49 protein-coding genes, 1 tRNA gene and 1 riboswitch (1 of these 51 running past the window's edge) are annotated in these 56,993 nt (G+C 66.6%); of the genes, 22 read left to right on the forward strand and 28 right to left on the reverse strand.

Annotated elements, in window-relative coordinates; all coding sequences use genetic code 11:
* Window positions 1–109: 109 nt before the first annotated feature.
* From pknB to ACIPUB_RS13255, 7 genes are read right to left on the reverse strand one after another with little or no spacing between them, the layout of a single operon-like run.
* Window positions 110–2,095: a Stk1 family PASTA domain-containing Ser/Thr kinase gene (gene pknB / locus ACIPUB_RS13225; protein ID WP_407607800.1), complete on the reverse strand. Its 1,986-nt coding sequence runs from the start codon at window positions 2,093–2,095 to the stop codon at window positions 110–112.
* A gap of 17 nt (window positions 2,096–2,112) precedes the next feature.
* Window positions 2,113–3,840 carry a protein kinase domain-containing protein gene (locus ACIPUB_RS13230; protein WP_407607801.1) on the reverse strand — a complete coding sequence of 576 codons (1,728 nt, stop codon included), beginning with the start codon at window positions 3,838–3,840 and terminating at the stop codon, window positions 2,113–2,115.
* Window positions 3,837–5,279 (reverse strand): penicillin-binding transpeptidase domain-containing protein, encoded by a 1,443-nt coding sequence (locus ACIPUB_RS13235; protein ID WP_407607802.1) that lies wholly within the window; start codon window positions 5,277–5,279, stop codon window positions 3,837–3,839. Before ACIPUB_RS13235 ends, ACIPUB_RS13230 begins: the two co-directional genes overlap by 4 nt.
* Window positions 5,276–6,682 (reverse strand): FtsW/RodA/SpoVE family cell cycle protein, encoded by a 1,407-nt coding sequence (locus ACIPUB_RS13240; RefSeq protein ID WP_407607803.1) that lies wholly within the window; start codon window positions 6,680–6,682, stop codon window positions 5,276–5,278. Before ACIPUB_RS13240 ends, ACIPUB_RS13235 begins: the two co-directional genes overlap by 4 nt.
* A complete protein-coding gene (locus ACIPUB_RS13245; RefSeq protein ID WP_407607804.1) occupies window positions 6,679–8,100 on the reverse strand; it encodes a PP2C family protein-serine/threonine phosphatase in 1,422 nt (473 codons plus the stop codon). Before ACIPUB_RS13245 ends, ACIPUB_RS13240 begins: the two co-directional genes overlap by 4 nt.
* 2 nt (window positions 8,101–8,102) lie before the next feature.
* Window positions 8,103–8,585: an FHA domain-containing protein gene (locus ACIPUB_RS13250; RefSeq protein WP_407607805.1), complete on the reverse strand. Its 483-nt coding sequence runs from the start codon at window positions 8,583–8,585 to the stop codon at window positions 8,103–8,105.
* A complete protein-coding gene (locus ACIPUB_RS13255; RefSeq protein WP_407607806.1) occupies window positions 8,582–9,328 on the reverse strand; it encodes an FhaA domain-containing protein in 747 nt (248 codons plus the stop codon). The genes ACIPUB_RS13250 and ACIPUB_RS13255 overlap by 4 nt, the downstream gene beginning before the upstream one ends.
* Window positions 9,329–9,610: 282 nt before the next feature.
* Between ACIPUB_RS13255 and ACIPUB_RS13260 the strand changes: the two genes are divergently transcribed.
* Window positions 9,611–9,694: transfer RNA gene (locus ACIPUB_RS13260), tRNA-Leu, on the forward strand.
* Between the two features lie 249 nt (window positions 9,695–9,943).
* Here the strand turns inward: ACIPUB_RS13260 and aqpZ are convergent.
* Entirely contained in the window at window positions 9,944–10,762 is an 819-nt protein-coding gene (gene aqpZ / locus ACIPUB_RS13265; RefSeq protein ID WP_407607807.1) for an aquaporin Z, read from the reverse strand.
* A 267-nt stretch (window positions 10,763–11,029) separates the two neighbouring features.
* Here aqpZ and ACIPUB_RS13270 point away from each other — a divergent pair, with 267 nt between their 5' ends.
* Both ACIPUB_RS13270 and ACIPUB_RS13275 read left to right on the forward strand, forming a co-directional pair.
* Window positions 11,030–11,728, forward strand: coding sequence for a dienelactone hydrolase family protein (locus ACIPUB_RS13270; protein WP_407607808.1), 699 nt, complete (start codon window positions 11,030–11,032; stop codon window positions 11,726–11,728).
* A 61-nt stretch (window positions 11,729–11,789) separates the two neighbouring features.
* Window positions 11,790–12,221: a universal stress protein gene (locus tag ACIPUB_RS13275; RefSeq protein WP_407607809.1), complete on the forward strand. Its 432-nt coding sequence runs from the start codon at window positions 11,790–11,792 to the stop codon at window positions 12,219–12,221.
* Between the two features lie 24 nt (window positions 12,222–12,245).
* On the opposite strand, the gene ACIPUB_RS13280 is transcribed toward ACIPUB_RS13275, so the two are convergent.
* Window positions 12,246–12,632 carry a DUF5997 family protein gene (locus tag ACIPUB_RS13280; protein ID WP_407607810.1) on the reverse strand — a complete coding sequence of 129 codons (387 nt, stop codon included), beginning with the start codon at window positions 12,630–12,632 and terminating at the stop codon, window positions 12,246–12,248.
* Window positions 12,633–12,661: 29 nt separating this feature from the next.
* Between ACIPUB_RS13280 and ACIPUB_RS13285 the strand changes: the two genes are divergently transcribed.
* The 6 genes from ACIPUB_RS13285 (at window position 12,662) to ACIPUB_RS13310 (ending at window position 17,914) form a co-directional block, all read left to right on the forward strand.
* Window positions 12,662–13,426, forward strand: a complete 765-nt coding sequence (locus tag ACIPUB_RS13285; RefSeq protein ID WP_407607811.1) for a substrate-binding domain-containing protein — start codon at window positions 12,662–12,664, stop codon at window positions 13,424–13,426.
* Between the two features lie 124 nt (window positions 13,427–13,550).
* Window positions 13,551–14,360: an enoyl-CoA hydratase/isomerase family protein gene (locus ACIPUB_RS13290; RefSeq protein ID WP_407607812.1), complete on the forward strand. Its 810-nt coding sequence runs from the start codon at window positions 13,551–13,553 to the stop codon at window positions 14,358–14,360.
* Entirely contained in the window at window positions 14,360–15,232 is an 873-nt protein-coding gene (locus ACIPUB_RS13295; RefSeq protein WP_407607813.1) for an alpha/beta hydrolase family protein, read from the forward strand. Before ACIPUB_RS13290 ends, ACIPUB_RS13295 begins: the two co-directional genes overlap by 1 nt.
* Window positions 15,233–15,242: 10 nt before the next feature.
* Window positions 15,243–16,154: a carbohydrate kinase family protein gene (locus ACIPUB_RS13300; RefSeq protein ID WP_407607814.1), complete on the forward strand. Its 912-nt coding sequence runs from the start codon at window positions 15,243–15,245 to the stop codon at window positions 16,152–16,154.
* 15 nt (window positions 16,155–16,169) lie between these two features.
* On the forward strand, window positions 16,170–17,000 hold the full coding sequence (locus ACIPUB_RS13305; RefSeq protein ID WP_407607815.1) for an HAD family hydrolase: 831 nt from the start codon (window positions 16,170–16,172) through the stop codon (window positions 16,998–17,000).
* Between the two features lie 74 nt (window positions 17,001–17,074).
* On the forward strand, window positions 17,075–17,914 hold the full coding sequence (locus ACIPUB_RS13310) for a glycerophosphodiester phosphodiesterase family protein (protein ID WP_407607816.1): 840 nt from the start codon (window positions 17,075–17,077) through the stop codon (window positions 17,912–17,914).
* Window positions 17,915–17,940: 26 nt separating this feature from the next.
* Here the strand turns inward: ACIPUB_RS13310 and ACIPUB_RS13315 are convergent, their stop codons facing one another.
* The 4 genes from ACIPUB_RS13315 to ACIPUB_RS13330 all read right to left on the reverse strand — a co-directional run bounded on the left by ACIPUB_RS13315 (window position 17,941) and on the right by ACIPUB_RS13330 (window position 22,591).
* On the reverse strand, window positions 17,941–18,933 hold the full coding sequence (locus ACIPUB_RS13315) for a hypothetical protein (protein ID WP_407607817.1): 993 nt from the start codon (window positions 18,931–18,933) through the stop codon (window positions 17,941–17,943).
* Between the two features lie 83 nt (window positions 18,934–19,016).
* Entirely contained in the window at window positions 19,017–19,970 is a 954-nt protein-coding gene (locus tag ACIPUB_RS13320; RefSeq protein WP_407607818.1) for a carbohydrate ABC transporter permease, read from the reverse strand.
* A complete protein-coding gene (locus ACIPUB_RS13325; protein WP_407607819.1) occupies window positions 19,970–21,103 on the reverse strand; it encodes a carbohydrate ABC transporter permease in 1,134 nt (377 codons plus the stop codon). The genes ACIPUB_RS13320 and ACIPUB_RS13325 overlap by 1 nt, the downstream gene beginning before the upstream one ends.
* 150 nt (window positions 21,104–21,253) lie before the next feature.
* Window positions 21,254–22,591, reverse strand: a complete 1,338-nt coding sequence (locus tag ACIPUB_RS13330; protein ID WP_407607820.1) for an ABC transporter substrate-binding protein — start codon at window positions 22,589–22,591, stop codon at window positions 21,254–21,256.
* 604 nt (window positions 22,592–23,195) lie between these two features.
* Here ACIPUB_RS13330 and ACIPUB_RS13335 point away from each other — a divergent pair.
* A complete protein-coding gene (locus tag ACIPUB_RS13335; protein WP_407607821.1) occupies window positions 23,196–26,450 on the forward strand; it encodes an HAD-IA family hydrolase in 3,255 nt (1,084 codons plus the stop codon).
* A 186-nt stretch (window positions 26,451–26,636) separates the two neighbouring features.
* On the opposite strand, the gene ACIPUB_RS13340 is transcribed toward ACIPUB_RS13335, so the two are convergent.
* The 5 genes from ACIPUB_RS13340 to thiM all read right to left on the reverse strand — a co-directional run bounded on the left by ACIPUB_RS13340 (window position 26,637) and on the right by thiM (window position 33,085).
* On the reverse strand, window positions 26,637–28,325 hold the full coding sequence (locus tag ACIPUB_RS13340; protein ID WP_407607822.1) for an alkaline phosphatase D family protein: 1,689 nt from the start codon (window positions 28,323–28,325) through the stop codon (window positions 26,637–26,639).
* A gap of 342 nt (window positions 28,326–28,667) precedes the next feature.
* Window positions 28,668–29,987, reverse strand: a complete 1,320-nt coding sequence (locus ACIPUB_RS13345; protein WP_407607823.1) for a uracil-xanthine permease family protein — start codon at window positions 29,985–29,987, stop codon at window positions 28,668–28,670.
* Between the two features lie 76 nt (window positions 29,988–30,063).
* Window positions 30,064–31,599, reverse strand: a complete 1,536-nt coding sequence (thiD, locus tag ACIPUB_RS13350; RefSeq protein WP_407607824.1) for a bifunctional hydroxymethylpyrimidine kinase/phosphomethylpyrimidine kinase — start codon at window positions 31,597–31,599, stop codon at window positions 30,064–30,066.
* A complete protein-coding gene (gene thiE, locus ACIPUB_RS13355; RefSeq protein WP_407607825.1) occupies window positions 31,596–32,255 on the reverse strand; it encodes a thiamine phosphate synthase in 660 nt (219 codons plus the stop codon). The genes thiD and thiE overlap by 4 nt, the downstream gene beginning before the upstream one ends.
* On the reverse strand, window positions 32,252–33,085 hold the full coding sequence (gene thiM / locus ACIPUB_RS13360) for a hydroxyethylthiazole kinase (protein WP_407607826.1): 834 nt from the start codon (window positions 33,083–33,085) through the stop codon (window positions 32,252–32,254). The genes thiE and thiM overlap by 4 nt, the downstream gene beginning before the upstream one ends.
* A riboswitch (TPP riboswitch) is annotated at window positions 33,077–33,175 on the reverse strand. It overlaps the preceding gene by 9 nt.
* 121 nt (window positions 33,176–33,296) lie before the next feature.
* On the opposite strand from thiM, the gene ACIPUB_RS13365 reads away from it, so the two are divergent.
* On the forward strand, window positions 33,297–34,760 hold the full coding sequence (locus ACIPUB_RS13365; RefSeq protein WP_407607827.1) for an aldehyde dehydrogenase family protein: 1,464 nt from the start codon (window positions 33,297–33,299) through the stop codon (window positions 34,758–34,760).
* A 130-nt stretch (window positions 34,761–34,890) separates the two neighbouring features.
* Here ACIPUB_RS13365 and pgm read toward each other — a convergent pair whose 3' ends face one another.
* Together pgm and ACIPUB_RS13375 are read right to left on the reverse strand one after the other, a co-directional pair.
* Window positions 34,891–36,528, reverse strand: coding sequence for a phosphoglucomutase (alpha-D-glucose-1,6-bisphosphate-dependent) (pgm, locus tag ACIPUB_RS13370; RefSeq protein ID WP_407607828.1), 1,638 nt, complete (start codon window positions 36,526–36,528; stop codon window positions 34,891–34,893).
* 91 nt (window positions 36,529–36,619) lie between these two features.
* Window positions 36,620–37,798, reverse strand: a complete 1,179-nt coding sequence (locus ACIPUB_RS13375) for a M4 family metallopeptidase (protein WP_407607829.1) — start codon at window positions 37,796–37,798, stop codon at window positions 36,620–36,622.
* Between the two features lie 145 nt (window positions 37,799–37,943).
* Here ACIPUB_RS13375 and ACIPUB_RS13380 point away from each other — a divergent pair, with 145 nt between their 5' ends.
* Window positions 37,944–38,486 carry a DUF4190 domain-containing protein gene (locus ACIPUB_RS13380; RefSeq protein ID WP_407607830.1) on the forward strand — a complete coding sequence of 181 codons (543 nt, stop codon included), beginning with the start codon at window positions 37,944–37,946 and terminating at the stop codon, window positions 38,484–38,486.
* A gap of 110 nt (window positions 38,487–38,596) precedes the next feature.
* On the opposite strand, the gene ACIPUB_RS13385 is transcribed toward ACIPUB_RS13380, so the two are convergent.
* Window positions 38,597–40,054 (reverse strand): peptide MFS transporter, encoded by a 1,458-nt coding sequence (locus ACIPUB_RS13385; protein ID WP_407607831.1) that lies wholly within the window; start codon window positions 40,052–40,054, stop codon window positions 38,597–38,599.
* A gap of 52 nt (window positions 40,055–40,106) precedes the next feature.
* Complete coding sequence (locus tag ACIPUB_RS13390; protein ID WP_407607832.1) at window positions 40,107–41,489, reverse strand: amidase; 1,383 nt, start codon at window positions 41,487–41,489, stop codon at window positions 40,107–40,109.
* A 193-nt stretch (window positions 41,490–41,682) separates the two neighbouring features.
* Here ACIPUB_RS13390 and ACIPUB_RS13395 point away from each other — a divergent pair, with 193 nt between their 5' ends.
* Window positions 41,683–42,009 (forward strand): rhodanese-like domain-containing protein, encoded by a 327-nt coding sequence (locus ACIPUB_RS13395; RefSeq protein WP_407607833.1) that lies wholly within the window; start codon window positions 41,683–41,685, stop codon window positions 42,007–42,009.
* Window positions 42,006–42,935 (forward strand): prephenate dehydratase, encoded by a 930-nt coding sequence (pheA, locus tag ACIPUB_RS13400; RefSeq protein WP_407607834.1) that lies wholly within the window; start codon window positions 42,006–42,008, stop codon window positions 42,933–42,935. The genes ACIPUB_RS13395 and pheA overlap by 4 nt, the downstream gene beginning before the upstream one ends.
* Window positions 42,936–42,989: 54 nt before the next feature.
* On the opposite strand, the gene ACIPUB_RS13405 is transcribed toward pheA, so the two are convergent.
* Window positions 42,990–44,033: a diacylglycerol/lipid kinase family protein gene (locus tag ACIPUB_RS13405; protein WP_407607835.1), complete on the reverse strand. Its 1,044-nt coding sequence runs from the start codon at window positions 44,031–44,033 to the stop codon at window positions 42,990–42,992.
* Between the two features lie 38 nt (window positions 44,034–44,071).
* On the opposite strand from ACIPUB_RS13405, the gene serS reads away from it, so the two are divergent.
* From serS to ACIPUB_RS13420, 3 genes are all read left to right on the forward strand, one after another.
* The gene (serS, locus tag ACIPUB_RS13410; RefSeq protein WP_407607836.1) at window positions 44,072–45,358 is read left to right on the forward strand and encodes a serine--tRNA ligase; all 1,287 of its coding nucleotides are present in this window, start codon (window positions 44,072–44,074) and stop codon (window positions 45,356–45,358) included.
* Window positions 45,359–45,539: 181 nt separating this feature from the next.
* On the forward strand, window positions 45,540–46,391 hold the full coding sequence (locus ACIPUB_RS13415; RefSeq protein WP_407607837.1) for an HAD family hydrolase: 852 nt from the start codon (window positions 45,540–45,542) through the stop codon (window positions 46,389–46,391).
* Window positions 46,392–46,559: 168 nt separating this feature from the next.
* Window positions 46,560–46,991: a hypothetical protein gene (locus ACIPUB_RS13420; protein ID WP_407607838.1), complete on the forward strand. Its 432-nt coding sequence runs from the start codon at window positions 46,560–46,562 to the stop codon at window positions 46,989–46,991.
* Window positions 46,992–47,012: 21 nt separating this feature from the next.
* Here ACIPUB_RS13420 and ACIPUB_RS13425 read toward each other — a convergent pair whose 3' ends face one another.
* From ACIPUB_RS13425 to ACIPUB_RS13445, 5 genes are all read right to left on the reverse strand, one after another.
* Window positions 47,013–47,429 carry a DUF1761 domain-containing protein gene (locus tag ACIPUB_RS13425; RefSeq protein ID WP_407607839.1) on the reverse strand — a complete coding sequence of 139 codons (417 nt, stop codon included), beginning with the start codon at window positions 47,427–47,429 and terminating at the stop codon, window positions 47,013–47,015.
* A gap of 120 nt (window positions 47,430–47,549) precedes the next feature.
* The gene (locus ACIPUB_RS13430; RefSeq protein WP_407607840.1) at window positions 47,550–48,164 is read right to left on the reverse strand and encodes a hypothetical protein; all 615 of its coding nucleotides are present in this window, start codon (window positions 48,162–48,164) and stop codon (window positions 47,550–47,552) included.
* A 90-nt stretch (window positions 48,165–48,254) separates the two neighbouring features.
* Entirely contained in the window at window positions 48,255–48,938 is a 684-nt protein-coding gene (locus ACIPUB_RS13435) for a YczE/YyaS/YitT family protein (RefSeq protein ID WP_407607841.1), read from the reverse strand.
* A gap of 94 nt (window positions 48,939–49,032) precedes the next feature.
* Window positions 49,033–50,775 carry a hypothetical protein gene (locus tag ACIPUB_RS13440; RefSeq protein WP_407607842.1) on the reverse strand — a complete coding sequence of 581 codons (1,743 nt, stop codon included), beginning with the start codon at window positions 50,773–50,775 and terminating at the stop codon, window positions 49,033–49,035.
* A 160-nt stretch (window positions 50,776–50,935) separates the two neighbouring features.
* Window positions 50,936–51,421, reverse strand: coding sequence for an inorganic diphosphatase (locus tag ACIPUB_RS13445; RefSeq protein ID WP_264270988.1), 486 nt, complete (start codon window positions 51,419–51,421; stop codon window positions 50,936–50,938).
* 131 nt (window positions 51,422–51,552) lie between these two features.
* Between ACIPUB_RS13445 and dacB the strand changes: the two genes are divergently transcribed.
* The 5 genes from dacB to ftsH all read left to right on the forward strand — a co-directional run.
* Window positions 51,553–52,977 (forward strand): D-alanyl-D-alanine carboxypeptidase/D-alanyl-D-alanine-endopeptidase, encoded by a 1,425-nt coding sequence (gene dacB / locus ACIPUB_RS13450; RefSeq protein ID WP_407607843.1) that lies wholly within the window; start codon window positions 51,553–51,555, stop codon window positions 52,975–52,977.
* A 108-nt stretch (window positions 52,978–53,085) separates the two neighbouring features.
* On the forward strand, window positions 53,086–54,234 hold the full coding sequence (locus tag ACIPUB_RS13455; RefSeq protein ID WP_407607844.1) for a zinc-dependent metalloprotease: 1,149 nt from the start codon (window positions 53,086–53,088) through the stop codon (window positions 54,232–54,234).
* A 26-nt stretch (window positions 54,235–54,260) separates the two neighbouring features.
* Complete coding sequence (gene tilS, locus ACIPUB_RS13460) at window positions 54,261–55,310, forward strand: tRNA lysidine(34) synthetase TilS (protein ID WP_407607845.1); 1,050 nt, start codon at window positions 54,261–54,263, stop codon at window positions 55,308–55,310.
* A gap of 154 nt (window positions 55,311–55,464) precedes the next feature.
* Entirely contained in the window at window positions 55,465–56,016 is a 552-nt protein-coding gene (gene hpt, locus ACIPUB_RS13465; RefSeq protein ID WP_264270984.1) for a hypoxanthine phosphoribosyltransferase, read from the forward strand.
* Window positions 56,017–56,250: 234 nt separating this feature from the next.
* On the forward strand, window positions 56,251–56,993 hold the 5' end (the start) of the coding sequence (gene ftsH, locus ACIPUB_RS13470; RefSeq protein ID WP_407607846.1) for an ATP-dependent zinc metalloprotease FtsH. The gene runs 1,213 nt beyond the window's last position; 743 of the gene's 1,956 nt are visible here — the first part of the coding sequence; the start codon lies at window positions 56,251–56,253; the stop codon falls past the right edge of the window.

Consider the following 56,993-nt stretch of genomic DNA (forward strand, 5'->3'; position numbering starts at 1 on the left):
ACCCCCCCCCCCCCCCCCCCCCCCCGGGCTGGGTCCCCCACTCTAGCGCCCCCCCCCCCCCCCGGCCACCCTTTGTCGATTCATCCACCTCGCGGTGATTTCCGGCTGGCTAGGGGCTTGGCACCGGCAGTACCGGGAGCGGCAGTCCCTGGTCCTGGCCCTTGCCGTTTCCGTTGCCTTTGCCCTTGCTGGAGGTTTCCGTTGGCGTGGGGGTCGGCGTGGAGCCGGTGGATTCCCCCGGGGTGCTGGGAGATTCCGTGGCGGGGTCGCTCGGGGTTGGTTCCTCGGGTTTCACGGCAACCACGACGCTGACGGTGCCGCCCTGCGGAGTGGGCGATCCGCTGGTGGGGAGCTGGTCGATGATCGTGCCCGGTTCAGCCGCCGCGGTGGCTTCCTCGGTGGTCGTGATTCCCAGCCCGATGTCGGGATCCTCAAGCAGCTTGGTGGCCTCGGGAACCGTGAGATTAATGAGCTGTGGGACGTTGACCATGCCCGTGGACGTGACCAAATCGATCTTGGTGCCGACCTTGACCTTCTTGCCCAGTTTCGGCTCCGTGTTCACCAGCCAGTCGGAGGGTATCGAGGGATGGTTGACACGGGAAACCATGCCGATCTCGTATCCCAGGTCCTGTAATACCTGGCGGGCACCTGCCTCGGATTGTCCCGCCAGGCTCTCGGGCAGGACGCGGGCCTCCGGCCCCTTCGAGACCATCAGCCGCACCGTGGTGCCCTTGCGGACTTCCCTGGAAGCGGCTGGATCGGACTCCACGACCAGGCCGGACTCGATCTTGTCGTCGAAGACCGATTCGACCTTCGGCACCAGCTGCAGCTGCGTGAGGGTTGCTTCCGCCTTCTCCTGTGTCATTTCCGCCAGGGCGGGGATTGCGACAGGTGCGTTGCGTTCGGCCTCCGCGCGCATCCAGTTGAAGAAGAACAGTCCGGAAACAGCCAGGGCCAGGACCAGGACCAGCGAAATCGCCACGGTCCAGTTGCGCTTGGACCTGGCACGATGCTCATTGAGCTCGCGCTGCAGGTTCTGTTCCCAGATCGGCGGAGTGTCCCAGCGGTCTTCCCCGCCGACCCGTTCCAGGTATCCGGTCTGGTTGACCGAGATTGCCGTGGCGCTGTCGGGGCTTGGCGGGGAGAAGGCCGCGGCTGGTGCGGCAAAGGGCGCAACGGAAGCCAGGTTTCCCGCGTTCGCCTGCGACTGCGGCATGGGTGCGGTGAGTTCCTCCGGGGCCAGCGCAATTCCCTGGCGGGCGTTGTTCAGTGCCGCGGCAAACGCCGTGGCATCCGCGTAACGGTCCTCACGGTCCTTGGCCAGGGCCTTGAGCACCACGGAGTCAAAGATCGGGTCCAGGTCCGGCACCAGCGTGCTGGGGGCCGGGGCGTACTCGCCCACGTGCTGATAGGCAACCGCGACCGGCGAATCCCCGGTGAAGGGCGGCCGTCCAGTGAACATTTCATAGAGCAGGCAACCGGTGGAATACAGGTCGGTCCGCGCGTCGACGGCCTCCCCGCGGGCCTGCTCGGGTGACAGGTACTGGGCGGTCCCCACCACGGTCTGAGTCTGGGTCATGGTGCTGGAAGAATCTGCCAGGGCCCGGGCAATGCCGAAATCCATGACCTTCAGGTCGTCCCGTTCGGTGACCATGATGTTTGCCGGCTTGATGTCACGGTGCACGATTCCCATGGAATGGGAGTGCGACAAAGCCTCGAGTACGCCCAGGACGTACTTGATGGCCAGCTCGGTGGTCATTTCCCCGGACTTGATGAGGTCCCGCAGGGTGCGTCCACGGACGTACTCCATCACGATGAAGGGCAGTTCAACGGTTGAACCGGAAAATTCCTGCTTTTCCTCTCCGGTGTCGAAGACGGAAACGATGTTGGGGTGGTTCAGCCCTGCCACGGCCTTGGCCTCGCGCCGAAAGCGCGCCTGGACCATGGGATCGCGCGCCATTTCGGCCCGGAGCAGCTTGATGGCGACCTTGCGCCCCAAGATCTGGTCAACACCCAGGTGAACGTCGGCCATGCCGCCGCGTCCAATGAGCTCCCCCACGACGTAGCGGCCGTTGAGAATTCGTTCCTCGGTCACTGTAGTAACACCATCATCTAGTTGGTTGCCTCGGGCGTGCCCGTGGAAGAGCCCGTGCGGCTGGCATCTGCGGCCGCCGACGAGGTGGCGGGGGTTTCACTGGTCTCGACGTCAGCCGAAGGACTTGTCGGAGTTTCGCTGGGGGTTTCCGACGGGGTAGGCGTCGGGGTGGGTGTTGGCTCTGCGGGGCCAAGCGACAGGATGTAGGTGATGGTGGTACCAGGTTCGACCTTCACTCCCACCCGTGGGCTCTGGTCGATCACGGTGCCGGCCACCAAGTTGCTTTCCTGGGCTTCGCCTTCGTTCGGCGTCAAGCCCAATTCACGCAAGGCCGCCGCGGCCTGTTCCCCGTCCATGCTGAAGAGGTTGGGCACGGCCACCGTGGTGACCGGGGGTGGAGTCGAACGCGTAGGCGTGGGGGTAGGCGTTGGCGACGGGGTCTCGGAAGGCGTCTCCGAGGTCGCCTCGCTGCTGGCTGTGCTTGATTCCGCAGTGATGCTGGTGCTGGGACTCTGGCTGGTTTCCGGATCGTTGGAGCCGGTCAGCAGGGGCAGCAACCAGGCACCGAGGACAGCAAGGAGTACCAGGACAATCAACGCAATCAACGGAATGGTCCAGGGGTTGCGGTTCTTCTTTTCCGGGGTCCGACGATCAGCAAGGTCCTGATCGTAGTTGCCGGCGGATTCCTCTTCCCATCGCTGCGAGGCGCCGATGAAGGAATCGGCATCACCGCTTCCCGATCCCTCTACAGGGACCTGCGGCAGCGCGTTGGTGATGGGGGCAGGGGACGCCACTGTCGGGTCGACAGGGGGCAGCGCAACGGTTTCGTTCCCGCGGGTCACCGGTGCGTGGTTGATGGCCTGGGTGGCGGCATCCGATCCCGAAAAGAGCAGCATTCCGGGCACGGCAAGTGTCGCCGTCTCCGGGTTGCCGGCGCGGATGGCGTCTGCGGCCACGGCCAGCGAATCTGCATCGGCCGGCCGGTCTGCCGGGTCCTTGGCAAGCATCGACATCACCAGCGAACGGACCGGCACCGGGATGTTCTCCGGCAACGGCGGCGGCGTGTCGTTGACCTGGGCCAAGGCGATCGCGATCTGGGACTCGCCGGTGAACGGGCGACGCCCGGCCAAAAGCTCGTAGCCGATCACTCCCAGCGCGTAGATGTCCGAGCTGCCGGTGGCCTGCTGGCCCGTGGCCTGTTCCGGGGCAAGATACTGGGCCGTTCCCATGACCTGCCCGGTTGCCGTGAGCGGAACCTGGTCGGCGATGCGGGCAATGCCGAAGTCGGTGATCTTCACGCGGCCGTCGGGAAGCATCAACAGGTTTCCGGGCTTGACGTCGCGGTGCACCAGGCCTTGCACGTGTGCAGCGGCAAGTGCCTTGGCTGTCTGCGAAATGATCGACAGGGTGCGGTCGGGCGAGAGCACTCGTTCGCGCTCGATGATGGTGGACAGCGGCTGGCCGGGCACCAGTTCCATGACCAGGTAGGCGGATCCTTCTTCCTCGCCGTAGTCAAAGACGCTGGCGATGCCATTGTGGTTCAGCAGGGCGGTGTGGCGGGCCTCGACCCGGAAACGCTGGAGGAAGCCGGGATCGCCGGTGTATTCCTCCTTCAGGATCTTGATCGCCACCAGGCGGCCAAGGACCTGATCCCTGGCCCTCCACACCTCACCCATGCCACCAATGGCAATACGGTCGGTCAGCTTGTATCGACCGCCCAGGGTGATACCGGAAATTGGCCTCACTGGTTGAACACCGCCTCTAGAATCTTCTTCAGGTTGGGACTGGTCAACGAGGAACCAGTCTTGAAATCAATCTTTTCAAACACAATCGTCACGGCAACCTGGGGGTCGTCCGCCGGGGCGAACCCGGTGATCCAGGAGTTCACCTTGTTGTCCTTGAGCACCGAGGTGCCGGTCTTCGCGGCAATGTCCAGACCCGGTACCTGCGCCCGGACAGCGGTGCCCTTCTTGACGGGGCCGCGCATCATGTCGGTCACCTGGTCGGCGATCTCCTTGCTGGTCGCGGTGCTGAATTCCTTGGGCTCGTTTTCCGCCAGCACCCGCAGGTCCGGGGCGATGACCTGCTTGACCAGGTTCGGCTGCATGATCACCCCGTCGTTTGCAATGCCCATGGCAGCCATGTTCATTTGCATTGCCGTGGCCTTCACATCGAATTCGCCGATGACCGACTGGCCAAGCTGCGCCGCGTTCAAGTCGGCAGGGAAAACGCTGGGGACCACGCGCATGGGGATCTCCAGCTGTTGGCCGAAACCAAAGCGCTCGGTGACATCCTCAAAGGGCTCCCTTCCCAGTTCCTCGCTGATGCCGACGAACGGGGTGTTGCAACTTTGCGCCACGATGTCGGCGAAGGTCGCCTCCGGAATCGCCGCGCAATTGCCGCCGAAGAAGTTGCCCAGGGGCGTTCTTGTTCCTGGGAGGGTCACGCTCGAGGGGTTCTTCAGGACCGTGTCTGCCTTGTACTCCCCCGATTCCAGGGCTGCGACCATGTCGAAGATCTTGAAAGTGGATCCCGGGGCCGTGAGGTTCCCGATGGCCGGGTTGCGGTACGGGCTCAGGCCCGGAACCGTCAGAAGTTCCTTCATGTTCGCGGCGGCCTGGCCGGAGCTGTGCACCGCCAGCTTGTTGGTGTCATAACTGGGCTTGGACGCCATGGCCAGAATGTTCCCGGTCTTGGGCTCCGACACAATGATGGTTCCGAGGGTTCCATCGGGGATCAGGTCGTAGACGAACTCCTGCAGCTCTCCGTCGATGGTGAGCTCGACCGAGGCGCCCTCGGTTGCCTTGCCCGAGAAGAGGTTGATCATGCGGTCAAAGAACTGGTCCTGGCTTTGGCCGGTCAATTCCTCGTTCATCACCGATTCGAGTTGCGTTGAACCGTTGGCCAGCGAATAGAAGCCGGTCAGGTGGGAATAAAGTTCCGGATCGGTGTAGACGCGCTGGTACTTGAACTGCCCTTCGGAGGGTTCGGACTCGGCAATGGGCTTGCCGTCAACCAGGATGGCGCCGCGCGGAAGGTCGAATTCACGGAAGAGCTGGCGCTTGTTCAGCGCATTGTCGTTGAGGTCCTCCGATGCCAGGAACTGGACGTAGCTCAGCGCACCGAGGCACAGCACGAACAGCAGCATGACGGCGATCCAGGTGTTGCGGATGGCTTGGTTCATCGCTGGGACTCCTTTCGCGGCCAGAGCAGGCCCGGGGAACGACGCGGCGCCTTGGTGGCCACCTCTGCCGTGGCCGAGACCCCGGAAAGCATGGGGCGGCGGGAATTATGCGAAATCAACAACAGCAAAGCGACAATGATCCAGTTCGAGAGCAGGGACGAGCCGCCGGCAGCCATGAACGGCGTGGTGAGCCCCGTGAGCGGGATCAGGCGCGTGACTCCGCCAATGACCACGAAGCACTGCAACCCGATGGTGAAGGAAAGCCCCGTGGCCAGCAGCTTGCCGAAGGTGTCTCGCGATCCTAGGGCAGCACGCATGCCGCGGCTCACCAGGATCAGGTAGAGCAGGACGATGGCGGTCAGGCCGATGAGTCCAAGTTCTTCGCCCAGCGAGGCGACGATCATGTCGCTGTTGGCCAGGGGAACCATATAGGGGGTGCCGTTGCCCAGGCCGGTGCCCATCAGCCCGCCGTTCGCGAGGCCAAAGAGGCCCTCGACAATCTGCCGGCTGCCGCCGCTGGCGTGGTAGATGTCGGGATCGAAGGCGTTGAGCCAGCCGTCGATGCGCCGGGTCACGTGACTCATGGTCAGGTAGGCAAATGTGCCGCCGCCGACCAACATCATTGTTCCGATGACGATCCAGCTCACGCGGGCGGTGGCGACGTAAATCATCACCATGAAAAGGCCGAAGAAGAGTATGGAGGAGCCGAGGTCGCGTTGGACGACCAACACCCCGATGCTCACCAGCCACGCCACGACCATGGGGCCGAGGTCCCGAGACCGGGGCAACTGCAGTGGCCCGATTTTTCGCCCTGCCAGAAGGATCAGTTCCCGGTTCGAGGACAAATAGCCGGCGAAGAATATGGCCAGCGTGATCTTGGCCAGTTCGCCGGGCTGGAAGGACAGGCCGAAGAAATGCACCCAGATCCGGGCGCCGTTAAGCACCACGCCGACCCCTGGGATCAAGGGCAGCAACAACAACAGGACTGAGATCGCCAAGGCGATGTAGGTGAAGCGACGCAGCACCCGGTGGTCGCGGATGGCCCACAAGGTCACACAGGCCACGGCCATCGCCACCCCGGTCCAGAGGATCTGGCGGAATGCCTGGTCATCGTTGCGGGCCAGGTCGATGCGGTGGATCATGGCCAGGCCAATGCCATTGAGGGCAACAGTCACAGGAAGTATTACCGGATCGGCATATTTTGCCCAGATGCGCAGGAACACGTGGAAAACCATGGCAAGCCCGACGAGGACCAGGCCCTGAGAGATGAATTCCTGGCTAAGCCCGGCATCACTGTTGATGCCCACCATATAGTAGGCGCCCATGGCTACACCGAGGGCCAGCAGCAGCAGCAGCAATTCCATGTTGCGCCGGGGGACGGGCGCGGTTTCCAGCTCGCTCACGGTCTGATCTCCTGGCAGTAAGGGGGCAGGATCGGAAGGGTGCCGGCCTCACCCGGGTTTTCCGGAACGACCACCGGGCAGCGTTGCTTGGCTGTCACCAGCAGCTCCCCGACAATTGTCTGGGCATGTGCCAGGTCCCGTGCCGGGAGTGCCGAATCAATGCGCTGTTGCGTGTACTCGGGAAGGGAATCAAGGGGAATCTCGGTAACCGTGTCAACATGCGAGAGTTTCAGTGGACCCAGGTCCTGTGAAACGCCCTTGAAGATTGCCACGCGCCCATCCTGGTTGCCCACGAAATACTGTGTCTGCGTCCACAGGTACCCCCAGACGCATACCGCGGCCAGGATCAAGGCCATGAGTGCCAGGAACGTGGGCACAAGCCAGCGTCGGGGCCTGCGGTCCAGCGCCGCGAAATCCTCTTGTTCGGCGGACGCCTGGCCGGCGGGAGTCTTGTGTGTGAGGATGGCCGCTGCACGTTTTTCGCCCGAGCGCTGCGTGACGACGGGGATCTTGCCGGTTTGTGTGGCCAGCTCGGCCGCGCCAACCAAGAGGTGGGGGCGCTTGGCCATTTCGTGGCGGATCAGTGCCGCACTGGCTTCCAGGTCGCCCTCGGCAGCGATGTTCAGCTGCCCGGTGTCCGGGGCCGGATCGTCGGCCAGGGCAATGTCCGTGGCGGGCACTGGCTCTTCGTCGCCGCTGTCCTCGACGACCTCGAAGACCACGATGGTCACGTTGTCGGGCGACCCGTGGGCAAGCGTCGTTTCAACGAGATCCTCGACGGTTTCGTCGAGGGAAGCGGTGCCGCGCATGATGCGTTCGGTGATGGAATCGGGCACGACGGCGTTCAAGCCGTCCGAGCACAGCATCCAGCGCTCCCCTGCCTCGACCGGGTACTGGCTGACATCGAGTTCCGGACTGGCATCCGAATCGCCCAGGACCCGAAGCAGCACGTTCTTGTGGGGGTGCAGTTCGGCTTCCTCGGGCCGCAGGCGGCCCTCGTCGACCAGGCGCTGGACGAACGTATGGTCGTGGCTGATCTGCTCGAAGACCCCGTTCTTCAGACGGTATGCCCGCGAGTCGCCGATGTGCGCGAATTGCAGTACGTCGCCGGTCAGTAGCATGGCAGTGACCGTCGTGCCCATTCCCGACAGCTTGGGGTTGGCGTTCACGAGTTCGTTCAGGACCAGATTTGCCGCCTGGATTTCATCGGGCAGCACCGTTTCGGCATCGGGGGTCTCCGGGACATCCAGGTGGACGAGGTCCAGGACGGTGGATGCACTGGCGACGTCGCCGCCCACGTGTCCGCCCATGCCGTCGGCAACCACGGCCAGGTAGCGTCCCACATAGGCGGAGTCGTCATTCTTTGACCGCACCTTGCCAACATCGCTTCGTGCCGCAAATTTCAGCATCAACGCCATGTCTAGGGCCTCAACTCCATGACCGTCTTGCCGATCCGGATCTTCTGGCCAAGTTCAACCGGCTGGGCACGGGTGAGCTGGGCCTCGCCCAGGAACGTTCCGTTGGTCGAACCCAAATCTTCGATGAACCACCGGGTCCCCTGGGGGAACAGGCGTGCGTGGCGGCCGGAGGCATAGTCGTCTTCCAGCACGATGGTTGCTTCTTGGGCGCGACCCAGCAGGATCGGGCTGGCCGTGAGCTGGTGTTCAAGGCCCGTAAGCGGTCCCTCGAGGATGGACAAGGTCTTGGCCTGTTGCTTGGCAGGGACCTCCGGTGGCGGTGCCAACGAGGGGTTCTTGCGGATCTGCCGGGACGACGGGCTGCCGACGCCTGCCCTTCCGCCAATGGCAAGGTCGCGACGAAGCGCGCCGACGATGCTCAAGACAAGCAGCCAGAGCAATATGAGAAATCCGAGCCGCAGCACGGTGAACACTAGGTCGTTCACGCACGGTCTCCTTGAGATTGGGGGAGGAGTCTGAAGATGATGCGTGTTTGTCCCATGGCGATGTTGGAGCCGTCGTGGAGCTCGGTTTCACCAACGATCTTCTGTCCGTTGACGAAGCTACCGTTGGTGGAGCCCAGGTCAACCGCCCACGTCGCGGCGCCACGCTGCTCGATCTTCAGGTGCCGGCGGGAAACTCCGGGATCCTCAATGGGGATGTCGGTCTCCGCGGAACGGCCCAATACGATGTTGGGATGGTTCAAGGCGTATCGTTGGCCGGCAATGTCAAGCACCGGCTGCGTCTTGGGTACCCCACGCGGTGGAGAGGCGGGGGCCGGAGGTGCGGCGGGGGAGTTGCGCACCTCGGCGGAGGAATCTTCGGAAAAGACCGAATCGATCTCAAAGTCTCCGGGCTTGAGCTCGCTGTCTTTGCGAAAGTTGACCTCGACGGCGCCCTGCAGGGTGTACCCCTGGCTCTTGGCGTGATCCAGGGCTGTCGTGCAGAGTTCCCTGGCCAACGGCGCGCCCCATTCCCGTGCCCTTGCAAAATCGTCGTCAGAGAGGCGAATGGTGAAGAGGTTCGGCACCAGGGTGCGGGCCTGTGAAATGGTCAGCGACTTCGCATCCATCTGGTTGCGCATACGTGAAGCGATTTCCACGGGCTTGACCTCGGAACTGCCGGAGCCGCGGAAGACGCTGGTGACAAGCTTTTCAAGTCCGCGCTCAACATTGTCGATGAGGCCCATCGCTTCGCTCCCTTCCTGGTTCTAACTCGTGTCGTGGCACGGTTATTGGCATTGCGTCGCAGGGCCTTGATGCCTTGCGCCTTGTTCGATACTACTTGGCTTGAAAATCATCTGGGGCGAAATGTGTTGAAAGCTGCCCTCTGTTCCCCAACGAACGACCGGTGCCATTGGTTGCCCGAGCGTGGCTCTGATCACAAAGGCACCCTCGATTAGTCGTTCAGGGCAACCTGTGTATATGATTGATCTCGCTGTTGAAGTCAATGACTGAAACGCAGTGAATATGCGCGAATGGCGGAATTGGTAGACGCGCTGGCTTCAGGTGCCAGTGCTCGCAAGGGCGTGGGGGTTCAAGTCCCCCTTCGCGCACATATAGAAACACCCCCCGGTCTGAGGACCGGGGGGTGTTTTGTTTCTGGTTGGTGCCCAGTAGGCAGGCAGTGTGGACACCGTTGTCGGCCAATTAGCCGACCATGGCTAGCGCTGTGGCGGCTCCCGTCCGCCGCGCGGACGCGGATACCGCACGAAGGGTCCAATCTTCCTGTCCTTTGTGATTTGGGGTGGCCCGGCTCCTCGGGTCCGCAACCATTTGTCCGCACCAGGCGGCGGACGGGGGAACTACTTGGAGCCGTTTTTCGCTATGGCCTCGGCCTTGGTGGCGTCCTCCGCCAGGGTCGGATCCGGCTTGCCTTCCCCGGACTGCAGGGCCGCATCAATCAGCGGCGAAGCAAACAGCAGGGGATAGGTCATTCCTGCAATGGCTGCACCTATCAGCGGTGCGGCGATGAACAGCCATACCTGCCCCAGTGCGTCCGGTCCCGCAAACCACGCCACACCCAGGGAACGTGCCGGGTTCACGGAGGTGTTGGTGATCGGGATGGACACCAGGTGGATCAGCGTCAGGGTGAGGCCAATGGAAATGCCGGCAAAACCCCGGGGCGCCCGCTCATCGGTGGACCCGAGGATGACATAGAGGAACACGGCGGTCAGGATGATTTCCGCCAGCAACGCCGCAAGCATGCTGTAACCGTCGGGCGAGCGGTCGGCATAGCCGTTGGTGGCGAAGCCGGAGGAGACTGGATCAAATCCGTGTTTACCGCTGGCGATGGCAAAGAGGGCCAGGCCGGCCACCGACGCACCGAGAACCTGGGTGACCATGTATGCGGGGACCGCTTTCCACTCGACACGACCCGCCAATGCGGCGCCCAATGTCACTGCCGGGTTGAAATGACCACCGGAGATATGGCCGACCGCATAGACCATGGCCAGAACGGTCAGGCCGAAGGCCAACGCCACCCCGAGGAACCCGATTCCCATGTTGATGGTGTTCGATGCGACGACCTTGGCTGAGAATATGGCAGCGCCGCAGCCTCCGAATACAAGTACGCCGGTGCCGAGAAACTCGGCGGCCAAACGCGATGACATGGGATGGGACATATCGGGCTCCAAACGTGAAAACGCACGGCCATGACACGTACACGGTATTCCGCAAGTCGCGGCGACGTCACTACCCGCTGCGAAAACTCATCACGCGAAAGGGGAAATTCATCTGGATTCCATGGTTTTGCCGTTCGTCGGTCCGGCGTCGATGTGAGGTAACTACCGGCGATTCTTGGCGAGGAGCCCCATATCGGTGCATAGACTGGGAGAAGATCGGGCGTTTCCGCCGGTAATGAAGCATGTAGGACAGGAGCAGTCGGAAGTATGGCGTCCCAGACACCGCACCAAAACGTTTCGTTTCCCTCCGAGGGACAGCGTGCACACGGATATCTCGCGTTGCCCGAAGCCGGCAAGGGCCCGGGCGTTATCGTCATCCAGGAATGGTGGGGATTGACTGACCACATCCGGGACGTGGCCGACCGCTTGGCCGCCGAGGGTTTCGTCGCCCTTGCGCCGGATCTCTTCGGCGGATCGGTCGCCCACGACGGGGCAGAGGCCGCGGAAATGATGTCGAAGCTGCCCGAGGAAGTCGGTGCGAAGCTGCTGGCGGGCGCCGTCGACTACCTGCTTGGCCTCGAAGCCGTCACCAGTTTGACCGCGGGAACCATCGGATTCTGCATGGGCGGCGGTTTTGTGCTGGCCCTTGCCGCCCAGCAAGGGAAGAAAATCTCCGCCGCCGTCCCCTTCTATGGCGTCGGACAGGGTGTTCCACAGAGCTATGCAGGGGTGCGTGCCCAGGTCCAGGGGCACTACGCCAATGAGGACTCGTCCTACCCGGTGGCGAAGGCGCATGCCCAGGAAGCCCAGATCCGCGAGGAATCCGGTGCCGAGGTCGTGTTCCACTACTACGATGCCCCGCATGCCTTCCACAACGATGCAAACCCTTCGGGCAACTACCGGCCCGAGGCCGCGCGCCTGGCATGGGACCGGTCAGTGGACTTCCTCCGGCAGAATATTTCCTAGCCAATTTTTCCCAACCAACCCCGGCCGCCGCAGGTGGCCACACCAAAAGGAGCGTCAGAACATGGCAGAAACCATCATCGTCGGTGTTGACGGCAGCGAGACCGCACAGCGGGCAGCCGAACGCGCGGCGCGCATCGCCACCAGCATGGATGCGGAACTCGTCGTGGTGACGGCCCACACCTCGGACAACACCGAAGTCGTGAAGATCGGCACCGACACCTGGATCCTTGACGACGCGGAGCAGGCAGGGAAGGTCGCGGAACAGTGCGCTGCCGGCCTGCGCATCTCCGAGCCAACCGCGAAGATCACCGCAAGCGCGGCTCACGGAAAGCCGCAGGAAGTGCTGGTTGCCGAGGCCGAACGCCTCGACGCCACGCTGATCGTGGTCGGCAACGTCGGCATGAAGGGCCTGGGCCGCGTCCTTGGCTCCGTGGCCACCTCCGTGGCACACGCAGCCCCGTGCGATGTCTACATCGTCAAGACGGTCAAGTAGTCACCGCACGATAGTGAATCGTGGTTAGCTGCGGTCGCCCTTGGCGGCCGCAGCATCACGGACACGCTTTTCCTCGGCGCGCACCGCGGCGAGCGAGGCACGCTCTTCCTGCAGCCACTCCGGACGATCGGCCAGCAACGCCTCGATTTCCTTGGTGGTCAGGGCCTCGGTGATTTCCGCGCGTGCAAGGCCGGAAATCGAGACATTCAACTTGTGCGCCACGACCGGGCGCGGATGCGGGCCGTTGGCCCGCAATTCCTCAAGCCATGCGGGCGGGCTGGCCAGCAATTCGTCGAGCTCGGCCCGGGAAACCAGACCCTCCTGGAACTCGGCCGGAGCTGCGGGCAGGTAGATGCCCAATTTCTTTGCGGCAGTCGCCGGCTTCATGTTCTGTGGGGTTTTCTCGCTCATGTGAACAAGCGTACCGGTACGCTGGGGTAGTGACAGGACTAAAAATCGCCTATGTACCGGGTGTCACGCCCGGCAAATGGCTGAGCCGGTGGAACGAACGCTATCCACAAAACCCCTTGCTTGCCCTGCGCTACGACGGCGAGGAGATCTTGGCGCGCCTGCAGAACGGCGAATCGGACATCGTCTTCGTCCGCTTTGCCGCAGGCTCCTCGCCCAAGACCCCCGCGATCCACGTGATACCGCTCTATGAGGAGCAACAGGTCGTCTGTGCTCCAAAGGACCACGACATCGAGCTGCATGAGGATGTGGTGCCCCTCGCCGAGATCCAAAACGAGAACTTCCTGGACCTTGCCGACTACCCGGAATCCGTCGGCGGGACGGCCATGGCCATGGAGGTGTGCTCCTCCGGGGCGGGCCTGCTGGTGCTGCCCCTGGGCGTGGCGCGACTGCACAGCCGCAAGGACGTCGTGCACAAGGAGTTGTCGGGAGTCCCGGAGACCGTCATCGGCATCGCCTGGCTGGCACCGGAGGGCGACAACCCCGCCGACCCGGTGATCGAGGAATTCATCGGGGTGGTGCGCGGCCGCGGGGAAAATTCCTCACGGCAGGCATCGGTGGCACAGAAGCAGCAAGAGCAAGCCGCAGAGGCGCGCAAGAAGCGGCAGGCCGCGGACTCCGAGGCTGCCAAGAACGCGAAAAGCGCCAAGAACGCCCAGAAGAAGTCGGGCGCACGCGCGGGTCGCCCGGGTGCCAAGCGCGGGTCGAAGCCTGCCTCCCGGGGGCGCAAGCGCTGATCCGGCGCCCCGTCCCGCAACCGCCCGTGCTGGCTTAAACACGGTCTCACCTGCGCGCCAACGGGGCGGTGCCGGGGCAAACATGAGACGCTGGTTTAGAGACGCCAATCACAAGGGAGTGCACATGGATTTCGGGACCTACGAGACATTGCTCGTCGAGCAGCGCGGCAATGCCCTGCTCGTGACCATCAACCAGCCGGCCTCGATGAATGCGCTGGCCGCCGCCGTGGTCGAGGACCTGCATGCGCTGACCGGGGTACTGGCCGGCATCGGCACCGACGCCCGCTGGCAGGTGCGCGGTGTTGTCATCACCGGTGCCGGGGAGAAGTCCTTCGTGGCCGGTGCCAACATCGTGGAGATGAACGCCATGGACCCCGAGGCCGCCTTGGCCTACGGGCGGCGCATGCACGAGGTTACCCTGCGCCTGGAGGCGCTGCCGGTACCCGTGATCGCCGCCGTCAACGGCTTCGCCCTGGGCGGTGGCTGCGAGCTGGCCATGGCCTGCGATTTCCTCTACGCCTCGGCGAACGCCAGCTTCGGCCAGCCGGAGGTCAACCTCGGATTGGTTCCGGGCTTCGGCGGATCCGTGCGCCTGCAGCAACGCGTGGGCATCGGCATGGCCCGCGAACTGATCTACACCGGCCGCCGCATCAAGGCCGCCGAGGCACTGCGCATCGGGCTGGTGAACCGGGTGCTTGAGGACAACGCGGCGCTGCTCGCCGCCGCCGAGGAAACCATCGCGGAAATCGCCGGCAAGGCCCCGACCGCGGTGGCCAACGTGAAGAACGCGCTCAACGAGATTGCCGGGCTGAACGTGGTCGACGGGCTCGAGGCCGAGGCCCGCTCCTTCGTCAAGGCCTTCGAGACCGAGGACTCGGTGGTGGGACGCGCCGCCTTCGTGGCGAAGTCGGCCCCCGAGTTCCCGGGCCGCTAGTGCCTCCCGCGGCACAACCCGTGCTGCACGTCTACGGGCGGCACGCCAGCCAGTACGCGGAATTGTGGTTGCCGGGGACCCGGCTGCACGACGTGGTTGCCGTCATCGTGCACGGAGGCTTCTGGCGACAGGCCTATGGCGCCGAACTCGGCCGCCCGCTGGCGGCAGACCTGGCCGCCCGCGGCATCGTGGCATGGAACCTTGAATACCGCCGCATGGCCGGGGGAGACGGCGGCTATCCGGAGACCTTCTTGGACGTCGCCGCCGGCATCGACGCGCTGGGTGCAGCGCTGGCCCAGGCGGGCATCGAGGACGGCCCCCGGATCGGCATCGGGCATTCGGCCGGCGGGCACCTGGCTCTCTGGGCCGCGGGCCGCTCGCTGCTGCCCGCCGGTGCTCCCGGCGCGCTGCCGGAGGGCAGCAGGTCCCTGGACGGGGTGGTGTCGCAGGCAGGGGTGCTTGACCTGGGCCTGGCCCATCGGCTGTCCCTGGGCAACGACGCGGCGGGCGAGCTGATGGGCTGTTCCCCGGAATCCGGCGCAGAGGCCTGGCTGGCTGCCGATCCCGCCGCCCGCGACTTGCCCGCGGTGCCGCTGGTGATGCTGCACGGCCGGGCGGACGCCGACGTGCCGGTGGAACTGGCCCGCTCCTTCGCCTCCCGGGCCCTGGCTGCCGGGGCGCGCGTCGACTACCGGGAGTACGACGGGGACCACTACGGGCTGATCTCCCCGGGCGACCCCGCCTGGGAGGCCACCGTGGAGGCCCTGCTGGAAGTCGGCGGCGGCGCTGCGCGGGGCGAGGAGCCTCACAAACTGCCTCCCCACCGGCTACCGACCGGTATATTGAAGTCGTCACCCCCGGAAAAACGATGAGGAGCCCGATGTGCTGACGGTCATAGGCGAGGCCCTGGTCGATGTGCTTTCCGGCGGCATCAGCGCGCCACGGACCTTCGTCGGCGGCAGCCCGCTGAACGTCGCGGTGGGCCTGGCCAAGCTGGGGCACCCCGTGACATTCATTGGACGCTGGGGGGACGACGAATACGGCGCGAAGATCCAGCACGCGCTGGAATCGAACGACGTGCGCCACATCTGCGGACCCGACGACCACCCGACCTCCACCGCGCGTGGCATCCTGGATCCCGTGGGCGCCGCCAGCTACACCTTTGACGTGCACTGGGACCTGCCGGAGCTGCCCGCGGACACCCCGGCGCTGGCCGACGCCCGGTTGGTTCACACCGGTTCGCTGGCCACGCTCGTGGAACCGGGCGCGGGCAAGGTGCTGCGCCTCATCGAGGCGGCCCGCCCGCACGCCACGATCACCTACGACCCCAACATCCGGCCTTCGCTGATCACCGACCACCGCCAGGCCGTCGCGAACGTCGAACGCTTCGTGGCGCTTGCCGACGTGGTGCGGGCCTCGGACTCCGACCTGGAATGGCTCTACCCGCACCGCAGCGTCGAGGAGACAGCGGCGGCCTGGCTGGCCTCCGGACCGGCAATGATCGTGGCCACTTACGGTTCGGCGGGCCCGTGGGGCCTGGTCGAGGCCGGCACCGCAAGCGCCAAGGCACCGGTTGTCGATGTCGCCGACACCGTGGGCGCCGGGGATTCGTTCATCTCGGCAATGATTTCAGCCCTTGAGGTCCGCGGGCTGCTGGGCAGCGCGCGGCGCGAGGCCCTGCACCAGCTGGACACCGCCACACTCACCGAGATCCTTGACTACGCGGCCAGGGCCGCAGCCATCACCGTCTCGCGGCCCGGCGCCAACCCGCCGACCCGGAACGAAATCCACTAGCAGGGCGCAGCGGGCATGGATGTGCGGTTGGTCGCCAGCGACCTGGACGGAACCATTATTCGCGCGGACGGGACGATTTCCCCGCGCACCATCGAGGCCTTCAAGCACGCCCGCGAGTCGGGCATGCACATCGTGTTCGTCACCGGACGGCCCGTGCGCTGGCTCGAACCGGTCCGCGCGGCATTCGGCCACCTGGGCACCGTGATCTGCTCCAACGGGGCGGTGCTCTACGACCTGGAGACCGAGCGGCTGCTGAGCGCCGAAACCATCGAGCCCGAGTCGCTCATCGAGGTCCGGCGGGTCATCCTGCACGCCGAACCAAGCGCCACCTTCGCCGCGGAAACCACCCGCGGCCTGCACCTGGGATCCGGCTTTGCCGACAGCGCCGAGACCTCCCGGCTTGAAACCTTTGACGCCCTCGACCTGCTCTCGGAGGCGTTGCGCGAGGAGGGAGTGGTGAAGTTCCTGGCCAAGTCCCGCACCCGGAACGCCGACGACTTCATGGCAGCCGTCGCCGCGGACCTTGACCACCTGGTCTCGGTGACCCACTCCGCGTTCGATGTCTCGCTGCTGGAAATGGCGCACGTGGATGTCAACAAGTCGGTGGCGCTGGCCGCATACGCCGCGGACCTGGGGATCGACCCGGGGGAAGTCGTCGCGTTCGGGGACATGCCCAACGACCTGCAGATGCTGGCCTGGGCCGGCCACGGGTACGCGATGGCCTCCGGGCACGCATCGGCGCTGGACGCAGCCGCCTACCGGGCGCCGGGGGTCGAGGACGACGGGGTTGCCTGCATCCTGGAGGGCATCCTTGCGCGCAACGGCCACGTACCGGAACAGGGCTAGCAAACGGGGGCCCCGGGCCCGGCCGCTGCCAGGCGGCGGCGAACACCTCGATCCGAACCGATGAAGGGAACGCGATGGGCACCGCACGGGTCGGCACCGCACCCTACCTGCTGAACACCGCCGGCTCCGCGCTGGCCGGCTCCCCGCTGGCATTTTCCCACCGCGGATTCGCACCCGACGGGGCGGAAAACACGCTGAAGGCCTTCGCCGCGGCGCACGACCTGGGGTTCGGCTACCTGGAAACCGACGTCCGCGCCACCAGGGACGGGGTGCTGGTGGTGTTCCACGACGAGGACCTGGCCCGGCTTGCCGGGGAGAAGCGCAAGGTGGCCGACTGCACCATGGCCGAACTTTCCGGCCTGCGGATTGCCGGCGAACCCATTCCCACCTTCGACCAGCTGCTCCGGGCGTTCCCGCAGGCGCACTTCAACGTCGATGTGAAGGATGCCGCCTCCGCCGCGCTACTGGCCGATGCCATTGCCGGCCACGACGCGCACTCGAGGGTGCTGGTCGCCTCCTTCGGCGGGCGGCGCCGGCGCAAAGTCCAGCACCTGCTGGCCGGCGAGGGACGCCCGGGACCCGCTGTCGCCGCCAGCCCGGGCGTGATGGGGACCGCGGCGGCCGTGCTGTTGGCCAAGCTTGGTCCGCTGCGGCTGCCGCGTGCGGCGTTCCGGGGGCTGGCGGCCCTGCAGGTCCCCGAACGTCGCGGACCCATCCGGGTGGTGACGCCGAGGTTCATCTCCAAGGCCCACGCCGCCGGGCTGCAGGTCCATGTGTGGGTCGTCAACGAGGAATCGGACATGCACCGGCTGCTGGAGATGGGTGTCGACGGGCTCATGAGCGATCGCGCCGACATCCTGGCCCGGGTCATGGCCGAACGCGGCTGCTGGCCGCAAAACGGGCAGGCCGGCTGAACGCGCACTGCGCGCCGGCGGGGGACTCAGGTGGTGGCGGTCGCCAGGGACGCCAGTGGCTCGAGCACCTTTGGCGCCCAGCGGCGCAGCTGCGGCTCGTCGGCGTCGGCCAGCAGTTGCAGCCAGGTTTCGTGGGTGTGCAACGGGGAAATCCGCAGGGCTGGGGCCACCAGCTCGTAGAGCTCGTCGGGGGACCCGTAGTCGTCCCACGCGGAAAGGTACGCGCCGATGGCCGCGAGGATCCTCGGGTCGTCGGCCGTGGCACGGAAGTCGATGCGCATCCGCTCAAGGGGCCGGGCCAGCGAGGCAAAGGGGTGCGCCCAGTGTGCGTCGCCCAGGTTCAGGATCCGCGGTGCGCTCTTGTCGTCGGTGGGCGCAAAGACCCGGCGGCGGTCGAAGGAACCGTGCTCCAGGCTCAAGGGGATCGGTCCTGCGATCAGCTGCGCGCAGGCCATTTCGATGTCCTTGAGGGCCGCGAAGGCGTGGTCGGCGTCGCGGGCGGGAATGCCCAGCGGGTGATCGGCGGGAAGCGACGCATGCAGGGTGAGCGCGTTGTTGAACTCCTCGGGAATCCACGCCGGATCCTGGATCTGCAGGCCCGCGTCGAAGAGTGCCTCCTCGGAATCGACAACCTCGCGCTGCAGCGCGCCCAGGGCACCGAGCGCACGTACCCAGAGCTCGGGGGTGGTGGCCAGCCCGTCGAGAGTTGCACCGTAGTCGGGGGAGAGCATCCAGCCGCGTTCCGGGTCGATCGCCAGGGGCATGACCAGCCGGTCCGGGACCAGGGTGGCTGCAGCGGCGGTGACCGGCGGCTCAAAAAGCTGCCCGGGGGCCACCGCTTTGAAGAAAAGTATTCCGGAGTCGGTGGGAACGCGCAGGTGCTTGGCGCGGAACGACGAAGTTGCTTCCTGAAGTGCTCCTATGCGCTTGAGGGAATATGCCTCACAGGCCATGTCCACCCAGGCGAGCACCTCGGTGCGCCATTCGCCATCCGTCCAATTCTTAATCCACTGAGCCACGCCCACTATCCTAGCCAGTGAATCGTCGGCTTTCCTGTGAGGCCGAGGCAGCTGGCCAATGCTGGCCCGCCGAACCAGTCCCCCTAGCCCTTGGCGGATCCCGCCATGAGGCCGCGGACGAAGTAGCGCTGCAGGGCGAAGAACACCGTCAGCGGCACGATGATCGCCAGGAACGCCCCGGCGGTGAGCAGGTGCCAATCCTGCCCGCGGGTCCCGGTGATCTCCGCCAGCAACTTGGTGATCGGTGCGACCGGGCCGTCCGCGAAGATCAACGCGACCAGCAGGTCGTTCCAGACCCAAAGGAACTGGAAGATCGAGTATGCGGCGATGGCCGGGGCGGTCAGCGGCAGCACGATCCGGAAGAAGATCTGCCCGTGGCTGGCCCCGTCCACCCGGGCCGCCTCGATGATCTCGTTGGGGATCTCGGCAATGAAGTTGTGCAGCAGGAAGATCGCCAGCGGCAGCCCGAAGATCGTGTGCGCGATCCACACCTGCGCGTAGCCGGCCTGGCCGAACGCCCCGATGACCGGGTAACCGAAGAGCTCCCCGGCGGCGAACAGCCGCAGCAGCGGCACCAGCGCCATCTGGATCGGTACGATCTGCAGCGCGAAGACCAGGATGAAGAGCAGGTCCCTGCCGGGGAAGCGCATCCAGGCAAAGGCATAGGCGGCCATGGTGGCCAGCAGCAGCGGGATCACCGTGGCCGGCAGGGTGATCGCGATGGAGTTGATGAACGACCCGGCCATGGTCAGTTGTGAGTTGCCGGCCTGCAGGACGTCGGTGTAGTTCTGGGTGGTGAAACCCGGGTTTTCAAAGATCGTCCACCAACCGGTGGTGCGCACCAGCTGCGCCGGCCGGAAGGAGGACACCAGCAGGCCGATGGTAGGGATGGTCCACAGCGCGGCAATCACCAGCGCCGCGAGCGTGGCCCATTTATTGGTCAGCCGGGACTTCGCCAGCGAGGCGGTCCGGAGGCGCCGGGAAGACCCGTTGGCCGTTTCGGGGGTCAAGGGCGTGGCCTTGGCAAGCGTGGACATCAGCGCAGCTCCCTTTGCATCTTGATCTGCCGGGCATTGTAGATGACGATGGGCAGCACCATCACGAAGAGGATGACGGCGAACGCCGCGGAGCGACCGGCCTCGAAATTGCGGAACTGGGTGTACATCTCGTTCGCGATCACCGAGGTGTCGTTTGCGCCGGCAGTCATGGTCCGCACGATGTCAAAGACCTTCAGCGAGGCGATCGAGATCGTGGTCAGCACGACCACCAGCGTGGAGCGGATGCCTGGCAGCGTGACGTTGGCGAAGCGCTGCCACGCACTGGCCCCGTCGATCTCGGCGGCCTCCAGCTGCTCGATGGGCACCCCCTTGATCGCCGCGGAGAGAAGCACCATGGCGAAGCCGGTCTGCACCCAGATCAGCACGACGATCAGTGCCACGGTGTTCAATGGCTCGTTTTGCAGGAACCGGACCGGTTCCCCGCCTGCCCAGACGATCAGCTGGTTCAGCAGCCCGATCTGTTCGGCGTCGGCGGGCCGATCGGTGTAAACAAAGCGCCAGATGATCGAGGCACCGACGAAGGAGATGGCCATCGGCATGAACACCAGGACCTTAAAGAACTTCTCGCCGCGGGACTTGTCGATGAACACCGCGTAGGCCAGTCCGGCGATGGTGGAGACCGCCGGGGCGATCAACACCCACAGCACGGTGTTCAGCACCGTGCGGACGCCCGACGGCTGGGTAAAGATCCAGGCGAAGTTCTCCAGCCCCACGAATTCGGTGCCGCGTGAATTCATGAACGAGGCGATGGTTGTCTGGATGGTCGGAATGACCAACCCGGCAGCCAGCAGGATCAGCGCGGGGGAGAGGAACCCCACGAGTGCGAAGACGTACCCGGCCCCGTGCCGTGAGCGAAGGTCAAGCCAGAACAGCAGCAGGCCCAGGAAGCCGGCGGCGATGATGGCCCAGGTGTAGGAATCCAGGATCGCGACCATTGCCAGCGGGAACACCACGCAGGCAGCCGCGCGGATGATGGTGTATTTGCGCCCGCGTCGCGGCGCCAGCTCGATGAGGAAGAGCAGTAGCACCACCACGGCCAGGAACACCCCGATGACGATGGGGATCTGCGCCAGTGTGGGCAGGGTGCTGAGCCATAACAGGAACATTGTCATGATCCGGTTGCGCCTTTCGGAAAAGTTCCGGTGCCGGGTCCGCCGCACCGGGCGGCGGACCCGGCCAGGGAAGCGGGGCGGAAACGCTTGTGGCGGTGGTGCCCGGTCAGGGACGGGTCGGACCCGTCCCCGACCTGGCGCTCGTGCCAGCTAGCTCGAGGGCCAGCCGTTCTCGATCTGATTGAGCACCGTCTCGGAATCCGAGCCGTTGATCCAGTCGACCATTCCCCTGAAGAAAGTGCCGACACCCACGGATCCGGGCATCAGGTCCGAGGCGTCAAAGCGGAACGTCGTTGCCGGATCCTGCAGGATCTTCACCGCTTCCTCAAGCAGCGGATCCGAGGCATTGGCCGGATCCAGGCCCTTGTTGGCACTGAGCACACCACCGAGTTTCACCCGGGAGTTGGCCCATTCGGGGCTGGAGAGGTACTCCTGCACCTTCACGACCGAGGGGTCGTCGTTGAATGCGCCGACGATCTCGCCACCGCCGGTGACCGAGTTGCCGGCCCCGTCCATGGACGGGGTGACGAAGCCCCACACATCTGCATCCGGTCCGACTTTTCCGCCTGCATCGGTGATGAAGCCACTGAAGAACGACGCCTGGTGGGTCAGCGAGCAATCGCCGTTGACCATCACGTCGGCCACGTCGCCGAAGGCGGTCGAATTGATGGAGGTGATATCGCCGTAGCCGGCGTTGACGTACTTCGGGTCCTTAAGGATCTTGCCGACCTCGTCCAGTGCCGACTTGATCTGCGGATCGGTGAACTTGACCTCGTTGGCGACCCATTGGTCGTAGACGTCCTTGCCGGACTGGCGCAGCACCAGGTCTTCCACCCAGTCGGTGCCCGGCCAGCCGGAGGCATCGCCTGAACCGAAGCCTGCGCACCAGGGAGCCTCGCCCTTGTCCTGCTCGATCTGCGCGGTCAAGTCCAGCAAACCCTGCCAGGTGGTGGGGACTTCCCAGCCGTTCTCCTTGAACTCGGCCGGCGAATACCAGACCCAGCCCTTGACGCTTGCCATGAGCGGCGCCCCATACAAGGTCCCGTCGACGGTGCCGTACTTGGCCCAGTCCTCGGACCAACCGGAGGCGACATTCGCCTTCACCCCTTCGGAAGCGGGCTTAAGGAATCCGCGGGTGGCCAGGTCGCCCAGCAGCCCCGGCTGGGGGAAGATGGCCAGGTCCGGGGCGTTGCCGCCCTGGGCGCGGACGGCGATCTGCGTTTCGAACTCCTTGGAGGATTCGTACTTGATCGTGATGTTGTTCTCCTTCGACCAGTCGGCCCAGGACTCCTCGAGCAGCTTGGCCTCCGCATCGGCGATGGTGCCGTAGAGGGTGACCTCCGACTTGCCGGTGGCAGTGGCGCCGCCGGTGCTGGCCGGACTGGTTTCCGGGGCACCCGGGCCGCCACCGCAACTTGTGAGAACCAATGCGGCTACGCCGAGAGCCGCCACGGAGGCGTACGCCTTTCCCCGTCGTGATGTTTTCATCATTCCTCCTGCTCGGTCGGGTGGCAGTTGCCGCCCGGTACATTTGGGACGGGGGAAGAGTACGATCCGCCGGCCACTGCCTCCGCGGCAGCACCGGCAGGCGGGGACGGACGTCCCCCCGGCAGGATCACCGTGAAGTCCCCCATAAAGGTGAAGCGCCCCTGGATGGTGAAGTTCTCGAGGCTCTTCTACTGCTCATCTTGTAGAGCCGATAGATGGTTTTCAAGGGTTGGGACCATAAAAGCTGGGTAACAATTGCGAATTGACTTGAAGTTTTGGGCAAAAAACCCGAACCATCAGGTTTGTTTCCTCCATGTCCCGCCAGACGACGGCCAAGGCGGGCGCCCCCGTCGCGGGGGTGATCTTTGCCCGGCGTCGCGCAGGCACGTGCGAAACCGTCTTATTGTCCCGCGCGCTTCACGCGCGAGTTGATCGGTGACTAGGCTGGAGCGTGTAAGGCCCGCCGGCGCAAAATCGGGGGGAGCACATACGCCCCCCTATCCGCGGCCGCGGGAATAGCCGTTGTGGCGGCGCCGCAACCGATCGCCCCAGCACGTGCCGGGGTCCGGAAGCCGCCACGAGACAGAGAAGGGAATTCAACACCATGCGTGAAACCCTCGCCACCGGCGCCGCCTATCGGCGCCGGGATTTCAAGGCCGTGCTCTTTGACCTGGACGGTGTGCTGACCCCCACCGCCGAGGTCCACCGCGAGGCTTGGCAACAACTCTTCGACGGCTTCTTCGCCGAGGCCGGGGTCGAGGGACCCTACACCGAGGCCGACTACTTCGCCCTGGTCGACGGGCGGCCCCGCTACGAGGGCGTCGCGGCGGTGCTGGCCGACCGCGGCATCGAGCTGCCGTGGGGCCAGGACACCGATGCCGCCGGGACCAACAGCGTGTGCGCCCTGGGCAACCGAAAAAACGTGGTCTTCCGCGCGATCCTGCACGAAGCGGGGATCGAGCCCTACCCGGGGTCCCTGGCCTACCTGCGGCAGATCCAGCAGGCAGGGCTCGAGGTGGCAGTCGTTTCCTCCTCCCGCAATGCAGAGGAAGTCCTGGAGGCCGCCGGGCTGCGCGGTGAATTCAGCGTCGTGATCGGTGGCCACCAGGCCGCCGCGCGTAACCTGCCGGGCAAACCCGCCCCCGACACCTTCCTGGCCGCGGCCAGCGACCTCGGCTGGTCGGTCAACGAATGCATCGTCATCGAGGACGCGATCTCCGGGGTCCAAGCGGCGGCTTCGGGCGGCTTCGGGCTGGTGGTGGGAGTGGCCCGGGACCAGCCGGAAGCGGCACTGCGGGCGGCCGGTGCGGATATCGTGGTGACCGACCTTGACGATCTGGTCAACCAGCAGGCACGCGACGACTGGGAACTGGACACCTGGTCCTACACCCGGGTGCACCCGCGCCCCATCGACCCCTCGGTGGAGCAGACGATTTTCTCCCTGGGCAACGGTTTCCTGGGAATGCGCGGCGATTCGCTGGGCATCGGCGAATGCACCGACGGGATGTTCATCAACGGGCTGCACGAGACCTGGAAGATCCGCCACGCCGAATCGGCCTTCGGGCTCGCGGAGGCCGGACAGACCATGGTCCCGGCACCCGATGCCCGGACCGTGCGCGTCTACATCAACGACGAGGCACTGGAGATCGGGCGCACCGAGATCCTCAAGGACGAGCTGCGGCTGGACTTCAAGGACGGGACGCTGATTTCCGACACCCTCTGGCGGACCGCCGAAGGCCACCGCGTGATGGTGCGCACCCGGTCCATGGTCTCCTTCTCCGAACGGCACCTGGCCCTGTTCCGGGTCACCGTGAGGTTGCTTGACGCCCCTGCGCACGTCTTCGTGCAGTCGGCGCTGATTGGCCAGCCGCGCGCCAGGCCCGTGCCCACCGCCGCCGAGTCGGACGCCGGCGAGGTGCCCTTCGACCCGCGCAAGTCGGCCGGCAGCGGCGAGGAATCGATGCTGCCGGGCGGCACCTACGAACAGGACGGGATCTGCGCGCTGAGCTACTACGTGCGCGGTTCGCACATGTCGGTGGCCGCCGCGATCTCCCATGTCACCCGCATCGCCGGGGACACCCGCGACTTCGACGAGCGCTCCTCCGTCCTGCCCGATCGCGTCGAGCACACCGTCTCCGCCTACCTGGAGAAGGACGAGGCCCTGCACATCGACAAGTTCGCCTCCTTCCACTCCTCGCGGCGGCACGACACGCAGGAGATGGTCAACCGTTGCGTGCGCGCGCTGTACCACCTGGTCCCGCGCGGAGCCGACGCGCTGTTCTGGGCACAGCGCGAATTCCTCACCGATTTCTGGAAGCACGCCGACGTGCGGGTGCGCTCCCACCCGCTGCTGCAACGCTCGATCCGCTGGAACCTCTACGCCCTGGCGCAGGCCTCGGCCCGCGCCGACGGGCTGGGGATCTCCGCCAAGGGTGTCTCGGGCAACGGCTATTCCGGCCACTACTTCTGGGACACCGAGATCTACGTGCTGCCGTTCCTGACCTATACCAACCCGCAATGGGCGCGCAATGCGCTGCGCGCGCGGGTGTCGATGATCCCCGCGGCCAGGCGCCGCGCGGCGACGCTGAACGAACACGGCATCCTCTTCCCGTGGCGCACCATCAACGGCGAGGAGGCCAGCGCCTACTACCCGGCAGGCACCGCGCAGTACCACATCAACGCGGACGTGGTGTATTCCCTGGCCCGCTACGTGGGCGCCAGCGGGGACACCGGGCTGCTGCTGGGCGGCGGGGCGGAAATCGTGGTGGAGACCGCCAGGCTGTGGAATTCGCTGGGCTTCTGGCGCGAGACCAAGACCGGGCGCAGCTTCCACATCCACGGGGTGACGGGTCCGGACGAGTACACCGCGGTGGTCAACGACAACACCTTCACCAACGTGATGGCGCGCTTCAACCTGAACTACGCGGTGAACCTCATGGGTTACCTGAAGGAGGAATTCCCCGAGGAGCATGCGCGCATCGTCGAGGAGCTGGACATCGGCCGGCGGGAAGTCCGTGACTGGTCCGACGCCGCGCTGGCCATGCACATCCCGTTCTCCGAGAAGGTGGGGATCCACCCGCAGGACGCAGGGTTTCTGAACCGGGAGGTCTGGGACGTGCCGGGCACCGGTCCGGAGCACCGCCCGCTGCTGCTGCACTTCCACCCGCTGGTGATCTACCGCTTCCAGGTGCTCAAGCAGGCGGACACGGTGCTGGCACTGTGGTTGCGTTCCTCGGACTTCACGCCGGAGCAGAAACGTGCCGACTTCGACTACTACGACCCGCTGACCACCGGGGACTCGACGCTCTCGGCCACGGTGCAGGCGATCCTCGCCGCGGAGGTCGGCTACCAGGACCTGGCCTACGACTACTTCGAGCACGCACTGAACGTGGATCTGCTGAACCTGCACGGCAATGCGGCCGATGGGGTGCACGTGGCCTCCACCGGCGGGGTGTGGGCGGCGCTGGTCTACGGTTTTGCCGGATTGCGCGACGACACCGGGGAGTGGCTCTTCGACCCGCGGCTGCCCGCGGAGTGGGACGAGCTGGAGTTCTCATTGCGCCGCAACGACTCCTCCGTGCACTTCCGGCTCGAGGCGCGGTCCCTGACCGCGTCGTTGCGCGAAGGCGCGGACGAGGCCTCGTTCAGGGTGCGCGGGGTGCAATACACGGTGTCCCCGGGCAATCCGGAGGTGTCTGTCGCCCTGGACGGCCAGGGGCCGGTGCTCGAGGGCGAGCCGTCCATCGACGCGGTCTTTGCGCTGCAGCGCGAGGACGGCTCCCCGCTGACCTCCAACATGAAGAAGCTCACGCGCGAGGAGGAGCTGGAGAACGAACCGCCGATCAGCATCATCGGATAGCGGCCCCGCGATCCAGCCGCGACCCGATGGCGGCATGAAAGACCGGGCGGGGAACCCCCCTGAAAGGTTCCCCGCCCGGTCTTTTTTTGTGCGGATTGGGGGGCTTTGCGCGCTTCTGGCCGAGCGATGGGCGCGGATTTCCCGGGCCCTTGCCTTTCCGCTGCTGCCGGGTGGCCCGCGCCGGGCTCATCCAAGGATCCCTTCCCCTGCTCGGCGGACCTTCTGTGAACCGGCAGCCACCGTCCAGGACGCCGTCCGCTGCGCCGGCGAGGCGGCGTCCATACGGTCTGCCAACCGATACCAGTCCATCCGAACTTCGGCCGGCGTCACCTCGAGTACCGAGAATCCGTGCGAATCAAAATCCAGGTACTTGATGTGCGGGTTCAGAACCCTGAGGGCGGATTCGACGGACAGGGAGGCGGTGCGCTCCGGGACCCGGAGGATGTCGTCCATGTTGTCGCTGGTGACTGACGTGCACACCAGTTCCGTGCCGAGGGAACGGCCGTTGAGCGGGTAGGTCAGCGGGTCGGCCGGCAGATCGCAGGCCCAGCCCGAGTGGATGTCACCGGTCAGGAAAACGGTGTCTGTCACGGCGTTGTCCCGCAGATGCCCCAGGACCCGGTTCCGGTCGGCGACATAGCCGTCCCATTGGTCCACGTTGTAGGGAACGCCGTCGATATTGCCGTCCCCCATCAGTTCACCCAAGGCATGCAGCTCCTGCGCGTTCAGCGTGGACGGGATCCGGACCGGTGTCATCATGACCGGGTTGCCCACCAGCTTCCACTGCTGCTTGTCATTGCCGAGACCGGCCAGCAGCCAGTCCATCTGCTCCGCGCCCGTCATGGTCCGGTCGGGATCGTCGATGGCGGGCTCTGCCTGGCTGTCGACCTGCTTGCTCCGGTAAGAGCGCAGGTCCAGCATCGATAGGCTCGCCAACGACCCGAACTCCAGCCTGCGGTATAGCTGCCCGTCGGTTTCGTAGCGAACCGGCATCCACTCCGCGTAAGCCTGCCTGGCGTGCCCCGAACGCGTTGCCCAGCTTCCTTCGGCACCCTCGGTGTGGTTCGCGGCGCCACCGGAGAACGCATCGTCGGCGAATTCATGGTCGTCCCAGGTCACCACGAACGGCGCCGCGGCATGCAGCGCCTGCAATTCCGGGTCCGTCTTGTACTGGGCGTGGCGCCGACGGTAATGCTCCAACGTGGTCATCTCCACGGCCGGGTCGTGGGGACGAACAACGATGTCACGCGCCTGGTACTCGCCGGGCGCGTACTCGTAGACGTAATCGCCCAGATGGAGCACCAGGTCCAGGTCGCCGCGGTCGGCCAGGTGCCGGTAGGCGGCGAAGTGGCCGGCCTGGTAATTGGCGCACGAGACCACGCCCATCCGCAGCCGGTCCACGGCCGCACCGGCCGCCGGAGCAGTGCGTGTCCGGCCCACCGGGGAATACTCCTGGCCGAACTTGAACCGATACCAATAGGTCGTTCCCGGTGACAGCCCGGCGGCCACAACCTTGAGGGTGTGGTCCCGCCAGGCACCGGTCTGCGCCCATCCGCCGGCCACCACCCGCCTGAAATCCGGATCGGGGGCTACTTCCCAGCGGATCCGGGCATCGCCGCCGAGTTCCGAGCCGGGCGTCGCGACCTTCTCCGGGGTCAGCCGCGTCCACAGCAGCACCGAATCCGGATAGGGATCGCCCGAGGCAATCCCGTGCTGGAAGTGGCCACTGGCGCCATGCGCCGGCTGGGGGGTGGAAAGAATGCCCGTGAAGGTGGCGGCTGCGGCAATAATGCCGGCCGACCGAAGCACTTGACGGCGCGGAAGCGCCGTAGCTGCGGACTGGGATGGCACGAAGGATCCGGTGGATGAAGTCACCTTGTCCATTCAACCTCATCGCCGCGCCCATGGGTACGGATCGCGGGCCGGTCGTGGGCTCGGGGTGCCATGCGGCCAGGAGCCGGGGTTCGGGGATGGTGCCGTGCCGCCACGAGGTCCACGCGCAGGCAACCGGCCACCGGACGCATCGACCTACGGCCCCCGGCGGGCTTCAGCCCCGAGGAGGCAGCCTTCCGCCTCACTGGTTCTGGGGAACCGGCGACGCGAAGGGCCGCCTCCGTGAAGTCCTCCAGTCAGGCCCGAATGCCCCTGGCGGTCATGTCCGCAGCCGTGAAATCGACAGGATTGGGCGCCGGTTGAAGGAATCCAACCGAAAACGTCCTAGCCGAGCTTGGAGTGCGTGGCCCCGCTGATTTCCCCGGCGTCGGTCGGCTCGGTGCCCCGCGCCCGGGCGATGTTGCGCATCAGGTGGAAGATCACCAGGGTCGCGATGGTGCCCAGCGCGATGCCGCCGAGCTTCACCTCGCCGAACGCCAGGTCCGCGGTGACGGCGATGGCGATGATCAGGCCGGTGCCGGCGGTCATCAGGTTGATCGGGTTGGAGAAGTCGACCTTGTTCTGCACCCAGAGGCGCGCGCCGATGATCCCGATCATGCCGTAGAGCACGATGCCCGCGCCCCCGGAGACCCCGGCGGGGATGGTGTTGATGACGGCGCCGAACTTCGGGAAGAACGCCACCAGGATCGCCACGATGCCCGCGATCCAGTAGGCGGCGGTGGAGTACACGCGCGAGGAGGCCATCACGCCGATGTTCTCCGCGTAGGTGGTGGTGCCCGAGCCGCCGCCGAAGCCGGCCAGCAGCGTCGCCGCGCCGTCGGCCATCAGCGCGCGTCCGTTGACCGCATCGAGGTCGCGGCCGGTCATCAGCCCCACGGTCTTGACGTGGCCGATGTTCTCGGCGATCAGCACGAACACCACCGGCAGGAACACCAGCAGCGTGTCCAGGTGGAAGGTGGGGGTGGTGAAGGCCGGCAACCCGATGACCGGGGCGTCGGCGATCGGCTGGAAGTCGACCTGGCCCTGTGCCAGTGCCACCAGGTAGCCGATGACCAGGCCCAGCAGGATGGACAGGCGGCCCAGCAGGCCGCGGAAGAACACTGCGGAGACCACGATGGCCAGCACCGTCGCGAAGGTGGTCAGCGGGAAGTCCTGCATCGGCTTCAGCGTGGCCGAGGCCAAGTTCAAGCCGATCAGCGCGACGATGGTGCCCATGACCACCGGTGGCATCAGGGCGTGGATCCACCCGGTGCCGGATTTCTGCACGATCAGCCCGACGACGAACAGCGCGGCGCCGGAGACCACGATGCCGCCCAGCGCGCCGGCCATCCCGTGCCCGGCCATGGCCGCGGAGACCGGGGCGATGAACGCGAAGGAGGAACCCAGGTAGCTGGGCACCCGGCCCGCGGTGATGAGCAGGAAGAGCAGGGTCCCCACACCGGAGAAGAACAGCGTGGTGGTGGCCGGGAACCCGGTGATCGCCGGGACCAGCACGGTGGACCCGAACATCGCCATGACGTGCTGCACGCCGATGGAGATGGTCTGCGGCCAGTGCAGGCGCTCGTTCGGGGCCACCACCGTTCCGGGGGAGATGGACTTGCCGTCGCCGTGCAGGTTCCAGCCAATGCCGAATCGGTTGCTCATGGGTGCCTTCCGGGCGCAGGGTGGGAAAAATGCCGGGGGAGCGCACGCGGCGCGCAAACCCCCGTGTGCATTTTACTCACCCCACGGGCAGTGCGACACCCGGGGCGCTAAGACCCACCATGTTCCCGGCGCCGGGCGCATCGGCGGCCGTCTGCGCGAAGAAGTCCAGCTCGTGCACGGACGAGGCCTCGAACGCGCGCCACATGGCCGCCCGCGTGGACTCGTCTGCCCTTGCGTGAACGCCCCGGACCAGTTCGATGGCCCGCGCCGTGACGTCGTCGAACTGAACCGAGGAATAGGTGGCGAGCCAGTCCGCGTAGGGGTGCGCCGGGTGGTTGGCCGCCGCCAGCCGCTTGCCCACGTCCTGGTAGATCCAGAAGCAGGGCAGCAGCGCGGCCGCGAGCACCGGGTAGTCGTCGCTGCCGGCCCGCAGGTGGTTGAGGTACGCGGTGGTGGCGTTCGAGGGCTCCGGAACCTGATCGGCGAGCCGGCCGCGGTGCAGCGTCATTTCCTCCTCCAGGCAGCTGGCGGCGCTTCCCGCCCAAAAGCGCTGCTCCTCGGTGGTCGGGGCGAGTTCCGAGGCCCGCGACATGACCCGCGCATAGCTGCGCAGGTACAGGGCGTCCTGGCCCAGGTAGTCCTCGAAGTCGTTTGCCTGGAGGGAGCCGTCCTTGAGCTGGCGGATGAACGCGAGCTCGTCGATACCCGCGCGGATGCCGGCGATCCGCTCCCACCAGTGCGCCAGCGGGTCCCGGGCCGGTGCCGGGCGCACCCCGTCCCAGAGTGCTGCCAGGTGGTTCACCGGGCCGTGCCCGCCTCCGACCGACAGCTCGTCCGCCCGGGCAATCGCCTCCGACAGCCAGGCCTTGGCCTGGCGCAGCGCCTGGGCCCAGTCACCGCCGCGGGCGTAGAAGGTCGCCAGCGCGGAGGAGAGCGAGCAGCCGGTGCCGTGGGTGTTGGCGGTGGCCAGCCGCGGCGAGGCGACCTCGAGGAGCACGCCGTCGGGACCGATGAGGGCGTCCCGGCACGTTTCGCCTTCCATGTGTCCGCCCTTGGCCAGCACCAGGACCAGGTACTCGGCGGCGACGGAGCGCGCCTGGGCCACCGCCTGCTCCCAGTTCCCGGCGACCTCGGCGCGCGCCAGCACGGCAAGTTCCGGGATGTTGGGGGTGATCACGTCGACGTGGGCAAAGAGGCGCCGCAGCGCGCTGGTTGCCTCTGCATCCAGCAGCGAATCCCCGCTGGTGGCGACCATGACGGGGTCCAGCACCACCGCCGGGGCATCGGAGCCCGCGGCGGTCCGGATCCCGGCCAGCCAGCCGCCGAGCTCGTCGATGACCGCTGCGTTGGCGAGCATCCCGATCTTGATCGCGTCGATGCCGATGTCCTCGGAAACCGCGCGCAGCTGCGCCAGCAGGAAGCCGGCCGGCGGCACATGCACGGCGCTAACGCCGCGGGTGTTCTGCGCGGTCAGCGCGCTGATGGCGGCCATGCCGTAGCCGCCGGCGGCGGCAATGGACTTGAGGTCTGCCTGGATCCCGGCCCCTCCGGAGGGGTCGGAGCCGGCGATGGAGAGGATGTTCTTCACGGTGCTGGTGTTCGGGGTGTTCATGGCTTCGTGCCCTCCCAGAGGTTGAGTAGGTTCGTGGCTGCGGCGCGCGGATCCTCGGCGGCGCAGATGGCGCGGACCACCGCCACGCCGGCGGCGCCGGAGCGGGCCAGCGGGGCCACGTCGTCCGCGTCGATGCCGCCGATGGCGATGACCGGCAGGTCGCTGTGCGCCACGGCGCGGGCCAGGCCCGCGTGGCCCAGTGGCTCGGGGGCATCCTTCTTGGTGGGGGTGGCGTGCACGGCGCCGACTCCCAGGTAGTCGATGGTGCCCGGGGAGCGGAGCTGCAGCTTGTTTGCGGCGTCGATCTGCGCCTCGCCGGCGGCGCTTAGCCCCAGCACGGCATCGGGCCCGATGAGTTCGCGCACCAGGGCCGCGGGCAGGTCGGACTGGCCGATGTGCACGCCCTGAACCGAGGCGCCGGCGGCGCGGGCGGCCAGGAACACGTCGACGCGGTCGTTGACCAGCAGTGACGCGCGCCCGGCGGTGTGGTGGGCGCATTCCATCACGACGTCCGCGAATTCGCCGGCCGGCATGTCCTTGCAGCGCAGCTGCACCGTCGTGATCCCTCCGTCCACCGCGGCCTTCACGATGTCGGCTAGCGGCCGGCCGGCGGTGGAGGCGGAGTCCGCGACCAGGTACACGCCGTAGCTGCTCATGAGAGCACCGCCGTCGCTCCCAGCTCCGCGGGGGAGACGGCGGCCAGGGCATCGAGGAAGAGCGGGGCGAAGGTGCCGGGGCCCGCGGCCGCGGCGGCCGCGGCCGCGGCGGCCGCGCGTTCGGCGGCGGCAGAATAGAAGGCGTGCGCGGCAACCGTGGCGACCAGCGGGTCCCCGCCGGTGGACAGGAAGGCGGCGCAGACCGCGCCCAGCGCGCACCCGCCGCCGGTGATGCGGGTCAGCAGAGCGCTGCCGCCGTGAACGTGCACGGTGCGCACCCCGTCGGTGACGAGGTCCGCCTCCCCGGAGACGGCGACGACGGCGCCGCTTTCCCTGGCCAGCCTCCCGGCGGCGCCGGCCGCGGCGGCAACCGAGTCGGTGGACTCGACCCCGCGCCCGCCGACGGCCTGACCGGCCAGCGCCAGGATCTCCGAGGCGTTGCCGCGGATCACGGTGGGCCGCGCGGCCACGAACTCGCGGGCGAGCGAGGTGCGCACGCGCAGCGAACCGACGGCCACGGGGTCCAGCACCCAGGGCGTCGAGGCGGTGCCGGCGCCGGCAACGGCCTCGCGCATGGCGGCCGCCTGCTCCGTGTTCGGGGTGCCCAGGTTCACCAAGAGGCCCGCGGCCACGGAGGCGAAGTCGCCGGCCTCCCCGGGAACGTCCACCATGGCCGGGGACCCGCCGGCCGCCAGCAGCACGTTGGCGGTGAAGTTGGTGACCACGGTGTTGGTCAGGCACTGGACCAGGGGTGAGGAGGCGCGCAGCGCGCCCAGGGCATCGGCGAGCTCGCCGGGTGTTACGAGAATTGAAGGCGCCATGGATTCCATGAGCAACATCCCTCCGCTAGTACGAACTAGATCAGGTTCTACGGGTTTCATCTCAGCCGGCCGCAAGTGCCGACACCCCGTGTCACTATGCGCGAGCCTATCCCACCTGGCACCGGGGTCGGCAGTCGATGTCACCGCGCACCGCCCGCGCACCGAGGCCGCCAAGCGTGGCGGCCTGTTGCCGATGCCACAGTGGCCGTAGGCTCAAGGGATGGGCACTTCCGACACCTCACACAAATCCGCGGCGCCTCGCGAAGCGACGGCGCTGAACGAGCTCGAGCTGCCCGAAGTGGTGCCCGAACTGCCGGAGAACATCGTGGAGATCGTCGCCTCGATGCACGACGTGGTGGCCACCCGGCTGGCGCACCCGCGCCGTTTCCGGGCCTCGCAGCTCAAGGCCCTCGAGCGCATGCTGGAGGCGCACGAACAGGACTTCATCGACGCGCTGGCCGACGACCTGGGCAAGGGCGCGGTCGAGGCCAAGATGACGGAGATCGACATGGTGCGCGCGGAAATAGACCACGCGCAACTGCACCTCTCCGAGTGGATGGAATCCAAGGCGGTGAAGATCCCGCTGGTCCTGCATCCGGCGGCGGCCAAGATCGAGCCGCAGCCCCTGGGCGTGGTGCTGGTCATCGGCGCCTGGAACTACCCGTTGCAGCTGATCCTCGCCCCGCTGGTTGCCTCCATCGCCGCGGGCAACGTCACCGTGCTCAAGCCCTCGGAACTGGCGCCGACCACCTCCACGCTGCTGGGCCGGCTGATCCCCAAGTTCCTCGACCACCGGGCGTGCGCCGTGGTCCAAGGCGGGGCCTCAACCAGCAAGGTCCTGCTGGAACAGCACTTCGACCACATCTTTTACACCGGCGGAGAGCGTGTGGGGAAGGTCGTGGCCCGCGCCGCGGCCGAGCACCTGACACCCGTGACCCTGGAGCTGGGCGGGAAGTCCCCGGCCGTGGTGATGGACGGGTCCTCCGCCACCGTGGCGCGCCGGCTGGCTTTCGGGAAGTTCATGAACGCCGGGCAGACCTGCGTGGCGCCGGACTACGTGCTGGCCGTGGGCGACGCCGCCTCGAACCTGGAAAAGCAGCTGGCCAAGGCGATCACCGGGTTCTACGGCAAGAACCCGCTGGCCAGCCGCGACTACGGCCGCATCGTCAACAAGGCCCACTTCGACAGGCTGGTTTCCTACCTGGAGCACGGCGAGGTCCTCATCGGCGGCGGGTACGACACTGACACCCTGAAAATCGAGCCGACAGTGATGGCCAACGTTGATCCCGACTCGGAATTGATGCGCGAGGAGATCTTCGGCCCGATCCTGCCGATCATCGCGGTGGAAAGCTTCGACGCGGCCGTGCGCTTCATCAATGCGCGCCCCAACCCGCTGGTCGCCTACCTCTTCAGCGAGAACCCGCGGCTGCAATCCGCCTTCGGGGACCAGGTGCGGGCAGGGGCCATCGTGCACAACGCGCCCAGCCTGCACCTGGCCGTCCCGGGCTTGCCCTTCGGGGGCGTGGGCGCCTCCGGCATGGGTTCATACCACGGGCGGCATGGCTTCGAGCGGCTCTCGCAGATGCGCTCCGTGATGGGCAAGACCACCGTGGTGGACACGCTCAAGGCGATCTACCCGCCCTACACCTGGGCGAAGTCCAAACTCCTCGACAGGCTCATGTAGGAATTCCCCGCCCGGCATATATCCATGCCGGCAAGGGTTTTTGCAGGATTTCACGGCTTGTCCGCGGAATGGCCGAAGGCCGGGGGGTCCACGCATGCGGGAACCACCCGGCCTTCGGCCAAGCATGCGCCTACGCGAGCACCGCCGAGACGATGTCCCTCGCCTCGGCCTGCACCCGGGCCAGGTGCTCCTCGCCCAGGAACGACTCGGCGTAGATCTTGTACTTGTCTTCGGTGCCCGAGGGGCGCGCGGCAAACCAGGCGTTCTGCGTGGTGACCTTCAGCCCGCCGATCTTCGCCCCGTTGCCCGGCGCCTCGGTCAGCCGTGCGGTGATCTCCTCGCCCGCGAGCACCTCGGCGGCTACGTCGGTGGCCGCGAGGTTCCCCAGCCGTGCCCGCTGCTCCCTGTCGGCCGGGGCGTCGATGCGCGCATAGCTCGGTGAGCCGTGCTCCGCGGCCAGCGCGGAATAGTGCTTCGAGGGGGAGGAGCCGGTGACGGCGGTGATCTCGCTGGCCAGCAGCGCCATCAGGATTCCGTCCTTGTCGGTGGTCCAGGTGCGCCCGTCGCGGCGCAGGAAGGATGCGCCCGCGGATTCCTCGCCGCCAAAGGCGCCGGAACCGTCCAGCAGCCCCGGCACGAACCACTTGAAGCCCACCGGGACCTCGACCAGGGTGCGGCCCAGTGAGGCGGCGACCCGGTCGATCATCGAGGAGGAGACCAGCGTCTTGCCGATGGCAGCATCCGGCGACCACCCGGTGCGGTGGTTGTAGAGGTAGTCAATCGCCACGGACAGGTAGTGGTTGGGGTTCATCAGCCCGGCATCGGGGGTGACAATGCCGTGCCGGTCGGCGTCGGCGTCGTTGCCCGTGGCAATGTCGAAGGAGCTGCGGGCGGCGATCAGCGAGGCCATCGCGTCGGCCGAGGAACAGTCCATGCGGATCTTCCCGTCGGTGTCCAGGGACATGAAGGCAAAGCGCGGGTCCACGCCCGGGTTCACCACGGTGAGGTCCAGCTTGTGGGTTTCGGCGATCGCCCCCCAGTAGTCGACGGCGGCCCCGCCCATCGGGTCCGCTCCGATGCGGATGCCGGCATCGCGGATCGCGTCCAGGTCCAGCACGGAGGGCAGGTCGTTGACGTAGGACGCCATGAAGTCGAAGGAGCCGATCTTGCCGCCCAGCCGCGCGGTGCCCAGCGGGATCCGCTTGACCCCGGCCAGCTTGGCCTCCAGCAGCTCGTTGGCGCGGTTCGCGATCCACGAGGTGGCGTCGGTGTCGGCCGGGCCGCCGTGCGGAGGGTTGTACTTCAGCCCGCCGTCGGCGGGAGGGTTGTGCGATGGGGTGATGATGATGCCGTCGGCGCGCGGGGCCGCCGGGTCGGCGTTGTGCGCCAGGATGGCGTGGCTCAGGGCCGGGGTGGGGGTCCAGCCGGTGCGTGCATCGGCCAGGATCGACACGTCGTTGCCGGCCAGGACCTCCAGCACCGTGTCCTGTGCAGGATCCGAGAGGGCATGGGTGTCCTTGCCGACGAAGACCGGTCCGGTGATCCCGGCGCCGCGCCGGTATTGGACAATGGCCTGGGTGATGGCGGCGATGTGGTCCTCGTTGAAGGAACCGTTCAGTGAGGTGCCGCGGTGCCCGGAGGTGCCGAAGGCCACGCGCTGGGCGGGGTCGGAGGGATCCGGGTGGATATCGAAGTACGCGTCGCGCACCGCTGGGAGATCGATAAGGTCTTGGGGCAGTGCCGGGGTCCCGGCGCGAGGATGGGCCATGCCCCCCAGTTTCTCATTGATTGCGTTGCCGCGGCCGAAGACGCCGCGGTGCGGGTTCATGGTTTCGTGCCGGGACCCGCTGTGCGTCGGGTCATTCCTGCTCGGCTTCCCTCACCCGGGGGACCACGCCGACGGTGTCCCAGGCATCGGCCAGCGCAAGCTCCACCCTGGATCCGGCGCCGTGGTCGCGGCGGGCCTGGAGCAGGGTCTGTTCGGCAAAGGTGCCGAAGTCCGCATCCTCAGGCAGCGCGCGCGTGGCGACCACGTCGAACCACAGGGAACCGGCGGTTTCCCAGGCGTTGCCGCCCAGGGCCGTGGCAAAGAGGTAAAACGCGTGGTTGGGGATGCCCGAGTTCAGGTGCACCCCGCCGTGGTCCTCGGCGGTCTGCACGTAGCCGGACATGGTCGCCGGCTGCGGGTCCCTGCCCAGGATCGGGTCGTCGTAGGCGGTGCCCGGCGCCGCCATGGAACGCAGGGCCCGGCCCCGCACCTTGTCGGTGAACAGTCCCTCGCCGATCAGCCAGCTGGCGCTCGCCGCGTCCTGGCCGGCGGTGAACTGCTCCACGAGTGCGCCCAGGACATCGGCAATCGACTCGTTCAGCGCTCCCGATTGGCCCCGGTAGGCCAGGTTGGTGGTGTGCTGCAGCAGGCCGTGCCCCAGCTCGTGGGCGATCACCGACAGGGAGGACGTCATCGACTCGAAGATCTCCCCGTCCCCGTCGCCCATCACCATTTGGGTGCCGTCCCAGAACGAGTTGGCGTAGTGCAAGCCGTAGTGCACGGTGCCGCCCAGGCCCAGTCCGGCCCCGTCCAGCGAGTTTGGCTTGAGCATCTCGACAAGGAACGCGTGGACCGCGCCCAGCCCGTCGAAGGCGCGGTTCGCGTCCTCATCCGCCACGGGGTCCAGGCCCTCGGTGCGGGCGTCGGTGCCGGGGGTGGTCTCGGCGCCCTGCGCGTCGCAGATGGAGCGGTTCAGCCGCCCGGAGGGTTCGATCAGCCGATCGAGGTCGGTGGCCGTGGTGGCCCGGTCGTGCAGCAGGGCCTGGTCCAGCAACAGGGTCCGGCGGGCCCGGGTGGCGATGCGTGCACGGGTTTCGGCCCCGGGCCCTTCCGCTTTCCCGGGTTCAGGGGGTGGGGCGATGAACTCGCGCATGCCCTCGGGCGCCGCCCACGCGCCGTCGCAGGCCGCCATCGACATCAGCAGGTACGGGGGTACGGCATGGTGCCGGGGGTGGGGGTCCGTATCCGGAAGGTGTGTTGCCTTGTGCATGGTGCCAACTCTCCCACCGGTTCCTGAGCAGCGAATGTGAGCATGCTGTGCCGGGCAATCGTGGCTAAACTGGGGGGCCGGAGACGGTGCCGGGCCGGTGCATGAAGGTGCATGGGCAGGCGGGCACAAGTGAGGAACAGGAACCATGGGGAATCCCGAGGACGCAGCGCACGATCCAGAGCACCGACCGTCGTTTGGGGATCCCAGCGACCCGCGCTGGTCGCACAACCCGCATGCGGCTCCGCCGCGCAATCCCTATCTGGACCAGCCACTGGATGGCCCGCCGATCGGGCTGGGCCGCGGTCCGGGCAGTCCTGGCAGTGTGGGCCAGGCGGGCCATAACGGTTACGGGCAGCCCGGCTACACGCGGCCAGGACCTGCCCAAACGGGGTCACAGCAAGCCGGTTATCCGCAGCCCGGCTACCCGGTGCAGGCCCAGCGCCCGGCCGGCGTGTTGGCCATCGTTTCGCTGGTGACCGGAATCATCGGGTTGTTCAGCGTCGGGCTGTTCTTCTTCCCCCAACTGGCGGCAATCATCTGCGGCCACCTTGCCCTGCGCCGCGAACCGCACATGCGCGGTGTCGCCATTGCCGGTCTGGTCACAGGCTACTTGGGAGCAGCGATCTTCCTGCTGTGGATGGTCGTGCTCATCTTCCTGGGCAGCACGCTGGGGGCGTACAACTACTAGGGCAGGATCCGCGGGCAAAAAGACAGCGGCCGCAACCGGCAAGAATGCCGGCTGCGGCCGCTGTCTGCGTTCGTGGCCCGCCCACTTCGTGGGAGCGGGATGCCGAAGGTCTAGCGGACCTCGCCCATCAGCCTCTTGAGGGCCGGGGTGGCCAGCAGCAGGGCAACGCCCAGCACGATGGCGGTTCCGCCGAGGGCAAGGAAATAAGTGACCTCGTTGCCCTCGGTGTAGAAACCGGCCAGGATGCCTGCCAGCGTGGTGCCCAGTGACACCGAGAGGAAGAACAGCGCGATCATCTGCGTGCCGAAGGCCGCCGGGGCCAGTTTGGTGGTGACCGACTGGCCGATGGGGCTCAGTAGCAACTCGGCCAGCGTGCACAGCAGGAGGATGCCGACGAGCGCCAGCAGCGGCGTCTTCTCCAGCGAATTCATCGGGATGAAGACCAGGAATGCCAGGCCCACGATAACCAGGGCCAGGGAGAACTTGACTACGGTTCCCGGCTGGCGGGTGCCCATCTTGGTCCACAGGGCGGCGAAGATGCCGGCCAGCACGATGATGAAGACCGGATTGATGGACTGGACCCAGGAGGCGGGCATCTCCCAACCGAAGAGCGAGCGGTCCAGGCGTTCCTGCGAGTACACGGCGATGAACGTGAATTGCTGCTGGAACAGCGCCCAGAAGGCGGCCGAGGCGATGTATAGCGGGATGAAGGCGAGAACGTGCTTGCGCTCAACCGCGGAGACGCGCTTGGAGCGCAGCATCAGGGTGAAGTAGATGACCGAAGCCAGGATGACGGCGTACGCAATGGTGCGTGCCAGGGACTCGGCGGTGACGATCTTCAACGCGAATGCCGCCACCACGACGACGACGAAGGCGAGGAAGCCGATCAGGTACTTCTTGCGCTCGTTGGCGGGCAGCGGGTTGCCGACCAGCTTGACCGAATCGGGCAGGTTCTTGCGGCCGCTGAGGTAGATCGCAACGCCAATGGCCATGCCGACGGCGGCCGCGGCGAAACCGAAGTGGAAGCCCCAGCGCTGCTGCAGGAATCCGGTGAGCAGCGGGCCAAGCAGGCCACCGATGTTCACTCCCATGTAGAAGATCGAGAACCCTGCATCGCGGCGGGTGTCTTCCTTGGAGTAGAGGGAACCGACCAGTGCGGTGGCGTTGGCCTTCAACCCGCCCGAGCCCACGGCAACAAGGACCAGGCCGACGGCCAGCCCGGTCGCGCCGGGAAGGGCTGCCAGCGCAATGTGTCCGCCCATGATCAGGAATGCGGAGTAGAGCAGGACCTTTTCGGATCCCAGCAGTCGGTCCGCGAGCCAGGCACCAAGAATGGTGCTCAGGTAGACGGCGCCGCCATAGGCGCCGACCAGCGACAGCGCCAGGTCCTGGGGGATCCCGAGTCCGCCGTCGGTGACGGAGAAGTACATGTAGTACGCGAGGATCGCTTGCATCCCGTAGAACGAGAAGCGTTCCCACATCTCGATGCTGAACAAGTTCGAAAGCGTTTTGGGGTGGCCAAAGAAACCGGTCGAGGACTGATCCTTCAGCGAGGTGGATATAGACATGCCATCAATTTTTCGCCCGTGACGCGCGTCATGCCCACTTTGTAGATCAATCTCACATTTCGGACAGTTGTTGCGCCAGGGCCAGCAACTGGCTTTCCGACCCCGCCCGGCCAATCAGTTGCACGCCCATTGATAGGCCGTTGGCCGTCGTGAACGTCGGTACCGTGATCGCCGGAAGGCCCGAGACGTTCACCATGGAGGTGTAGGGGGTGTACTGGCATTGGCGCATGTAGTCGGTGTCTGCGTCCTGCGAGGTGTAGAAGCCGATTGCCGGGGGAGTGAATGCCATGGCGGGAGTCAGCACCACGTCGTAGCGGCCCCACTGCGTGCGGAAGTCCGCGGCAATCTCCGTCAGGCGGCCGGCCGCCGCCACGGAGGTCTTCAGGTCGCGGTCCGTGGCGCGTTCGCGGAACGACCGTGCCAGGGTGCCCAGCTTCGCCTCGTTGCCCGCCGGGATGGGAGCCGCCGCAAGGCCGCCGGTCCACACCGTGGAAAACGTCTCGGGGTAGGCCGCATCGTAGAAGATCTCGGCTTCCTCAAGATGGTGGCCCCGGGCGACGAGCACCCTGATCCCATGGTTGAGCGCCGCGTGGGCGTCGGGAGCGAGCTTGATTTCGTACGCCGAGGCAAAGGGGCTGTCGGTGCTGACTCCGATCCGCAGGCCGCGCAGGGCATCGACGGCACCGTCTCGCAGGGCATCCAGATAAGTTTCGCGCGTGGGGTCGACCATGGCATCCATGAGCAGTGCCGCATCCAGGGCGGTGCGGGCCAAGGGTCCGGAAACGGTGAGCCGAGGTGCCCCGAAGGCGTCGAGGGTGCCGTCCAGGACGTCGCTGGGGATGGTGCCCAAGCCGGGCTTCAGCCCAATCAGGGCGCAGGCCGAGGCCGGGATGCGGACCGAGCCCCCGCCGTCGCTGCCCGGACCAAAGGGCAGCATCCCGGCCGCCACGGCCGCCGCCTCCCCGCCGCTGGAACCACCGGCGGACAATGCCGGGTTCATCGGGTTCCGGGCAGGCGGCGCCACATCGTTTTCCGAATGGCAGCTCAACCCGAACTCGGGCACCTGGGTCTTGCCCAGCGAAATTGCGCCAGCCCGCGACAGCGTGGCCACCAGGGGCGAGTCCTTTTCGGCAACCGCGGGGCCGAATGCGGCGGTTCCGAAGCCGGTCGGCACGCCCGCCACGTCCAGCAGGTCCTTGTAGGCCAGCGGCATCCCGTTGAGCATCCCCACGGGCTCCCCGGCGGCATGAAGCGCATCGGAGTCAGATGCCGCGGCCATTGCCTGCTCCGCGGTGACGGTGACGAACGATCCCAGGGCGGGGTTGAGTTCCTCGATCCGCCCCAGGAAGTGCCCGACCGCATCGCGTGCAGACAGATCCCCGCGGCGCAGCGCATCGCGAAGTTCCAACGCGGTCATCTCGGCAATCTCGGACATCAACGACTCCTTCTGTGGTGACGGAGCGCCAACGCCTTCCGGCAGCGGTCCCCACCACCGATCGTAGTACGGCTCGACGCCCGCCAGCGCGGGTGTGGTGCGGCGCAACATCCGCTTCACTGAATCCATAGCCCAACACGCCCGGGCGCTAGGCTGGTGGGCAACACAACAACTGGTGAGCCAAAGGAGAGTCATGAGTGATTTCGAAACGGTATCGGTCGATCAGGTTCCCGCCGACGCGTTGATCCTTGACGTCCGCGAAGAGTACGAGTGGGTCGAGGGACACGCCACGGGCGCCGTTCACATCCCGCTCGCCGACCTGCCGCTGCGCCTCGAGGAACTTGACCCGGACACCGACGCCTACATCATTTGCCGCACCGGCGGCCGTTCGGCACAGGCCGCGGCATGGCTGGTCTCCCAGGGATACTGCGCCTTCAACATTGCCGGCGGTTCAGGTGCCTGGCTCGAAGCCGGGCTGCCGCTGGAGAGCGAAAACGGGCAGGAGCCCAACGTCCGATGATCTACACCTATTTGGGTCCTGCGGGAACCTTCACCGAGGCCGCCCTGCTGCAGGTTCCCGGTGCCCGGGACGCCGAACGCATCCCGTCGGCCAACGTCAACGCGGCACTTGACAAGGTCCGCAGCGGAGAAGCCGACGCGGCCATGGTGCCCATCGAGAACTCGGTGGAGGGTGGGGTGTCCGCCACGCTGGATGCCATAGCCACCGGGGAGGCCCTGCAGATCATGCGCGAGGCCCTGGTGACCATCAGCTTCGTCCTGGCGGTGCGCCAAAACATTGATTCCCTCGAGCAGATCCGCTCCGTTTCCACGCACGGCCATGCGTGGGCGCAATGCCGCGGCTGGGCCGAAGCGAATATTCCGGGCGCGGAATTCGTCCCCGCCTCCTCCACGGCAGCAGGTGCGCTCGGCCTGCTCGACGATGAAACCGGACACGACGCGGCGATCTGCTCGCCGCTGGTGGCCCGGGAACGCGGACTGAAGATCCTGCGCGAAGGCATCGAAGACTACCAGGGAGCCGTCACCCGGTTCGTCCTGGTCGCCCGCCCGGGGCCGATCCCGGCGCCGACCGGAGTGGACAAGAGCACCGTCATCTTGCCGCTGGCCGAGGACCGGCCTGGAGCCCTCATGGACATCCTGGAACAGTTCGTGGTGCGCGGGGTCAACCTCAGCCGCATCGAGTCCCGACCCACGGGTGAGGGCATGGGAAAGTATTTCTTCTCCGTGGACGTCGACGGGCATCTGGCGCAGGAACGCGTTGCTGACGCACTGGCCGGCCTGCACCGGGTCTGCCCGGACCTGCGGTTCCTGGGATCATACCCGGCGGCCGAAGGGCTTTCCTCTTCGGTGGATGCGCACAACTCCGACGACGCGTTTTCCAAGGCGCACGCGTGGGTTCACAGCCTCAAAACGCGTCTGGCCAACTAGGTTCGAGGATTTCCGGCGCGGGCGCTGCCCGCCCCGGAAACCTTGGGCGGATCGCTAGCCCAAGCGCATCTTCAGTGACGCGGGTTTCACCTTGACTTCGAGCCCGGTCACCAGCCCCGTCGCGTCACCGTCGATCTGGGTGTTCATGGGCTCGTGGCAACGGACGTTAAGCGCTGCGGTCGGATAGAAGCCCATCACCGGGATTGCACCGCGGGCACGGAATGCCGTCTTGAGGAAAATCCAGCCCCACCCGGCGGCGCTGCGCGGGCTGAGCACGACCACGTCCAAGACGCCGTCGTCGATCTTTGCCTCCGGAACCAGGTCCAGGCCCTGCAGCTTCCCGCAATTGGCAAAGAGCACCGAACGAACGCTGCGGGTTTGTTCGGACCCACCGTCCAGGGCGATCGAGATCTTCTTGCGCTTGCCCGGGAGGTGCCGGAAACCGGCCTCCGAATAGGCCAGCCAGCCAACCTTGGCCTTGAGTTCCTCGTTGGTGTCGTCCATGACATCGGCATCCGTGCCAACGCCCGCGATCACCAGGAATGCATGCTCGCTGGCGCTTCCGTCGAGGTGGTTCAAGGTGATCGATCCGGTGTCAATGGTGCGCACGGGTCCCCGAACGGCCCCGAACGCCGCGGTGTCAATGTCCTCGAGCGGCACGTCCACGTTGCGGGCCAGCAGGTTCCCCGTCCCCAGCGGAATCAACCCGAGGGTGGCATCAGTGTCACGCAGGACCTCGGCCACGGCGCGGACGGTGCCGTCACCTCCCGCCGCAATGACAACGTCACAGCCGGCTTCCAGGGCCTCTCGGGCGGCGCCCTGTCCCGGGTCGTCAACCGTGGTCTCATAGACCAAGGGATCCACGAGGCCGGCCTCGGCGCACACATGATGCACGGCGGCTATCGCTTCGTCCATTCCCAGCTTGCTTGGATTCACCACCAACGCAACCTTGAGTGCGGACGTGGCGATGCCCGCGACGGGAGCCAGGGATACCGGACGATTGCGATCCACGAGACCGCGCACGGAAAGCCAGCTGAGCGTTGCTGCCGCGCCCGCGGCGCCGGCGCTGATCAGGGCAATGAGTCGATTACGTTGCATAGTCTCCCCAGACTAACGGGCATTGCTAGGCTTAGGTCGTGATCGACGTGAAACTACTCAGTGAAAATCCAGATACCTTCCGCGCATCGCAGCGCGCCCGCGGGGCGGATGAGTCCCTGATTGATGCGATTTTGGCCGCCGATACGGCGCGCCGCGAGTCGATTGCATCCTTTGAGGCGCTGCGTGCCCAACAGAATGCCTTCAGCAAGAAGGTCGGTGCGGCCAAGGGCGAGGAAAAGCAGGCGTTGCTGGCAGAGGTCAAGGATCTGGCCAGGAACGTCAAGGAGGCCCAGGCTCTCTCCGACGCCGCGTCCGAGGCGTACACGAAACTGCAGCGCTCCATCCCGAACCTGATCCTGGACGGGGTGCCTTCCGGCGGCGAGGACGACTTCACTGTCGTCAAGCACGTGGGGTCCCCGCGTGATTTCTCCGCCGAAGGGTTCGAGCCACGCGACCACCTGGAGCTCGGCGAGCTGCTCGGCGCCATCGACATGGAACGCGGCGCGAAGGTCTCCGGTTCCCGGTTCTACTTCCTCAAGGGCATCGGCGCCCGCCTGGAAATCGCGCTCATGAACATGGCGCTGGACCAGGCAGTCAAAAACGACTTCATCCCCATGATCACCCCGACGCTTGTGCGCCCCGAAACCATGCAGGGGACTGGCTTCGACGTCGAACACGACGACGAGATCTACAAGCTCGAACGCGACGACCTCTACCTGGTGGGAACCTCCGAGGTCGCCCTGGCCGGTTACCACGCCGGCGAGATCCTTGATCTGTCGGCCGGTCCGACGCGCTATGCCGGTTGGTCCTCCTGCTACCGCCGCGAGGCGGGATCGGCAGGCAAGGACACCCGCGGCATCATCCGCGTGCACCAGTTCAACAAGCTGGAAATGTTTGTCTACTGCAACCCGGAAGATTCCGAGGCTGAGCACGCCAAGCTCCTGGCCTGGGAAGAGGAGATGCTCGCCAAGGTCGAGTTGCCCTACCGCGTCATCGACACCGCGGCCGGGGACCTGGGCATGAGCGCGGCGCGGAAGTTCGACTGCGAGGCCTGGGTCCCGACCCAGGACGCGTACCGCGAGCTGACATCCACCTCCAACTGCACCACCTTCCAGGCACGCCGCCTGAACATCCGCGAACGCGAAATAGGCGCCGACGGCAAGCCCGGCAAGACCCGTGCGGTGGCAACGCTCAACGGCACGTTGGCGACCACCCGTTGGATCGTGGCCATCCTTGAGCACCACCAGAACGCCGACGGCTCGGTCAACGTGCCGGTGGCGCTTCGCCCGTACCTGGGCGGCATGGAAGTTCTTCCCGTCCTGTAGGCCAAGGAACGAAGGCGCGAATCATCCCGTTGGGAGGAGGCACATGCCTCCTCCCAACGGGCGTTAACCACCGGAAACACTGGCAGGGAACCCGGCGGTTCGGAAGACATTCATGCATCGTTCACGACACATTGTGGGCTGGCTCATCCCCAGGAAGTGATTTTGATGCTTCACTGGATAAATGACAGTTATGACAAGAACCGGCATCGAAGACCGGTCAGAAGCAACCGAAACCCACATGATCTGCCTTGACGTCGACGGCACCCTGGTCAACCACGTCGGGGAGATGAGCCCGGCGGTCAAGGACTCGGCCCGCGCCATCGTCGCGGCCGGACACGAGGTCGTCATTTCCACGGGGCGCTCGCTCGGTGCAACACTGCCGGTCATCCAAATGCTCGGCATCGAGAACGGTTATGCCGTCTGCTGCAACGGCGGCGTCACTGTGCGCATCGACACCACCCTGGAAGACGGCTACGAAATCATCGAACGCAAGACCTTCGACCCGGCTCCCGCATTGCGTGCACTGCTCAAGGCGCTGCCCACCGCGAAGTACGCACTAGAGGACGACAAAGGGCAATTCCTTTCCACAGAGCGCTTCGAGGATGCCAGCTTCGGCGTCGTCGCAACCCCGGTGACGCTGGACAAGATGCTTGAAGCCACGGCCGTTCGCCTCGTGGTCTTCTCCACCGACGCCACCGCCGAAGAATTCGGCGATGCAGTCGGCACGCTCGGACTTTCAGGAGTCACCTATTCGGTGGGCTGGACGGCCTGGCTGGACATCGCCGCCGAGGGCGTCACCAAGGCCAGTGGCCTCGAGGCGCTGCGCAAGGCGCGCGGGTTCGACATCGAGCAGACCATTGCCGTGGGCGATGGCCGCAACGACATCGAGATGCTGTCGTGGGCCGGTCGGGGCGTGGCCATGGGCCAGGCCCCAGACGAGGTCAAGGCCGTGGCAGATGAAATCGCAGCCGGCGTGGACGATGACGGACTGGCGAAGGTCCTGCAGGATTTCCTGATGCCCAAGGCAGCCTGAGGTCTCGGCTGAGACCCAGAACGTCCGCCACGGCACCTTGCCGTGGCGGACGTTCAACTTAAGCCGCCCAAGGTTCCGGTGCAATCACATGGACTCCCCTGGCCGTTCCCTGGTTCAGGTGATGGGCCGCTGGCACGTGTATCCGATTCACTGGCTATGCTTAAACCCATGAAACGCGCCGGAATCCTTGCCCTGTCCCTGTTCGGTGCCGGGGTGTTGGTGACCGGATGCACTTCTCCCGACGCCATCTGCAACACCGGAAAACCCGACATTGAACAGGCCATGGACCATCTGGTGGACTCGACCCTGGCAGGGGACCAAATCGAGGCGTGCAGGGTGACCACCACGGGCGGGACCGATACCGTCGGCGAACAATTCGACAGGCTGGGCGAAGAGTTCGAGCGGCTCGGCGTTGCCGCCGGCTATAGCGTGGAACCCGTTCCGGATTCGACCATGGGTCACTGGTCCCAACTGACCTTGAGCACCCCGAGCCACCCCGAGGGCGAGCGTTTTGACGTGTTCGAGCGCGGCGGAAACTACACGATCGGATGGCTCGAGTTCGAGCAGGAACCGCTGCCCTCGCCGACCCCGAGTAAGTAACCCGGGGGCTACCGCTTCCGATCAGACGCCGAATAGCCCGATGATCAAGCCCATCGCCATGAACGTCACCAGCTCGTGGAGGCAGTTCAGTGCGGTGAGTCCCACGGGACGGCCCTCGAAGGCGTCATGGGTGATGAAACGCGCCGCTGTGAAGCCGCCCCACAGGATCAGGGCCGTCAACAGGGCGTTGGTGAGGTAAGAACCGCCGTAGAAGTCGAAGGACAGGTACGTGGCACCGGCCAGGACCCAGGCGCTGATGAAGCTGACGATGAGAGTCACCACGATCGGGATAGCGGCGCCCTTGGCCTCACCGGGGATTACCTTGGCCGCCTTCATCCAGTAGTTGCCGAATACCTTCGGGGTGTACCAGATGCTACCAACCACCATGGTCGAAAGCGTGGCAAGAACTACGGCAATCCAATTGATTTCGGGAACCATCGTTTGCTCCTCATGTCATCGTGCGGGGCGGATTCCCTCCCCTCGTATGGGACATCAATATCGCCGATACTACGTCCAAAACCACAGGTCGACTAGGGAACTGGAAAAATCTGACGCCGTCTAGAGGTCGGCGGGCGCGTGGGGCGAATCAATCCAGCGCAACAGCCTGGCGGCCGCCGGGCGTGCCGCCCATTCCTCGACCCATGCGGATCGGACCACGGCCTTGGAGACTGCTTGGGCGGTGATGCCCAGCTCCGTCGCGACATGCTTTTGCTGGCCGCGAGCCCCCGGAGTGAGCAAATCGAGCACCGCCCACTCGGCACTGCTGCGGGTGCTGACAATCTGTCCGAGCAGGCGCAGCACCGCCTCGGCTTCGGCGGCGACGGAGGCCTCGGGGCCAATGACACTCAGCGGTACCCGTTCCCCGGTGTGTCCGGAACGCTCGACGGCGGTATGGGCGTAGCCCAGCGCCGTGCCCTGGAGGTATTGCGCCTCGCGCGGCACCGGTTCATACAGGCTGCCGACGCCGAGGCCGACCAGCCATTGGTTGCTGCGCAGCGCGCGAAGAGTCGCCTCGACGGCGTCTTCGGCGCGTTCGGGGACGCCGACGAGCAGGGACGGCCCGGAGCGCTGGAACGGGGCCAACGTGGCAATTCCGGCCAGGGTGCGGAGCATTTCATCGGTGAGATCGCCGTCGGAACGCCGGTCACGTTGTCTGAGGGTTACGAGGTACACAGTCCCAATTATGCAGCGAAACGCCGACTCCGTCTGGATAAACGCCGGTGAGAGTGCCCTGGACAGGTGACCGCCGGGTGGCCGGGGACCCTAGGGCGTGGCCGTGGGGGCTTGCGCGGTGGTCCTTTCGGGCAGCAGCTCGATGATGCAGAAGCGCAGGAAAAATTGGGTAACCGGGCCGATGGCCAGCGCGTACAGGATGGTGCCGAAACCGACGATCCCGCCCAGGAACCAGCCGATGACCAGCACGGTGACCTCGACGCCGGTTCGCGCCAACCGAAGGCTGACTCCGGTGCGCGCATGCAGCCCGGTCATCAATCCGTCTCGCGGGCCCGGGCCAAGCTGGCTGCCGATGTACATCCCGCCGCCGAGTCCGTTCACCAGTAGTGACCCGGCAAAGAGGGCCAGCTGTGCGGGCAGGCCGTGGACTTGGGGAATGAGCGCCAGCCCAATGTCTGCCGAAACGCCGATCCAGACGACGTTGGCAATGGTGCCCAGGCCAGGCATCTGCCGCAAGGGGATCCACAGCAACAGCACCAGGAATCCGAAGACGATCACCACGGTCCCCAGGCTGAGTCCGGTGTGCAGGGTGACGCCGTAGTGGAGCACGTCCCATGGGGCCAGGCCGAGCCCCGACCGGACGAACCCGGCCATGGCCGCGCCAAAGAGTGTCAAGCCCACGAACAGCTGAACCATGCGCAACGGGAGCCGTCCCGCGCGCAATTGTTCGATGGGGGTCAGCTGGGCGAGTTCACGTGGTGCGGCCTTGGTCATGCCATCAGCATCTCCCACAATCCGTGCCCGAAAAAATCCTTCGTCATGGGGTGGGCCGTGGCCCCGGGAACTAAGGGGGGCCGGACGTCCGCCCCTAGAAGAGAGCGGCCTGGTTCTGCGGCCAGTAGGTGTTGCGACGCGGTAGCTGTTCAGGGTCGAGGTGCTTGGGCAATACGACGTGCGGGATGCCGTTGTGGATGACTAGTTCGAGCAGTCCGTTGTCGGCCATGTGGTGGTGGCTTGTGCAGCCGGGGGTGAATTTGTGGACGCTGGTGTGCCCGCCTTGGGCAAAACCGTCGATGTGGCACATTTCCAGGTGTTCGGGCGGGACGGTGCAGCCGGGGTAGAAGCATCCGCCGTCGCGGGCCAGCACGGCCCGTCTGATGTGGTCCGGGGCGAAGCGCATTTCCTGGCCGACGTCGAGGATTTCTCCTTGGCCGCCCAGGACCAGCGGAATCGTCCCATCGGTGGCGAGGCGTCTTCGGACGTCGCTGATCGGGATTTCGAGTCCGTGGGCGCTCCAGCCGTTGCCCGTGGCAAGGCCGAGGAGGGTGTCGAGGCGGCAGTGGATGATCAGTTGGGCTGTAGGCAGCCCGGTGGCTCCGTTGCCCGGCGGTTTGGTTGGTGCGCGCATGAGGTTTAGCACGGTTTGCAGGTGGCGTTGGGGAGGGGTTAGTCCGTCCTGGCCGGGAAAGATGCTATTGGGGGAGCCTGCGAGGTTCGGATCGAAACCCGGCGGCGATCCGGAGCCGGATGCCGGGCCGTCGAGGGTTTCGACGGCGGCTCCCTCGGTACGGGTGAACCAGTCGGGGCCATCAGTGGCTCCGGAGGTGCCTTCCGCGGTGCCCTTGTCAGCGGATTCACGGGTAGCAGATGCACCGCCTGCAGCGGCGGCGGGGTTCATCCCGGTGGCTGCGGCCGCCAGGGCGTCACGGTTGCCGGCCAGCGTGCGGGGATTGTCGGAGGCCGCGAAATGGGAAAGGAAGACTTCGGCGTCGGCGTTGAGCAGGCACAGGGACATATACGTGAACTGGCGGGTGCGTTTGGTGATGAAGATGCCGGTCTTCGCCTGGATTTCCTGCGGGGTGGGCAGCTGGTCGGCGGAGGCGGCGTTCTCGAGTTCATCGGACAGGTTAGTGAAGAGACGCCGGGTGTCCTGGGGGATGCCGGCGGCCACGGAGCTGGCGACCCTTTCCTCGATCCTCTCGGCGAGCCGGTGCGGCGCGGGTTGGGCGGCGATGGCCGGGGTGAGGGCGTCGAGATTGCGTGCTGCGGCGGCCGTGGCGCCCAGGCACGCGGTTCCGGCGTGGAGCTGTTCGGCGAGCTTCGGGTAGCGCGGTGCGCACTGGTTGCCGTGGACATCGGCGTGCGGGAGCAGGGCGTTTGCGGCGTGGAGCCGGTTCCGGGCGGCGAAGCGGGGCAGGTGCAGTGAATGCTGCAGGAAATCGCAGGTGTCCTTGAACGGCATGATCCCGGTTGGGACGGTAGCCGGGTCCGGGGGCACGGCCCGCTCCCCGCGGATGAAAGCTACCGGATCCGCCGCGGTGGCACGCGCCCATTCAAGGTTTTCGGCGGGCAGGTCTTGTACAAGGGTGCGTTGGGCCGTGTGTGCCGCCCGGATCTGCGCGATTTCGGCCTGGCGGTGGGTGCGCTCGACGTCGTGGGCAAAAAGGGCAGCCTCGGTGGGGGAGGCGATCTCCGCGGCCAGTTCGGCGGCAAGTTCCGCGAGTCGCAGGGACAGCGCGGAAAACAGGCGCAGCTTCCGGGCCGGCGACACTCGGTGTCCCGGATCGCCACCATCGCCGGTGAGGGCCTCAATGAGCCGCCGCGTGTCCATGTTCTCCAGTGTGCGACGCCGGGGCCGTGGCGGGGCAATGGTGCGCGGGGATGTGGACAACCGCACAGCACCGCAGGAAACAACGCGGGGCCGGGTCCGGAGATCGCGCCGGTGGCGCAGCCTTCGGACCCGGCCCCGCGGGTGTGGTGCGGTGGAGCGGTTAGGCCTGGGCCTTGTAACGCTCGATCGAGCGTTCCAGCTCGGCTTCGGCCTCGGCGCGGCCCATCCAGCCCTCGGCCTTGACCCATTTGCCCGGCTCCAGGTCCTTGTAGCGCAGGAAGAAGTGCTCGATTTCCTTCACGAGCCACCCGTCGAGGTCCTCGAACTCCTGGATGTGGTCAAAGCGCTTGTCGGCAGGAACGCACACGAGCTTGGCGTCTCCGCCGCCGTCGTCGGTCATGTTGAACACGGCGATCGGGCGGGACTCCACGACGACGCCCGGGAACAGGTCGACGCCCGGGATGAAGACCAGTGCGTCCAGCGGATCGCCGTCTTCGCCCAGCGTGTCATCGAAGAAGCCGTAGTGCGTCGGGTACTGCATGGAGGTGAACAACACGCGATCCAGGCGAAGGCGGTGGGTCTCGTGGTCGATCTCGTACTTCACGCGCGATCCGGCGGGGATCTCGATGGTGACGTCGTGGCTCATAAAAAGTCTCCTCGACTCTCGTGACCAGCGGCATGTGCGGACGCGGGCGCGTCCGATTGCCGTCTAGTCTTAGGTAGCTGCGCTTAAGGGTATATGGCGCACGCAGACTACGACGATTTCGGGGATGTTGAATGAAGCATGCGAGCCAAATCCAGCGTCTGGGCATCACCTCGATCGTTGCCGGGTTGCTGCTGGGGCTGCTGGCGTTCTTCCTCATCCCGGTCATGGCCTCGGGTGCCGCGTCGAAGCCGTCCGCCGCACAGCCGGTGGCCCCGGACCTCGCCGCCGTCGGCGCCATGGCTCTGCCGCCGCTTGATCCCGCGGCCCCTGCACCCGTTGCCGGAGCGCTTGCCGCGACACTGGATCCGATCCTGTCGTCTTCCCCGGCCGACGTCTCGGTCAGCGCCGGCGTCCTCGACGTGGCAAGCGGCGAGGAACTGTATTCGCTTTCCGGCAACCAGCCGGGCATCCCGGCCTCGAGCCTGAAGGTGTTCACGGCCATTGCCGCCACCCACGTCTTCGGCGAGGGCCATCGTTTCACCACCAAGGCCGTGCTCAAGGACCCGGACACCGTCGTGCTGGTGGGCGGGGGAGACGTGCTGCTGGGGTCCGGCACTGGATCGGCATCCACCAGCGGCAGGGCAGGTCTCGAAACCCTCGCAAAGCGGGCCGCGACCTCCCTGCGCCAGGCCCACGCGGCCGGGGAAACCGGGGATGCCTTGTCCGTCGAGCTCGACGACTCGCTCTTTGCCGGCCCCGCGCTGAACCCCGACTGGGACGCATCGCTGGTCAGCACCAACAACATCGCGCCGCTTTCCCCCGTCGCCATGTACGCGGCGCGCGCCAATGCCAATCCGAAGGCGGAACGGGTGGGCGACCCGGGCATGCATGCGGCGACGGCCTTTGCCAAGGCATTGCGCGCGGCAATGGGCACGGCCGACGGAGGCCCGCAGGTCGCCATCGAGGTCACGCGCGCCGACCCCGGAGTCCAGGGCACCGAGCTGGCCGCCGTCAGCTCCGCCACGCTGGGTGAACAAACCAGGTTCATGCTGGAGGTCTCGGACAACTACGTGGCCGAGGCGCTCGGCCGCCTCGTCGCGGTGGAGCTGGGGCAGACCGGCGACTACGCGCACGGCGCCGCCGCGGTGACGCAGGTGATCGCGGACCTGGGCATCGACACCACGGGGATTGAGCTGAGGGACACCTCCGGCCTGGCCAACACCAACCGCGTCGCACCCCTGGCCCTGGCCCGGGCACTGGCGTATGCGGCCACCTCCGAACATGCGTCGCTGCGCAACCTCAGCTACGGCCTGCCGGTTGCAGGCGCCACCGGGACCCTGTCCACCCGGCTGGGTGCCGCGCAGACGCGCGGGCTGGTGCGCGCCAAGACCGGGTCGCTCATGGAGGTCTCCAGCCTCAGCGGGCTCACCGTGACCCGGGACGGCCGCTTGCTGGCCTTCTCGTTCTTCGTGAACACCAGCGACCGTTCCATCGGGCCGAACCGGGCAACGCTCGATGCCGCGGCCGCGGCGCTCACCGGCTGCGGATGCCGCTAGTCCCGCCGGCCGGGCCGCCGGGGGGCCGGGCGGGCCGGGCGGGCAAAAGTTTTTTGGCCCAGCGCGCAATCACGCCGTGCGGGACAAAAGCGTGATGGGATGGAAGGCATGGACACCACCGAATTCCGGCTGATCAATTGGGACCTCGCCGCCGGCACAGCGGCCAAGCTGGTCGGCGCGGGCCCGAGCCTCACCGGCACCGAGATTGCGGCGGTGGTCGCCGACCTGCGCGCCAAGGCCGACGCATCGGTCGAACACGTGCACCGCATCACCGGACTGGAGGCGGCCGCGGACCTGCGCGACTCGCAGGTGCTCATCGTCGATCGGCCCGGCTGGGCCAAGGCGAACACCCAAAGTTTCGAGGCGATGCTGGGGCCCGCCATGGAGCACCTGGCCGTCACCCGCGGCGAAAAGATCAGCGAGGCCGCCCAGGTGCTTTCCTCCACGGCCACCGGCGTGGAAATGGGCGCCATCCTGGCCTTCATGTCCTCCAAGGTGCTGGGCCAGTACGACCCCTTCGCGGGCCTGCTGCGCGCGGACCTGCCCTCCGGCGGCCGGCTGATGCTCGTGGCGCCGAACATCGTGGCCATCGAGCGGGAACTAAAGGTCGACACCGACGACTTCCGGCTCTGGGTCACCCTGCACGAGCAGACCCACCGGGTGCAGTTCGCCGCAGCACCCTGGCTGCGCGAGCACCTGCAGTCAAAGATCGCGGAGCTGTTGGCCTCGCTGCTGGCCGAACCCGAGGCCCTGGGCGAGCGGCTGCGTGCCGCCGCGTCCGAGGTCATCCGCGGCAAGAAGGACCTGGAAGCAGCGGACGCCGGCCGCCCCGGGAGCGGGGACACCGGGCTGCTGGCGGGCCTGCGCACCGGCGAGCAGAAGGCGATCCTCTCGCACATCACCGCGGTGATGTCGTTGCTGGAGGGACACGCCAACGTGGTGATGGACGCCGTGGACTCCTCGATCGTGCCCTCGGTGCGCACCATCCGCCAGCGTTTCGGCGCCCGCGGCAAGGACCGCGGCATGGTGGAGAAGTGGCTGCGCAAGCTGCTGGGCCTGGATGCGAAGATGCGCCAATATGCCGATGGGCAGCGCTTCGTCTCCCGTGCCGTGAAGCTCATGGGCATGGAGGGCTTCAACCGGGTCTGGGAGGGCCCGGAGAACCTGCCCACCGAACACGAACTGCACCACCCCGCCGCGTGGGTGGCGCGCATGGGCGGATCACCTGCCGGGGACCAGACCCCGGCAGGCAACTAGCGGCAAGCCCCACGGGAGGGACGACGATGGGCGGAAAGCTGCCGCGGGTGCTGGCCGATGCCCGCAACGCGATCCGGGCCATGGTGCCGCCCGGCGGCAAGGTGCTGGTGGCCTGCAGCGGCGGGGCCGATTCGCTGGCGCTTGCTGCCGCGGCGGCCTTCCTGCACCGGGCGCGGGAGATCGACGCGGGGGCGGTCGTCGTCGACCACCGGATGCAGCCCGGCAGCGCCGAGGTGGCGCAACGGGCAGCAGCCCAATGCCGGGCCCTGGGCCTGGACGAGGTGCTGGTCCTCCCGGTGGAGGTGGACGGCGGCAGTGAACAGGCGGCGCGCACTGCGCGCTATGCCGCCTTTGCCCGGGCGCTGGAGGACAGCGGCGCCGGCCACGTGCTGCTTGGCCACACCCTCGACGACCAGGCCGAACAGGTGCTGCTCGGCCTGGCGCGCGGCTCCGGGACGCTCTCGCTGGCAGGGATGCCGGCGGCACGCGGGCAATACCTGCGCCCGCTGCTGGGCCTGGGACGGGCGGATGTCGAGGCGATCTGCCGGCACGAGGGGCTCGAATACTGGAACGACCCGACCAACACCGACCCGCGCTACCTGCGCAACCGGGTGCGCCACGAGCTGATGCCGGTGCTGCGCTCGGTGCTGGGGGACCAGGTGCCCGCCGCCCTGGCACGCACCGCGGCTCTGGCGCGCGCCGACGCCGAATACCTCGACGGGCTGGCCGCCAGCGCGCTGCACGACGCCGTCCTCGCCCCGGGCCCGGCACTCGCCGAGGAGGCCTCGGCCGCCGCCTCCGCGGTGTCCTCCATCCACCTGGCCCGGCTGCGGGCCATGCCCGAGCCCCTGCGCACCCGCGCGCTGCGCCTGTCCGTGGTGCGGCTGGGCGCACCGGCACCGGACTTCGAACGGCTGCGGGCATTGAACGCGCTGGTCCTCGGGTCGAAATCCGCCGGCCCCATCCAGCTGGAGGGCCCGGTGGAGGCCACCCGGATCGCCGGAGCCAGGCTTCCCGCCGGCGCCGCGCCCTTCCTGCGGCTGGACGCCAGCGGCCTGCGGCCCGGCGACGGGTGAGAATTGCCTCACACCACGGGGCCGACTGCCGCCAAGTCGCGGCAACTTCGGGGGTGCCGCGCTCCGCACCGCAAGCCAGACTGTGGCACTCTAGTTCGTGGGTGGAAAACCCCCTTCGACCGGTATATCGCCGACCCCAGAACCAGGAGCCCTCGTGGATTCGAAAGATGTCAGCGCCGATTTGGCGCATGTCCTCTACACCAAGGAAGAAATCCAGGCCAAGATCAATGAGCTTGCCGCCCGGATCGACGCCGACTACGAAGGCCGGGACATCCTGGTTGTCGGCGTCCTCAAGGGCGCCGTGATGGTCATGGCCGACCTGGTCCGCGCGCTGCACAGCCACGTGACCATGGACTGGATGGCGGTCTCGTCCTACGGTTCGGGTACCCAGTCCTCCGGCGTCGTGCGGATCCTCAAGGACCTCGACACCGACCTGCTGGGCAAGGACGTGCTGATCGTCGAGGACATCATCGACTCCGGCCTGACGCTGTCCTGGCTGCTGGCCAACCTGCACTCCCGCGGCCCGGCCTCGGTCGAGATCTGCACCCTGCTGCGCAAGCCGGAGGCCGCAAAGGTGGAGATCGACGTGAAGTACGTCGGCATGGAGATCCCCAACGAATTCGTTGTCGGCTACGGCCTGGACTTCGACGAGAAGTACCGCAACCTGGACTTCATCGGGACCCTGGCACCGCACGTCTACCAGTAGCCGGCGGCACCAGCCCGCTCCAGCATCCCTTTTGTGGTGTGCCATGGCCGTTTCCGGTTCCCGGGGGCGGCCATTGGTGTTCTTACGCCCAAAGGGGAACTTATCGCCTTGCCCATCCGTGGGTATCAAATAGGGCGTTTACTTAATGAGCGTGTAGCAAGATTACCGGCGTCGCCCAGGCGCCCGGGCCGCCAGTGCCCGAAAGCAGGAGGGATGGGGCGGGACCCCCAATCAATGAACGCGAAAAAGATCTTCAACAGCTGGATCGTATGGGTGCTGCTTGGCGCCGCGGTGCTGCTGATTTTCCTGCCGACGCTTCTGGGCGGCAACTCCGGGCGCATCGACACCTCCGTCGGCATGCAATTGCTCAGGGACGACAAGGTCACCGAGGCGAAGATCTTCGACGGCGAGCAGCGCGTGGACCTGACGCTGAAGGACCCGCTGAACCTCGACGGCGAGGACAAGGGCACGAACGTCTCGTTCTTCTACTCCCAGCCGCGCGGCACCCAGGTGGTGGATGCGGTCAACGAGGCCAACCTCTCCGGCTACACCGACCAGCCGGTGCAGAGCAACTGGTTCACCTCCATGCTCGGCTTCATGATCCCGATGATCCTGATCGTGGGCCTGTTCTGGTTCATCCTTTCCCGCTCCCAGGGCGGCGGATCCAAGGTCATGCAATTCGGCAAGTCCAAGGCGAAGCTGATCACCAAGGACATGCCGCAGGTGACGTTCGTCGACGTTGCAGGTGCCGAAGAGGCAGTGGAGGAACTCCACGAAATCAAGGAGTTCCTGCGCGAACCGGGCAAGTTCCAGGCCGTCGGGGCCAAGATCCCCAAGGGCGTGCTGCTGTACGGCCCTCCGGGCACCGGCAAGACCCTGCTGGCCAAGGCCGTCGCCGGCGAGGCGGGCGTCCCCTTCTACTCGATCTCCGGCTCGGACTTCGTGGAAATGTTCGTCGGCGTCGGCGCTTCCCGCGT

The sequence above is a fragment of the Paeniglutamicibacter sp. ORCA_105 genome (genome assembly GCF_045798545.1).
Classification (GTDB): Bacteria; Actinomycetota; Actinomycetes; order Actinomycetales; family Micrococcaceae; genus Paeniglutamicibacter; species Paeniglutamicibacter sulfureus.

What these genes read in the sequence shown, in the direction of transcription:
- ACIPUB_RS13235 (WP_407607802.1), bottom strand. Translation starts at nt 5,279, where the DNA reads ATGAACCAAGCCATCCGCAACACCTGGATCGCCGTCATGCTGCTGTTC.
- ACIPUB_RS13245 (WP_407607804.1), bottom strand. Translation starts at nt 8,100, where the DNA reads ATGGCGTTGATGCTGAAATTTGCGGCACGAAGCGATGTTGGCAAGGTG.
- ACIPUB_RS13255 (WP_407607806.1), bottom strand. Translation starts at nt 9,328, where the DNA reads ATGGGCCTCATCGACAATGTTGAGCGCGGACTTGAAAAGCTTGTCACC.
- aqpZ (WP_407607807.1), bottom strand. Translation starts at nt 10,762, where the DNA reads ATGTCCCATCCCATGTCATCGCGTTTGGCCGCCGAGTTTCTCGGCACC.
- ACIPUB_RS13270 (WP_407607808.1), top strand. Translation starts at nt 11,030, where the DNA reads ATGGCGTCCCAGACACCGCACCAAAACGTTTCGTTTCCCTCCGAGGGA.
- ACIPUB_RS13275 (WP_407607809.1), top strand. Translation starts at nt 11,790, where the DNA reads ATGGCAGAAACCATCATCGTCGGTGTTGACGGCAGCGAGACCGCACAG.
- ACIPUB_RS13280 (WP_407607810.1), bottom strand. Translation starts at nt 12,632, where the DNA reads ATGAGCGAGAAAACCCCACAGAACATGAAGCCGGCGACTGCCGCAAAG.
- ACIPUB_RS13290 (WP_407607812.1), top strand. Translation starts at nt 13,551, where the DNA reads ATGGATTTCGGGACCTACGAGACATTGCTCGTCGAGCAGCGCGGCAAT.
- ACIPUB_RS13305 (WP_407607815.1), top strand. Translation starts at nt 16,170, where the DNA reads ATGGATGTGCGGTTGGTCGCCAGCGACCTGGACGGAACCATTATTCGC.
- ACIPUB_RS13310 (WP_407607816.1), top strand. Translation starts at nt 17,075, where the DNA reads ATGGGCACCGCACGGGTCGGCACCGCACCCTACCTGCTGAACACCGCC.
- ACIPUB_RS13320 (WP_407607818.1), bottom strand. Translation starts at nt 19,970, where the DNA reads ATGTCCACGCTTGCCAAGGCCACGCCCTTGACCCCCGAAACGGCCAAC.
- ACIPUB_RS13325 (WP_407607819.1), bottom strand. Translation starts at nt 21,103, where the DNA reads ATGACAATGTTCCTGTTATGGCTCAGCACCCTGCCCACACTGGCGCAG.
- ACIPUB_RS13330 (WP_407607820.1), bottom strand. Translation starts at nt 22,591, where the DNA reads ATGAAAACATCACGACGGGGAAAGGCGTACGCCTCCGTGGCGGCTCTC.
- ACIPUB_RS13335 (WP_407607821.1), top strand. Translation starts at nt 23,196, where the DNA reads ATGCGTGAAACCCTCGCCACCGGCGCCGCCTATCGGCGCCGGGATTTC.
- ACIPUB_RS13345 (WP_407607823.1), bottom strand. Translation starts at nt 29,987, where the DNA reads ATGAGCAACCGATTCGGCATTGGCTGGAACCTGCACGGCGACGGCAAG.
- thiD (WP_407607824.1), bottom strand. Translation starts at nt 31,599, where the DNA reads ATGAACACCCCGAACACCAGCACCGTGAAGAACATCCTCTCCATCGCC.
- thiE (WP_407607825.1), bottom strand. Translation starts at nt 32,255, where the DNA reads ATGAGCAGCTACGGCGTGTACCTGGTCGCGGACTCCGCCTCCACCGCC.
- thiM (WP_407607826.1), bottom strand. Translation starts at nt 33,085, where the DNA reads ATGGAATCCATGGCGCCTTCAATTCTCGTAACACCCGGCGAGCTCGCC.
- ACIPUB_RS13365 (WP_407607827.1), top strand. Translation starts at nt 33,297, where the DNA reads ATGGGCACTTCCGACACCTCACACAAATCCGCGGCGCCTCGCGAAGCG.
- pgm (WP_407607828.1), bottom strand. Translation starts at nt 36,528, where the DNA reads ATGGCCCATCCTCGCGCCGGGACCCCGGCACTGCCCCAAGACCTTATC.
- ACIPUB_RS13375 (WP_407607829.1), bottom strand. Translation starts at nt 37,798, where the DNA reads ATGCACAAGGCAACACACCTTCCGGATACGGACCCCCACCCCCGGCAC.
- ACIPUB_RS13380 (WP_407607830.1), top strand. Translation starts at nt 37,944, where the DNA reads ATGGGGAATCCCGAGGACGCAGCGCACGATCCAGAGCACCGACCGTCG.
- ACIPUB_RS13385 (WP_407607831.1), bottom strand. Translation starts at nt 40,054, where the DNA reads ATGTCTATATCCACCTCGCTGAAGGATCAGTCCTCGACCGGTTTCTTT.
- ACIPUB_RS13390 (WP_407607832.1), bottom strand. Translation starts at nt 41,489, where the DNA reads ATGTCCGAGATTGCCGAGATGACCGCGTTGGAACTTCGCGATGCGCTG.
- ACIPUB_RS13395 (WP_407607833.1), top strand. Translation starts at nt 41,683, where the DNA reads ATGAGTGATTTCGAAACGGTATCGGTCGATCAGGTTCCCGCCGACGCG.
- pheA (WP_407607834.1), top strand. Translation starts at nt 42,006, where the DNA reads ATGATCTACACCTATTTGGGTCCTGCGGGAACCTTCACCGAGGCCGCC.
- ACIPUB_RS13405 (WP_407607835.1), bottom strand. Translation starts at nt 44,033, where the DNA reads ATGCAACGTAATCGACTCATTGCCCTGATCAGCGCCGGCGCCGCGGGC.
- ACIPUB_RS13415 (WP_407607837.1), top strand. Translation starts at nt 45,540, where the DNA reads ATGACAGTTATGACAAGAACCGGCATCGAAGACCGGTCAGAAGCAACC.
- ACIPUB_RS13420 (WP_407607838.1), top strand. Translation starts at nt 46,560, where the DNA reads ATGAAACGCGCCGGAATCCTTGCCCTGTCCCTGTTCGGTGCCGGGGTG.
- ACIPUB_RS13425 (WP_407607839.1), bottom strand. Translation starts at nt 47,429, where the DNA reads ATGGTTCCCGAAATCAATTGGATTGCCGTAGTTCTTGCCACGCTTTCG.
- ACIPUB_RS13435 (WP_407607841.1), bottom strand. Translation starts at nt 48,938, where the DNA reads ATGACCAAGGCCGCACCACGTGAACTCGCCCAGCTGACCCCCATCGAA.
- ACIPUB_RS13440 (WP_407607842.1), bottom strand. Translation starts at nt 50,775, where the DNA reads ATGGACACGCGGCGGCTCATTGAGGCCCTCACCGGCGATGGTGGCGAT.
- ACIPUB_RS13445 (WP_264270988.1), bottom strand. Translation starts at nt 51,421, where the DNA reads ATGAGCCACGACGTCACCATCGAGATCCCCGCCGGATCGCGCGTGAAG.
- dacB (WP_407607843.1), top strand. Translation starts at nt 51,553, where the DNA reads ATGAAGCATGCGAGCCAAATCCAGCGTCTGGGCATCACCTCGATCGTT.
- ACIPUB_RS13455 (WP_407607844.1), top strand. Translation starts at nt 53,086, where the DNA reads ATGGACACCACCGAATTCCGGCTGATCAATTGGGACCTCGCCGCCGGC.
- tilS (WP_407607845.1), top strand. Translation starts at nt 54,261, where the DNA reads ATGGGCGGAAAGCTGCCGCGGGTGCTGGCCGATGCCCGCAACGCGATC.